The organism is Billgrantia ethanolica (genome assembly GCF_021404305.1).
In the GTDB taxonomy this organism is placed as follows: Bacteria; Pseudomonadota; Gammaproteobacteria; order Pseudomonadales; family Halomonadaceae; genus Halomonas; species Halomonas ethanolica.
In genome coordinates, this window is record NZ_JABFTX010000004.1 from 1 (window position 1) to 57,671 (window position 57,671).

Annotated in this window: 46 protein-coding genes and 1 pseudogene (1 of these 47 running past the window's edge); 22 read left to right on the forward strand and 25 right to left on the reverse strand. The window is 65.3% G+C overall.

The features are described from left to right. Window positions 1-211: 211 nt before the first annotated feature. Genes HOP53_RS16605 through HOP53_RS16620 form a run of 4 tightly spaced genes read right to left on the reverse strand, consistent with a single transcriptional unit; the run spans window position 212 to window position 5,971 of the window. Complete coding sequence (locus tag HOP53_RS16605; RefSeq protein WP_234271065.1) at window positions 212-3,094, reverse strand: FAD-binding and (Fe-S)-binding domain-containing protein; 2,883 nt, start codon at window positions 3,092-3,094, stop codon at window positions 212-214. Further along, window positions 3,091-3,759 (reverse strand): LutC/YkgG family protein, encoded by a 669-nt coding sequence (locus HOP53_RS16610; RefSeq protein ID WP_234271066.1) that lies wholly within the window; start codon window positions 3,757-3,759, stop codon window positions 3,091-3,093. The genes HOP53_RS16605 and HOP53_RS16610 overlap by 4 nt, the downstream gene beginning before the upstream one ends. Further along, on the reverse strand, window positions 3,756-5,219 hold the full coding sequence (locus HOP53_RS16615) for a LutB/LldF family L-lactate oxidation iron-sulfur protein (protein WP_234271067.1): 1,464 nt from the start codon (window positions 5,217-5,219) through the stop codon (window positions 3,756-3,758). Before HOP53_RS16615 ends, HOP53_RS16610 begins: the two co-directional genes overlap by 4 nt. Next, window positions 5,216-5,971, reverse strand: a complete 756-nt coding sequence (locus tag HOP53_RS16620; RefSeq protein ID WP_234271068.1) for a (Fe-S)-binding protein — start codon at window positions 5,969-5,971, stop codon at window positions 5,216-5,218. Before HOP53_RS16620 ends, HOP53_RS16615 begins: the two co-directional genes overlap by 4 nt. A 312-nt stretch (window positions 5,972-6,283) precedes the next feature. Between HOP53_RS16620 and HOP53_RS16625 the strand changes: the two genes are divergently transcribed. Genes HOP53_RS16625 through HOP53_RS16635 form a run of 3 tightly spaced genes read left to right on the forward strand, consistent with a single transcriptional unit; the run spans window position 6,284 to window position 10,360 of the window. Further along, complete coding sequence (locus HOP53_RS16625) at window positions 6,284-7,051, forward strand: GntR family transcriptional regulator (RefSeq protein ID WP_086511827.1); 768 nt, start codon at window positions 6,284-6,286, stop codon at window positions 7,049-7,051. Window positions 7,052-7,068: 17 nt separating this feature from the next. Next, window positions 7,069-8,985 (forward strand): sensor histidine kinase, encoded by a 1,917-nt coding sequence (locus tag HOP53_RS16630; RefSeq protein ID WP_234271069.1) that lies wholly within the window; start codon window positions 7,069-7,071, stop codon window positions 8,983-8,985. Then, entirely contained in the window at window positions 8,978-10,360 is a 1,383-nt protein-coding gene (locus HOP53_RS16635) for a sigma-54-dependent transcriptional regulator (protein WP_234271070.1), read from the forward strand. The genes HOP53_RS16630 and HOP53_RS16635 overlap by 8 nt, the downstream gene beginning before the upstream one ends. Here the strand turns inward: HOP53_RS16635 and HOP53_RS16640 are convergent. From HOP53_RS16640 to HOP53_RS16650, 3 genes are all read right to left on the reverse strand, one after another. After that, on the reverse strand, window positions 10,336-11,007 hold the full coding sequence (locus tag HOP53_RS16640; RefSeq protein WP_234271071.1) for a metal-dependent hydrolase: 672 nt from the start codon (window positions 11,005-11,007) through the stop codon (window positions 10,336-10,338). The genes HOP53_RS16635 and HOP53_RS16640 overlap by 25 nt on opposite strands. 104 nt (window positions 11,008-11,111) lie before the next feature. Further along, window positions 11,112-11,663: a gamma carbonic anhydrase family protein gene (locus HOP53_RS16645; protein WP_234271072.1), complete on the reverse strand. Its 552-nt coding sequence runs from the start codon at window positions 11,661-11,663 to the stop codon at window positions 11,112-11,114. Window positions 11,664-11,705: 42 nt separating this feature from the next. Beyond that, window positions 11,706-13,046: a sodium-dependent transporter gene (locus tag HOP53_RS16650; RefSeq protein WP_234271073.1), complete on the reverse strand. Its 1,341-nt coding sequence runs from the start codon at window positions 13,044-13,046 to the stop codon at window positions 11,706-11,708. A 158-nt stretch (window positions 13,047-13,204) separates the two neighbouring features. Here HOP53_RS16650 and prlC point away from each other — a divergent pair, with 158 nt between their 5' ends. From prlC to HOP53_RS16680, 6 genes are all read left to right on the forward strand, one after another. After that, window positions 13,205-15,256 carry an oligopeptidase A gene (prlC, locus tag HOP53_RS16655; protein ID WP_234271074.1) on the forward strand — a complete coding sequence of 684 codons (2,052 nt, stop codon included), beginning with the start codon at window positions 13,205-13,207 and terminating at the stop codon, window positions 15,254-15,256. A gap of 75 nt (window positions 15,257-15,331) precedes the next feature. Then, the gene (locus HOP53_RS16660; RefSeq protein WP_234271075.1) at window positions 15,332-15,577 is read left to right on the forward strand and encodes a YheV family putative zinc ribbon protein; all 246 of its coding nucleotides are present in this window, start codon (window positions 15,332-15,334) and stop codon (window positions 15,575-15,577) included. Window positions 15,578-15,579: 2 nt separating this feature from the next. Beyond that, entirely contained in the window at window positions 15,580-17,334 is a 1,755-nt protein-coding gene (locus HOP53_RS16665; RefSeq protein ID WP_234271076.1) for a Na/Pi cotransporter family protein, read from the forward strand. Window positions 17,335-17,528: 194 nt separating this feature from the next. Beyond that, window positions 17,529-18,512, forward strand: coding sequence for a TAXI family TRAP transporter solute-binding subunit (locus HOP53_RS16670; RefSeq protein WP_234271077.1), 984 nt, complete (start codon window positions 17,529-17,531; stop codon window positions 18,510-18,512). 86 nt (window positions 18,513-18,598) lie between these two features. Next, entirely contained in the window at window positions 18,599-20,761 is a 2,163-nt protein-coding gene (locus HOP53_RS16675; RefSeq protein WP_234271078.1) for a TRAP transporter permease, read from the forward strand. A gap of 75 nt (window positions 20,762-20,836) precedes the next feature. Beyond that, window positions 20,837-21,883 carry a TAXI family TRAP transporter solute-binding subunit gene (locus HOP53_RS16680; RefSeq protein WP_234271079.1) on the forward strand — a complete coding sequence of 349 codons (1,047 nt, stop codon included), beginning with the start codon at window positions 20,837-20,839 and terminating at the stop codon, window positions 21,881-21,883. Window positions 21,884-21,984: 101 nt separating this feature from the next. On the opposite strand, the gene sodC is transcribed toward HOP53_RS16680, so the two are convergent. Then, window positions 21,985-22,527 carry a superoxide dismutase [Cu-Zn] SodC gene (gene sodC / locus HOP53_RS16685; protein ID WP_234271080.1) on the reverse strand — a complete coding sequence of 181 codons (543 nt, stop codon included), beginning with the start codon at window positions 22,525-22,527 and terminating at the stop codon, window positions 21,985-21,987. Window positions 22,528-22,609: 82 nt separating this feature from the next. Further along, window positions 22,610-23,446, reverse strand: coding sequence for a methylenetetrahydrofolate reductase [NAD(P)H] (metF, locus tag HOP53_RS16690; protein WP_234271081.1), 837 nt, complete (start codon window positions 23,444-23,446; stop codon window positions 22,610-22,612). 320 nt (window positions 23,447-23,766) lie between these two features. On the opposite strand from metF, the gene HOP53_RS16695 reads away from it, so the two are divergent. The 3 genes from HOP53_RS16695 (at window position 23,767) to HOP53_RS16705 (ending at window position 25,590) form a co-directional block, all read left to right on the forward strand. Further along, window positions 23,767-24,696: an AEC family transporter gene (locus tag HOP53_RS16695; RefSeq protein WP_234271082.1), complete on the forward strand. Its 930-nt coding sequence runs from the start codon at window positions 23,767-23,769 to the stop codon at window positions 24,694-24,696. 69 nt (window positions 24,697-24,765) lie between these two features. After that, a complete protein-coding gene (locus HOP53_RS16700) occupies window positions 24,766-25,116 on the forward strand; it encodes a DUF6152 family protein (RefSeq protein WP_086511844.1) in 351 nt (116 codons plus the stop codon). Between the two features lie 9 nt (window positions 25,117-25,125). Beyond that, on the forward strand, window positions 25,126-25,590 hold the full coding sequence (locus tag HOP53_RS16705) for a hypothetical protein (protein ID WP_234271083.1): 465 nt from the start codon (window positions 25,126-25,128) through the stop codon (window positions 25,588-25,590). 72 nt (window positions 25,591-25,662) lie between these two features. On the opposite strand, the gene ahcY is transcribed toward HOP53_RS16705, so the two are convergent. The 7 genes and pseudogenes from ahcY to metK form a co-directional block, all read right to left on the reverse strand. Beyond that, the gene (ahcY, locus tag HOP53_RS16710) at window positions 25,663-27,072 is read right to left on the reverse strand and encodes an adenosylhomocysteinase (protein ID WP_234271084.1); all 1,410 of its coding nucleotides are present in this window, start codon (window positions 27,070-27,072) and stop codon (window positions 25,663-25,665) included. A gap of 191 nt (window positions 27,073-27,263) precedes the next feature. Continuing rightward, a complete protein-coding gene (locus HOP53_RS16715) occupies window positions 27,264-28,862 on the reverse strand; it encodes an SLC13 family permease (protein ID WP_234271085.1) in 1,599 nt (532 codons plus the stop codon). Between the two features lie 99 nt (window positions 28,863-28,961). Continuing rightward, the gene (gene lpdA / locus HOP53_RS16720) at window positions 28,962-31,070 is read right to left on the reverse strand and encodes a dihydrolipoyl dehydrogenase (protein ID WP_422677623.1); all 2,109 of its coding nucleotides are present in this window, start codon (window positions 31,068-31,070) and stop codon (window positions 28,962-28,964) included. 12 nt (window positions 31,071-31,082) lie between these two features. Further along, window positions 31,083-32,399: pseudogene (aceF, locus tag HOP53_RS16730) on the reverse strand (dihydrolipoyllysine-residue acetyltransferase); the annotation flags it as partial. A 75-nt stretch (window positions 32,400-32,474) separates the two neighbouring features. Further along, window positions 32,475-35,144 carry a pyruvate dehydrogenase (acetyl-transferring), homodimeric type gene (gene aceE / locus HOP53_RS16735; RefSeq protein WP_234271087.1) on the reverse strand — a complete coding sequence of 890 codons (2,670 nt, stop codon included), beginning with the start codon at window positions 35,142-35,144 and terminating at the stop codon, window positions 32,475-32,477. 49 nt (window positions 35,145-35,193) lie between these two features. Next, window positions 35,194-37,464, reverse strand: a complete 2,271-nt coding sequence (locus HOP53_RS21685) for an NADP-dependent malic enzyme (protein WP_234271088.1) — start codon at window positions 37,462-37,464, stop codon at window positions 35,194-35,196. Window positions 37,465-38,008: 544 nt separating this feature from the next. Next, window positions 38,009-39,229, reverse strand: a complete 1,221-nt coding sequence (gene metK, locus HOP53_RS16745; protein WP_234271089.1) for a methionine adenosyltransferase — start codon at window positions 39,227-39,229, stop codon at window positions 38,009-38,011. A gap of 352 nt (window positions 39,230-39,581) precedes the next feature. Here metK and tkt point away from each other — a divergent pair, with 352 nt between their 5' ends. Beyond that, on the forward strand, window positions 39,582-41,573 hold the full coding sequence (tkt, locus tag HOP53_RS16750) for a transketolase (RefSeq protein WP_234271090.1): 1,992 nt from the start codon (window positions 39,582-39,584) through the stop codon (window positions 41,571-41,573). Window positions 41,574-41,692: 119 nt separating this feature from the next. Here tkt and HOP53_RS16755 read toward each other — a convergent pair whose 3' ends face one another. The 3 genes from HOP53_RS16755 to HOP53_RS16765 form a co-directional block, all read right to left on the reverse strand. After that, complete coding sequence (locus HOP53_RS16755) at window positions 41,693-42,745, reverse strand: class I fructose-bisphosphate aldolase (RefSeq protein ID WP_234271091.1); 1,053 nt, start codon at window positions 42,743-42,745, stop codon at window positions 41,693-41,695. Between the two features lie 114 nt (window positions 42,746-42,859). Next, window positions 42,860-43,249 (reverse strand): Hsp20/alpha crystallin family protein, encoded by a 390-nt coding sequence (locus HOP53_RS16760; RefSeq protein ID WP_234271092.1) that lies wholly within the window; start codon window positions 43,247-43,249, stop codon window positions 42,860-42,862. A gap of 51 nt (window positions 43,250-43,300) precedes the next feature. Continuing rightward, window positions 43,301-43,759 carry an Hsp20/alpha crystallin family protein gene (locus HOP53_RS16765; protein WP_234271093.1) on the reverse strand — a complete coding sequence of 153 codons (459 nt, stop codon included), beginning with the start codon at window positions 43,757-43,759 and terminating at the stop codon, window positions 43,301-43,303. A gap of 242 nt (window positions 43,760-44,001) precedes the next feature. Between HOP53_RS16765 and HOP53_RS16770 the strand changes: the two genes are divergently transcribed. The 5 genes from HOP53_RS16770 (at window position 44,002) to HOP53_RS16790 (ending at window position 49,366) form a co-directional block, all read left to right on the forward strand. Next, on the forward strand, window positions 44,002-45,042 hold the full coding sequence (locus HOP53_RS16770) for a type I glyceraldehyde-3-phosphate dehydrogenase (RefSeq protein WP_234271094.1): 1,041 nt from the start codon (window positions 44,002-44,004) through the stop codon (window positions 45,040-45,042). 42 nt (window positions 45,043-45,084) lie between these two features. Beyond that, window positions 45,085-46,248: a phosphoglycerate kinase gene (locus HOP53_RS16775; RefSeq protein WP_234271095.1), complete on the forward strand. Its 1,164-nt coding sequence runs from the start codon at window positions 45,085-45,087 to the stop codon at window positions 46,246-46,248. A gap of 76 nt (window positions 46,249-46,324) precedes the next feature. Then, window positions 46,325-47,389, forward strand: a complete 1,065-nt coding sequence (fba, locus tag HOP53_RS16780) for a class II fructose-bisphosphate aldolase (protein ID WP_234271096.1) — start codon at window positions 46,325-46,327, stop codon at window positions 47,387-47,389. A 166-nt stretch (window positions 47,390-47,555) separates the two neighbouring features. Continuing rightward, complete coding sequence (locus HOP53_RS16785) at window positions 47,556-47,912, forward strand: hypothetical protein (RefSeq protein ID WP_234271097.1); 357 nt, start codon at window positions 47,556-47,558, stop codon at window positions 47,910-47,912. Window positions 47,913-47,980: 68 nt separating this feature from the next. Further along, window positions 47,981-49,366, forward strand: coding sequence for an SLC13 family permease (locus HOP53_RS16790; RefSeq protein ID WP_234271098.1), 1,386 nt, complete (start codon window positions 47,981-47,983; stop codon window positions 49,364-49,366). A 76-nt stretch (window positions 49,367-49,442) separates the two neighbouring features. Here the strand turns inward: HOP53_RS16790 and HOP53_RS16795 are convergent, their stop codons facing one another. Next, complete coding sequence (locus HOP53_RS16795) at window positions 49,443-49,766, reverse strand: hypothetical protein (RefSeq protein WP_234271099.1); 324 nt, start codon at window positions 49,764-49,766, stop codon at window positions 49,443-49,445. 447 nt (window positions 49,767-50,213) lie between these two features. Continuing rightward, entirely contained in the window at window positions 50,214-50,624 is a 411-nt protein-coding gene (locus tag HOP53_RS16800; RefSeq protein ID WP_234271100.1) for a hypothetical protein, read from the reverse strand. Between the two features lie 473 nt (window positions 50,625-51,097). Here HOP53_RS16800 and HOP53_RS16805 point away from each other — a divergent pair, with 473 nt between their 5' ends. The 3 genes from HOP53_RS16805 (at window position 51,098) to HOP53_RS16815 (ending at window position 52,719) form a co-directional block, all read left to right on the forward strand. After that, window positions 51,098-51,796: an HAD family hydrolase gene (locus HOP53_RS16805; RefSeq protein WP_234271101.1), complete on the forward strand. Its 699-nt coding sequence runs from the start codon at window positions 51,098-51,100 to the stop codon at window positions 51,794-51,796. Window positions 51,797-51,920: 124 nt separating this feature from the next. Continuing rightward, entirely contained in the window at window positions 51,921-52,295 is a 375-nt protein-coding gene (locus HOP53_RS16810) for a translation initiation factor Sui1 (protein ID WP_234271102.1), read from the forward strand. A gap of 13 nt (window positions 52,296-52,308) precedes the next feature. Further along, on the forward strand, window positions 52,309-52,719 hold the full coding sequence (locus tag HOP53_RS16815; protein ID WP_234271103.1) for a YbaY family lipoprotein: 411 nt from the start codon (window positions 52,309-52,311) through the stop codon (window positions 52,717-52,719). On the opposite strand, the gene HOP53_RS16820 is transcribed toward HOP53_RS16815, so the two are convergent. Next, window positions 52,691-53,560 (reverse strand): NAD-dependent protein deacetylase, encoded by an 870-nt coding sequence (locus tag HOP53_RS16820; RefSeq protein WP_234271104.1) that lies wholly within the window; start codon window positions 53,558-53,560, stop codon window positions 52,691-52,693. The two genes, HOP53_RS16815 and HOP53_RS16820, sit on opposite strands and share 29 nt — an antisense overlap. A gap of 181 nt (window positions 53,561-53,741) precedes the next feature. Between HOP53_RS16820 and HOP53_RS16825 the strand changes: the two genes are divergently transcribed. After that, a complete protein-coding gene (locus HOP53_RS16825; RefSeq protein ID WP_234271577.1) occupies window positions 53,742-54,656 on the forward strand; it encodes a nuclease-related domain-containing protein in 915 nt (304 codons plus the stop codon). Window positions 54,657-54,699: 43 nt separating this feature from the next. Here the strand turns inward: HOP53_RS16825 and HOP53_RS16830 are convergent, their stop codons facing one another. From HOP53_RS16830 to HOP53_RS16840, 3 genes are all read right to left on the reverse strand, one after another. Further along, window positions 54,700-56,037, reverse strand: coding sequence for a deoxyguanosinetriphosphate triphosphohydrolase (locus HOP53_RS16830; RefSeq protein WP_234271105.1), 1,338 nt, complete (start codon window positions 56,035-56,037; stop codon window positions 54,700-54,702). 129 nt (window positions 56,038-56,166) lie between these two features. Then, window positions 56,167-56,766, reverse strand: coding sequence for a hypothetical protein (locus tag HOP53_RS16835; RefSeq protein ID WP_234271106.1), 600 nt, complete (start codon window positions 56,764-56,766; stop codon window positions 56,167-56,169). A gap of 45 nt (window positions 56,767-56,811) precedes the next feature. Next, a protein-coding gene (locus HOP53_RS16840; protein ID WP_234271107.1) for a zinc-dependent alcohol dehydrogenase crosses the window boundary here: on the reverse strand, window positions 56,812-57,671 show its 3' portion. The gene runs 310 nt beyond the window's last position; the window shows 860 of its 1,170 coding nt (coding positions 311-1,170); its start codon lies beyond the right edge, outside the window; it ends in the stop codon at window positions 56,812-56,814.

A 57,671-nucleotide genomic window follows, 5' to 3' on the forward strand; every position in this document is an offset into this window, starting at 1 on the left:
CGAAGCGAATCGAAAAATCCAAACAGCGACAACCACTTACCACTCTTCCCACCGCCTGCAACGTTGCCCGTCACCGGCAGCGGATGCGTACTTTACGGCTTTCCCCCGAGCCCCGCAAGGGGCGGCTGTAAAAAAATTTCAGGGGCGCAACACAGCGGCTTATCCACAGCCGCTCGCAGGCGAGCGGCTGTGGATGACTCGTGTGAAGGGTTCAGGCTGTCTCGCCCGCTTCCTTGCGCTTGCGGCTGGCACGGTCGAGCAGCGACAGGATCGAACGATACGGGATGCCGCCATGCAGTGACAGGCCGATCTCGCAGGTGCGCGAGTTGGAGTACCCCGCGTCGCACTCCCCGACCTGCTCGGCGAGGCCCTTCAAGGCCGAGGCGTTGAGCTCCGGTGTCACCAGCCCCTTGTCGCCGGCAAAGCCGCAGCAGGTGATCTCTGCCGGCACCACCACCTCACGGGCACAGGCCCGCGCCAGGGCCACCATGCGCTCACCCAGACCCATGTGGGTGCTAGAGCAGGTCACGTGCACGGCCACCCGCTCGTCGAGCGGCATGACGTCTAGGCGCGGAAGCAGATGCTCGTGGGCGAAGGCCACCGGCTCCTGCACCGTCAAGCGCTCGTCCAGCCGCCCCTGCATGTGCAGCACGCAGGGGCTGGTATCGCTCAGGATCGGGTAGCGGCCGTTCTGGCTGGCTACCAGCAGCTCGCGATTGAGTTCACGCGCCTTGTGCGTGGCTTCGTCGAATTGACCCTTGGACTGGAACGCCATGCCGCAGCAGAGATGTCCTGGCATCTCCGGCACGATCACCTCGAAGCCGGCCTTCTCCAGCAGTGAGAGGGTGATCTCCATGATCGAGCGACGCTCGCCGTCGCCATGGCCGGCACCGAAGACACGGGTGGCGCAGGAAGGGAAGTAGACCACCTTGTCCCGCACGCCATCGGTCGCGGGTTTGCGCTTGAGCACGCGCACCGGGGCCGCCTTGGGCAGGGTGGGTACCCACTGGGGCACCTTGCCGCCGCTAACCCGGGTGATGCTGCCACTCACCTTGGAGAGGCCCTTTTCGCCCAATACGGCACGTCCGACGCCGGCCAGGTTGAGCATGCCCCGTGCCAGCCGCGTAGTACCGGAAAAGTGGCGCCCCACCCGGCGCGCCATATCGGCATGTGGCGCTAGCCGCTCGCGGCGCATCTCGCGGATCAGCTCACCGGTATTGATCCCCACCGGGCACTGGGTGGCGCACAGGCCGTCGACGGCACAGGTCTCGTCGCCGGCATAGCGGTAGTCCTGACGCAGCCGATCGAGACGCGCGAGCTCGTCGCGGTCGAGGCTATCCCCCAGCGCCTCGAGCCTGGCCATCTCGCGAGCGGCGACGATGCGCTGCCGCGGCGTGAGGGTGAGGTCCCGCGAGGGGCAGACATGCTCACAGAAACCGCATTCGATGCACTTATCGACGATGGGATCGGCCGCCGGCAGCGGCTTGAGGTTCTCCAGGTGCAGGGTCGGGTTGCGGCTGAGGATGACGTCGGGGTTGAGCAGATTCTCGGGATCGAACAGCGCCTTGATCTGCCACATCAGCGCATAGGCCTCGGGGCCCCACTCCAGCTCGACGTAGGGCGCCATGTTGCGCCCGGTACCATGCTCGGCCTTGAGCGAACCGCCATATTCGACGCCGACCAGTTGCGCCACCTCGTCCATCAGCGCCTGGTAACGCTCCACCTCGCCAGGTTTCTCGAAACCCTGGGGGAAGACGAAGTGCAGGTTACCCTCCAGGGCGTGGCCGAACAGGATCGCCTCGGGGTAGCCGTGGCGATGAAAGGCGTCGGTCAGCGCCAGCACGCCCTCGTCGAGACGCTCGATGGGAAAGGCGACGTCCTCGATGATCACCGTGGTGCCGGTGTCGCGCACTGCCCCCACAGCGGGAAAGAGCCCCTTGCGGATCTTCCAGTAGAGTTCGTAGAGGCCTTTTTCACGGGTGAAGGTGACCGGCTCCAGGGTATGAATGCCCTCGAAGATCGCCTGCACCGCCTCGAGCCGCGCCTGAAGCTCCGCCTCGTCGTTGCCGCGCACGTCGATCAGCAGCGCCGCCGCCCCTTCGGGCAGGCGCTTGAGCCCCTCGGGCATGCCCGGCTTGTTCTCCACCGAGCGCAGCGCGGCGCGATCCATCAGCTCCACCGCCGAGACCGGCGCCGGCTTGAGCGCGATGGTGGCGCGGCAGGTGGTGGCCATGTCGGGCAGGAAGACCAGCGCCGCGGCCTTGTGCGGCTCGTCGATGACGGTGTCGTAGGTAATCGTGCTGATGAAGCCGAGCGTGCCCTCGGAGCCAATCATCAGGTGCTTGAGGATTTCGATGCCGTCGTCGAAGTCGACCAGGCTGTTGAGCGCGTAGCCGGTGGTGTTCTTGAGCCGGTACTTGTGTCGGATCTTCTCGGCCAGCGCCGCGTTGGCCCGGGTCTCGGCGGAGAGCCGCTCGAGCCCCTCGACGAGTTCGGCATGACTGCGCCGGAACGCCTCGCGGCTGGCCGGATCGGCGGTGTCCAGGCGCGTGCCGTCGGCCAGGATCACGCGCATGTCGCGCACCGTGCGGTAGCTGTTCTGTGCCGTGCCGCAGCACATGCCAGAAGCGTTGTTGGCGGCGATCCCGCCCACCATGCAGCTGTTGATGGAGGCCGGGTCGGGTCCGATCTTGCGTCCGAAGGGAGTCAGCAGCTGATTGGCCCGGGCGCCGATGACGCCGGGCTGCAGGCGGATGGCCCGGCCATTGTCGAGGATCTCGTGGTCGCGCCAGCCCTCGCGCAGTTGGATCAGCACCGAGTCGGTTACCGCCTGGCCCGAGAGCGAGGTGCCGGCGGCACGGAAGGTGACCGGAAGGCCGCGCTGGCGACAGCCGGCCAGCACCGCCATCAGCTCGTCTTCATCGGCGGGACGCACCACCAGCTTGGGAATGAGACGGTAGAAGCTCGCGTCGGTGCCGTAGGCCAGGGTGCGCAGCGGATCGTCGATCAACCGCTCGGCGGGCATGATCGCGAGCAGCTCCTGCTTGAGCGCCTGCCAGGCATCGGCGGCAGGTGCCATCGTCGCAGCGCTCATGGGCGATCCTCGGCATGGCGCAGCAACACCACCAGCTCGCGCGGCCCGTGCACGCCATAGGCCAGGGTCTGCTCGATGTCGGCGGTCTTGCTCGGCCCCGAGATCAGCAGCGCGTTGGTGGGCATGCCGCCAGCCCAGCCGTGGGCCTCGACCACGTCGAAGAAGGTGTCTTCGATGGTATCGGCATCGAGCACGGCGATGTGGATAGGCGGCACCAGGCTCAGCAGGCGCGGCTCGTCGGGGGTCGGCCACAGCCACAGGCTGCCGGTCTCGGCGATGGCGCCGTGGGTGGAGGTCAGGCCAGCATCGGTGTCATGGAACTGCTCATGTCGCCAGGTCTCGATGTTGCGGTCGGCGTCGATCAGAACGACCTCACCTTCGGCCAGGGCAGCGCGCGCCTCCACGGCCACGGGGTGCTCCCGCCCCAGGGCCAGGCGGCGAATGCCCTTGGCCTCGAGCAGTTTGGCCAGGGTAGCGGTCCAGTCATCGCGTGACGTGTGGATCACCTCGCCATGGACCGAGGTGATCCAGCGCTCGAAGCGCGCCACCCGCTCCTGCTGGCTCCAGCCGCGCCCGGTGACCACGGCGAAGTCGCTCTGCGGCGCCGTCAGCGGGCCGTCGGTGCGTTCGCGCAAGCGCTTGAGGATATTGTCGCGGGCGCTCATGAGCGTTCCTCCCCGTCGGCCTTTTCTACCTGATGGCGCTTGGCCTTGTGCTGTTTAACCAAGGCATGCAGTGAAACCTTGGCCGGCTTGGGCGCGGTACGGTATTCGGTCCACGGCCCCAGCTTCGACGGCATCAGCGCCTGCAGCTTGCCGACGATGGCCGTGCTGCTGCGCCAGGCACCGGGGTGCGTGGCCAGCCACTGAAACCCTTTCCACGCCGCCACTTCCTTCTTGGTCCGCTTGACGCCGGCCCCGGGCACGTTGCCGCGCCCTTCGCCCACCGCCTCGCGGCGCAGGCGCACCAGCAGGTCGGGAATCGGAATCTTGACCGGGCACACCTCGCCACAGGCACCGCACAGGCTCGAGGCGGTGGGCAGATCCTTGGTCGCCTCCAGGCCCATCATGTGAGGCATCAGGATGCTGCCGATGGGGCCGGGATAGGTGGTGCCGTAGGTATGCCCGCCAACCCGGGTATAGACCGGGCAGTGGTTCATGCAGGCGCCGCAGCGGATACAGCGCAGAGTGTCGAGCAGCTCGTCGTCCTGATAGATGTTGGAGCGACCACTGTCGACCAGCACCAGATGGACCTCATTCGGCCCGTCGTGCTCGCCGAGCTTGCGCGGTGAGCTGATCATGTTGAAGTAGGTAGTGACGTGCTGACCGGTGGCCGAACGGGTCAACAGCGCATAGAGCGGCGGCACGTCGCGCAGGTGCTCGACCACCTTTTCGATGCCGGTCACGGCGATGTGCACCGGCGGTACCGCGGTGGTCATGCGACCGTTGCCCTCGTTCTCCACCAGGCACAGAGTGCCGGTCTCGGCCACGGCGAAGTTGACCCCAGAGATACCCACGTCGGCGGCCATGAAGCGCTCGCGCAGTTGGGCCCGCGCGGCGGCGGTCATGTAGTCCACGTCGCGGGTGCGCTCGGTGCCGGTCTTGGCATGCATGATGTCGGAGATTTCATCGGTATTGAGATGGATCGCCGGCATGATGATGTGCGAAGGCGTCTGCTCGTTGAGCTGCACCAGGTATTCGCCGAGATCGGACTCCAGCGCCTCGATGCCCGCCTCTTCCAGGTGGGCATTGAGGTGCATCTCCTCGGAGACCATCGACTTGCCCTTGATCACCGCCTTGGCCCCATGGCGCTGGCAGATCTCGCGGATAATGCGGCACGCCTCGTCGCCGTTCTCGGCCCAGTGCACCTGAATACCGTTGGCCTGACAGTTGGTCTCTAAGCGTTCGAGCAGATCGGGCAGCTTGGCCAGGGCCCGCAGGCGGATGTTGGCGCCGAGTTCGCGCAGGGTCTCGAGATCCCAGTCGCTGAAGACGTCGCGGCGCTTGGCCATCAGGCCGTCCATCGCCTTGCGAAAGTTGGCGCGTATCTGAGGATTGCCCAGGGCATCGTGGGCCTGGCGATGGAACTCGCGAGGAGTGAACGTCTGTACTTCGGAAGCGCTCATGAGGTCCTCCGCCACAGGTAGCTGGCGATGTGTTCACCGGAAACCGCCTTGCCCTGATGCTCGAAGCGACCGGCAATGTTCATCAGGCAGCCGCAGTCAGAGGTGACGAAGCGCCTCACCCCGGTAGCCTCGATGGCCTGGGTCTTGTCTTCCACCATGGCGGCAGAGACCTCCGGGTGGCGCACGGCGAAGGTGCCGCCGAAACCGCAGCATTCCGCGGCACGGGCCTGCTCCACCAGCTCGACCTGGCCCATGCGGGCGAGCAACGCGGGCCCGGTTTCCCCCAATCCCATTTCGCGCCGGGCGCTGCACGAGGTATGCATGGCCACCTTTTCCGGCTGCCCGCGATCCTCGAGCCTGAGCTGACAGACATGCAACAGGAACTCGGTGAGCTCATAGATGCGTCCGGCCACCTCATTGGCCCGGGCCTCATGCTCGGTGCCGGCAAAGAGCTGAGGGTAATGGGTACGCATCATGCCGCCACAGGAGCCTGAAGGCACGACGATCGGCCAGGGGTCGGGAAAGAGATCGAGCTGCGCTGCCGCCACTGCCCGCGCCTCGTCGTGATAGCCGGAGGTGTAGGCCGGCTGGCCGCAGCAGGTCTGCGCCTGAGGATAGACCACCTCGATTCCCTCGCGCTCCAACAGGCGGATACCATCCATTCCCGCTTCAGGATAAAAGAGGTCGATCAGGCAGGTGCCGAAGAAGTAGACCTTCTCCGGCTTGGGTGGGTACAGCTTGACTGGCGTCATGAGGCTCCCTCACTGTCGGCCTGTGGGCAGTGGCGGTCTTGCGAATTGTTGGAATCAGGCCAAGAAAAAATTGGTAAAACCAATTTACCTGACTGAAGTCGTTGAACCTTAGGGGGCACTGCTGACAGTGTCAACGGCAAGACCTTCCTTAACCGCCTCACCGGCTTAGACTTTGGTCTACAGCACCACTAAAGAACTGATCGAACCCATCCATCCTGTCTAGAAAGAGCGAAAGGCAGATTGCAAGCAAGCGCGATACGCGCCAATATTGGTAAGACCAATTAATGTCGATAGGCTCCAGGATAGCTTCGCATGACCTACCACAACGTACGCCAGCCACGACTGGCCGATGTCATCACCGAGCGGCTCGAAGCGATGATCCTCGAAGGCAGCCTCAAGCCCGGCCAGCGTCTGCCGCCCGAGCGCGAGCTGGCCGAGCGTTTTGGCGTCTCGCGCCCCTCGCTGCGCGAGGCGATTCAGAAGCTGGCCACCCGAGGATTGCTGACCAGCCGTCAGGGCGGCGGTACCTTCGTGACACGTGAGCTCAACAGCGGTTACAGCGACCCACTGCTGGACATGCTGGCCAGGCATCAGGAGTTTCATCTCGACCTGCTCGAATTCCGCGACGCCATGGAAGGCATTTCGGCTTACTATGCGGCACTGCGCTCCACCCCGGCTGACCGCGCCATGCTGATCAAGCGCTTCGAGGAGCTGGAGGCATGCTTTGCCGGCCGCGACCCCGAACTCGAGGCCAAGGCGGATGCCGCCTTCCACCTGGCCATTGCCGAGGCGGCGCATAACGTACTGCTGCTGCATACCATTCGTGGCATCTTCCACCTGCTGGAAAAGAGCATCGTAGACAACCTGGCCCACCTGTTCGAGAAGCCCCAGTCGCGCCCCATGCTGATGAAGCAGCACCGCGCCCTGCTCGATGCCATCCTCGAAGGTCGTGCCGAGGACGCCCGCGCGCGCTCCCACGAACACCTCGTCTTCGTCGAGGAGGAGCTGCTGGAAATGGAGCGTGCCGAAACTCGCGCCCAGCGAGCCCTGCGACGCGCCCAGGCACTACCGGAAATCTAGCTGCAGGTAATGATCGAGTGAAAGGCCCCCATCGACCACCCCGCCTGTCGGTGCCACTACGCCGGCTGCTGTTGCTGCTGCTGCCGCTCGGACTCGTGCTGGTCACCTGGCAGGCCTCCCAGGTGGCGCGCGAACAGGCCCTGCAGACCCTGGTACGGGAAGCCGAGAACGAACTGCGCCTCTCGGCCGCCGGACTGGAGGGGCATCTGACCCGCCATGACTACCTTCCGCAGCTGCTCGCCTCGCGCGAGATGATCAAGCGCTTTCTCAGCGGACACGGCGAGCAGAACCCGATGCCGCTCAACCGGCTGCTCGATCAGTTCCGCGCCATTGCCAACGTCTCCGACGTCTACCTGCTCGATCGTCATGGCACGACGCTGGCCGCCAGCAATTGGCACATGGAAAACACCTTCATCGGCCATAACTACTCCTTTCGCAGCTACTACACCGACGCGATAGAAGGCGGTCGCGGCCGCTTCTTCGGTCTGGGCACCCAGTCACTCGAGCGTGGCTACTACTTCTCCGCCCCCGTCTGGCTGGATGAAACCACCCCGGATGCCCGCCCGGATGGCGTCATGGTCATCAAGATCCTGCTCGATGAAGTCGAGGAGAGCTGGGCTGAGCAGGATGCCGAACTGCTGGTCACCGATCAGGACAACATCGTCTTCATGGCCAGCCGTTCCGAGCTACGCATGACGGCGCTGTTTCCTCTCTCGGAAACCGAGCGTCAGGACTTGCTGGCTGCCCGACGCTACGCCGACGAGCCCCTGTCGCCCTCGGGCATCGATGTCTATGAGCAGCGTCCCGATGGCAGCCGTCTGGTGAGATTCGAGACCGGTCCGCTGGCGGAAGAGAGCTATCTGGGCCTGTCCCGCCACTTGGACGCCTATGACTGGGACATGCATATCCTCAAGCCCCTGGGCAGCGTCTATCAGGCGCAGTGGCTTGCCGCCGCACTGGCTGGCGGCCTGTATGGCGTCGTCGTGCTGGCAGGCGGCATCGGCTGGCAGCGCTGGCGCTTGCGCCGCGAGCGCGAGCTGTTTGCCGAGCGCGAGCGTCGCACCCTGGCCCAGGCGCGCGACGAACTGGAGCGCAACGTCGAGCTGCGCACCCACGATCTGATGGAAACCAACCGCCTGCTTTCCGACGAGATCGAGGAGCGGCGGCGGGCCGAGGAGAATCTGCGCCAGACCCGCGACGAGCTGATCCAGGCCGCCAAGCTCGCCGTGCTGGGCCAGCTGGCGGCCGGTATCAATCACGAGCTCAACCAGCCGCTGGCCGCCATTCGCGCCTATGCCGAGAATGCCCGTACGTTTCTCGAACGCCAGCGGCTGGAGGCTGCCGACGCCAATCTGGCCCAGGTCGTCGAGCTGACCGAGCGCATGGCCGAAATCAGCGCCCAACTGCGACAGTTCTCACGCAAGAGCGGCAGCTCGCTGACAGCGGTATCGGTGCAGGCCTGCTTCCGGTATGCCCTGCGGCTCTATCAGAATCGGCTGCACGATGTCGAGGTCGTGCGGGACTGGGGCGATGAGGTCTGGGTCCATGCCGACCTGGTGCGTCTCGAACAGGTGCTGGTCAACCTGATCGGCAATGCGCTCCAGGCGATGGCGGAAACGCCCGAGCCCACTCTCATTCTCAGCGTCGAGGTCGAGGCAGAGCGGGTATCCATTGGCGTCAGCGATTCGGGCCCCGGAATTCCCGAAGCGCACCTGGCGCGGATATTCGAGCCGTTTTTCACCACCAAGTCGCCGGGCAGCGGGCTGGGGCTGGGACTTTCCATATCGGCGCGTATCATCAGGGACCTGGGCGGCAACATCGATGCCGGCAACGTACCTGGCGCCGGGGCACGCTTCACCATTACGCTGCCCCGCATGGAGAAACCCGACGACGCTCAGCCATCGCCATTCCAGGAGCAGCAATCACATGCATGACCCGGCGCCCATCCCGGTATTGATCATCGATGACGAACCGCACCTCCGCATCACCGCTGGCCAGACCTTGGAACTGGCCGGCTACCAGCCACAGCCCTATGCCAGCGCCGAGAGCGCCTTGAAGACGCTCACCCCTGACTTTCCCGGTGTGATCGTCAGCGACATCCGCATGCCGGGCATGGATGGCATGGCACTGCTGCGCGAGGTACGGCTACGCGACCCGGACCTGCCGGTCATCCTGATCACCGGCCATGGCGACATCTCCACCGCCGTGGAGGCCATGCGCGAAGGCGCCTGGGACTTTCTCGAGAAACCGTTTGCCGGCGAACGCCTGGTCGAGATGGTACGCCGCGGCATCGACAAGCGCCGCCTGAGCCTGGAAAACCGCCAGCTCAAGGCCGAACTGGAAGCCCAACAGGCCGCCCCTGGGCCGCGCCTGGTGGGGAGAACGCCGGCGATTCAGCGACTCGCCTCCATGGTACAGCGCATTGCTCAGGTGGAGACCGACGTCCTGCTGTTCGGCGAAACGGGTACCGGCAAGGACCTGGTGGCCCGTGCCATCCACGAACGCAGTCCCCGCGGCGGGCACCCCTTCGTGGCCATCAACTGCGGCGCCGTGCCCGAAAGCATCATCGAATCGGAGCTGTTCGGTCATGAGAAGGGCGCTTTCACCGGCGCCGTGGAGAGGCGCATCGGCAAGTTCGAACATGCCAACGGCGGCACGGTGTTTCTCGACGAGATCGAGTCCATGCCGCTGGCGCTGCAGGTCAAGCTGCTGCGCGTGCTGCAGGAGCGCTGCATCGAACGCCTCGGCGCCAACGAACACATCCCCCTCGACATTCGCGTCATCGCCGCCACCAAGGTCGACCTGAAGCTCGCCGCCGAGGCCGGCGAGTTCCGCGAGGACCTCTACTACCGCCTCAACGTTGTCACCCTGCCGCTCCCGCCTCTGCGCGAACGGCGCGAAGACATCCCCCTGCTGTTCCAGCACTTCGCCGTAGTCGCCTCCAACCGCAGCGGCCTGGAGGCACCACCGCTGGGCACCAGCGGCGTGTCGACGCTGATGGCCCACGACTGGCCGGGCAACGTACGCGAACTGCGCAACCTGGCCGAACGCTATGTGCTGCTCGGCTCGGCCTTCGACTATCGGCTCGACATGCTGCTGGAGGGCGTCGAATCGGACGTCGCCGAGCTGGCCCTGCCGCAGCAGGTGGAGCTGTTCGAGAAGAGCCTGATCAGCCAGTCGCTGGTCAGCCATCGCGGCAGGATCACCGAGGTCTGCGAACATCTCGGGCTGCCGCGCAAGACCCTCTACGACAAGCTGCGCAAGTATGGCCTCAGGGCCGAGGACTACCGCCACAAGGCCACTCCCTGAGTCACCAGTGCCAGCAGCGCTGACCAGGCCGGCAGCCATGGCAGCAGCGCCATGCCGGCCATCAGCATGGCCAACGAGTTGCCCGGAGACTTGATGTCGAGTGGCTTGAGCGCCGTGCCGAAGGAGCGCTTGATGCGCGCCCCGGTGAGATCGACGCTGTAGATTTCATCCAGCGCCAGATGGATGACGAAGCCGAGGCAGACGGCAACGCCGTGCACCCATGCCAGCCGGGCCGGCTGGACGAACAGCTGGTAGCTCACCGCTGCCGCCGCCAGCCCGCACAGCACTGCCGCCAGCAGCGAATGCCAGATGCCCCGATGCACGGTGAAGCGGCTGAATACGCCACCGGCAACGTAGCGCACCGTGAGATAGAGCAGACCGCACACCACCAGCAAGTAGCCCGGGGCCAGATGCGCCTGCAACAGCAGCGCTCCCAGCACCACGCTGGGCACCGCCAGCAGATTGAAGATCAGGCGAATCGCCTTGGAACTGTCGGCATCGATGTCGGGCAGGATGCCCCCGAAGGTCACCAGCCCGAACACGACCCCGCCCTGCCACAGCTCCCACAGCCCTACCTGCCAACCGCCATGGGCCAGTACGGCGCCGCCGGCGGCGGCCACGCCAAGATGGGTGCGGAAATCGGCCATGCCAGGGCAAGCCCTCTACTGGATAAAAATCCAGATTATCGCTTTTGCCCGCATGAGAAACAATGCCTTATAGGCTCAATGCTCAAAGGAGTTGCAACCGCGTGTTACGCGCCACGCTCCGCCAGGTACAGATCCTTGAGCTTGACGTAGTTGCCGGCGGTATAGGGGAAGAACTGGCGCTCGCTCTCCTTCAGTGGACGCAGCGCCTTGGCCGGGTTGCCGGCGTAGACATGGCCGCTCTCGAGACGCTTGCCCGGGGTCACCACGGCACCGGCGGCGATGATCACTTCGTCTTCGACCACGGCGCCGTCCATGACGATGGCACCCATGCCCACCAGGATGCGATTGCCCAGCGTGCAGCCGTGCAGGATCGCCTTGTGCCCGATAGTGACGTCGTCGCCGATGGTGAGAGGGAATCCGCCCGGGTTGAAATCGCTGGCGTGGGTGATGTGCAGCACGCTGCCGTCCTGCACGCTGGTACGCGCGCCGATACGGATACGGTGCATGTCGCCACGAATCACCGCCATGGGCCACACCGAGCAGTCGTCGCCCAGCACCACGTCGCCCAGCACCACGCAGGCCGGATCGACGTAGACCCGCGCGCCCAGAGAGGGGCGCTTACCCTGCCAGCTGCGCAGGGGATCGTTGACGCTCATGCAAACCTCCAGCCCGGCTTATGCGCCGGTCACATCGAATGGTTACAGCAGCCCTGCCGCCAGTACCACGACTGTCAGGGGAATCGAGATCCAGCGTAACACCGTTAGCCACAATACAAAGCTGGGCGCAGTCACGCCAAGCGCCGCCTGTGCATCGCCTCGCGGCATCACCCAGGCGGCAAAGATGGCGATCAGCAGCCCACCCACCGGCAGGAAGATCTCGGTGGGTATGGTAGTTACCAGGTCGAAGGCGTTCATGCCGAACAGCGGCCGCCATTCGGACAGGGCGGAGAACGACAGCACCGACAACAGGCCGACCAGCCACACGGCGATGCCGACCACCGCAGTGGCCTTGCCACGACCGAACCCCAACCCCTGCAGCGTGGCCACCATCGGCTCGGCCAGGTTGATCGACGAGGTCCAGGTCGCCAGCAGCAGCAGCAGGAAGAACACGCTGAGCCACAGCGCCCCCCAGGGCAGCTCGGCAAAGGCGATGGGCAGGGTGACGAACATCAGCCCGGGCCCCTCGCCGGGGTCCAGCCCCTGGGAAAACACCACCGAGAAGATGGCGATGCCGGCCAGCAGTGCCACGCTCACGTCCAGCACCGCCACGGCAGCGGCGGCGCGCGGCAGGCTCTGTCGCTCCGGCATGTAGGCGCCATACGCCATCAGCGCACAGGCCCCCACCGCCAGGGTGAAGAAGGCATGGCCCATGGCATGCAGCACCACCAGCGGCGTGAGGGCCGAGAAGTCCGGCATGAACAGCCACGCCAGCGCCGGGCCAAAGCCGTCGGTGGTGGCGGCATAGAGCGCCAATAGCACCAGCAGCAGATACAGCAGCGGCATCAGCAGATTGTTGAGTCGCTCCAACCCCTTGGCCACGCCGGCCGCGACTACGGTCATGGTCATGAATAGGAACAGCGTGTGATTGAAGGTCATACGCCGAGGGTCGGCGAGGAAGGCCTCGAAGCCGGCTCCGACCTCGGCCGCACTCAGCCCCACAAAACCGCCGTTCACCGCGGTGACGAAGAACTCGATGGACCAGCCCGACACCACCGAGTAGAACGACAGGATGCAGAAGACGGTAAAGGCACCAAACAACCCCAGCAGCCGCCAGTGACGGCTGGCTCCGGCCTGCCCGGCCAGATAGCCCAGCGACTGCATCGGCGCGCGCCGACCGGCCCGGCCGATCATGATCTCGGCCATCATCACGGGCAACCCCAGCAGCAGCACGAAGGCGATGTAGAGTACCAGGAAGGCAGCCCCACCGTTTTCGCCGGTGATGTAGGGAAAGCGCCAGATGTTACCTAGGCCCACGGCTGCGCCGGTCACCGCCAGGATGAAGGCGCGCCGCGTGCTCCAGCGTTCCAGGGTTGCGTTCATGCCGTTGCCTCGACTTTCGTGGAGGCGCAAGCCTATCAGGCCGACACTCCGCGACCAATCCCCGACAGGATTGAAACCCGTGACACCTGGCCGCATCTAATCGCTATTCTGCTTTCATATCCACTACGCTCTCATATCCACTAGGCCCCGAGGTGCGCATGTCCCACAATCCCCTGCTTGAATCCCACGAGCTGCCCCCCTTCGCCGAGATCAAGCCGGAGCACGTGGTACCGGCCATCGACAAGCTGCTGGCCGACAATCGCGCCGGCATCGAGGCGCTGGTCGAACGCGCCGAGCAGGAGCCCCCCAGTTGGGACAGCCTGGCCGCACCGCTCGAGGCACTCAACGACCGGCTGTCGCGGGCCTGGTCGCCGGTGTCGCACCTCAACGGCACCATGAACTCACCGGCCCTGCGCGAGGCCTATCAGGCTTGTCTGGGCAAGCTTTCGGATTACAGCACCTGGCTGGGCCAGCACGAGGGGCTGTTCCATGCCTGGCAGGCCCTCAAGGAAGGGCCTGCCTGGGCCGGGCTGGACGAGGCGCAGCGCCGCAGCGTCGACAACACCCTGCGCGACTTCCGCCTTGCCGGTGTCGACCTGCCGCCGGCCCAGCAGCAGCGCTACGGCGAGATCAAGTCACGCCTGTCGGAGCTTTCCAACACCTTCTCCAACCAGTTGCTCGATGCCACCCAGGCCTGGTACAAGGATATCGACGACGCGGCCAGGCTGGCCGGCTTGCCCGAGAGCGGCATGGCGACGCTTGCCGCCAACGCCGAGGCCAAGGGCGTGAAGGGCTATCGCATCACCCTCGACTTCCCCAGCTTCTATCCGGTGCTGACCTTCGCCGACGACCGAGAGCTGCGCCGTGAGGTGTACACGGCCTTCGTTACCCGCGCCTCGGATCAAGGCCCCAACGCCGGCGAGTACGACAACGCCCCGATCATCGAGGAGACGCTGCGCCTGCGCCGCGAGCTGGCCGAGCTGCTGGGTTTCGCCAGCTACGCCGACTATTCGCTGGCCACCAAGATGGCCGAGTCGCCGCGCCAGGTGCTCGACTTCCTGGAGGATCTGGCCCGCCGTGCGGTGCCCCAGGCACGGGAAGAGTTCGCCGAGCTCGAAGCCTACGCCCGCGATACCCTGGGCCTGACCGAGCTCGCTCCCTGGGACATCGGCTACGTCAGTGAGAAGCTGCGCGAAGCGCGCCATGCCATCTCCCAGGAGCAGCTGCGCCCCTACTTCCCCGCCCCCCGGGTCGTGGATGGGCTGTTCCAGGTGGTCGAGCGGCTCTACGGCGTCACCGTCGAGGAAGACCTGCAAGCCCCCCGCTACCACCCCGAGGTGCGCTATTTCCGCATTCTCGAGCAGGGCGAGCCTATTGCCGGCTTCTATCTCGACCTCTACGCCCGCGAGGGCAAGCGCGGCGGTGCCTGGATGGACGAGTGCCGGGTACGCCGCTGCCGGGAAGATGGCGGCCTGCAACTGCCCGTCGCCTACCTGACCTGTAACTTCACCCGCCCGGTGGGCGAGCGGCCGGCCCTGCTCACCCATGACGAGGTCACCACCCTGTTCCATGAATTCGGCCATGGCCTGCACCACATGCTGACCCGGCAGACGGTGGCCGACGTCTCCGGCATCAACGGTGTGGCGTGGGACGCGGTGGAGCTGCCCAGCCAGTTCATGGAGAACTACTGCTGGGAGCGTGAAGGGCTCGACCTGATCGCCGGCCATGTCGACAGCGGCGAGTCACTGCCCGCCGAGCTACTGGAGCGCCTGCAGGCGGCCAAGAACTTCCAGTCGGCCATGGGCCTGGTGCGTCAGCTCGAATTTTCGCTGTTTGATCTGCGCCTGCATCATGAGCTGGCCGCCCCCACGGCAGGCGAGGTGCAGGCGCTGCTCGACGAAGTGCGCAGCGCCGTGTCGGTAGTGCCCAAGGCCGACTTCAACCGCTTCCAGAACGGCTTCAGCCATATCTTCGCCGGCGGCTATGCGGCGGGCTACTACAGCTACAAGTGGGCCGAGGTGCTCTCCGCCGACGCCTGGAGCGCCTTCGAGGAAGCCGGCATCTTCGATGCCGAAACCGGCCAGCGCTTCCGCAGCGAAATTCTCGAACAGGGTGGCGCCCGCGACGCAGCAGAGCTGTTCCGCGCCTTCCGCGGCCGCGAGCCCAGCGTCGAGCCGCTGCTGCGTCACAGCGGCATTCGCGCCGCCTGACAGCGCAGGCACGGCACGCTATCGTAGCCACACCGCCGCCGGCGCTGCCGGCGGCCCTTTGCTCATGGAGGCAACATGGCCGTTCAGAAACGCTTCATCGCCGGCGCCGTCTGCCCCCGCTGTGCCGAGATGGACAAGATCCGTACCTGGGAGCAGAGCGGCGTGCGCTATCGCGACTGCGTCAACTGCGATTTCTTCGAACAGGCGCCCATCGAGGAAGAGACGGCGGCCGAACTCGAGACCCGCGTCAATCGCGAGCGTGAGGAACAGCGCCGCAACACCATCCAGACGGTGAAAATTCTCGACCCCGGGAGCCGTTGAGCGTGGCGGAGGCGACCGACGTCGCCACCAGGTCGCGGTCGAGCAATCGGCGACGCCTGGAGCTGCTCGGACTGGCAGCTGCCGGCGCGCTGCTGCTGTCGCGCCCCGACCTGGCTACGCTGGCCGCCGGCCTGGGGCTGTTCCTGTGGGGCATGAGCCTCCTGGAAGAGGCCATCAAACGGCTCTCCGGCGGCACGCTCGACCGCTGGCTGTACGCCGCCACGCGTCACCCCGGGCGTGCCATTGGCGTCGGCGCACTGGCCACCGCCCTGGTCCAGTCCAGTTCGCTCATCACCCTGCTGGCGATGTCCTTCGTCAGCGCCGGCCTGGTCGCCCTGCCCGGCGCCATCGCCCTGCTGTTCGGTGCCAACCTGGGAACGACCACCGGGGCCTGGCTGATCGCCACGTTCGGGCTGCGCTTCGACCTGGCCCACTATGCCATGCCGCTGCTCGCCCTCGGCCTGCTCGGCCGTTACCGCCTCAGCGGCCCGCTGGCCGGTATCGCCGGGCTGCTGCTGGGCATAGGCCTGCTGTTCCTCGGCATCGACTTCATGAAGCTCGGCTTCGAGGCCTGGCAGGATGGCCTGCGGCTGGACGGCCTGGCCGGCGACCGGCTGTGGCACTGGCCGCTGTTCGTGGCGATCGGCATCGTCGCCACCGTGGTCATGCAGTCCAGCCATGCCACGCTGCTGCTCACCCTGACGGCCCTGGCCTCGGGGCAACTTCCCTACCTGCCGGCGCTGGCCATCGCCATCGGCGCCAACATCGGCACCACGGTCACCGCCGTGCTGGGCGCGCTTTCCGCCGGCGTCGCGGCACGCCGCCTGGCGGGTGCACATGTGATCTTCAACCTGGTCACCGCCGCAGTTGCCCTGGCGCTGCTGGTACCGCTGGCCTGGATGGTGGATGCCCTTGGCGAAGTAGTGGGGCTGGCGGAAACGGCATGGCCGCTCAAGCTGGCCCTGTTCCACACCCTGTTCAACCTGCTCGGCATCGGGCTGATGCTACCCTGGATCCCGCAGCTGGCCGGCCTGCTCGAGCGCCATTTTCCCGAACCCGCACGGCTGCCGCCGTCGCTGGCACGCTACCTCGACACTTCCGCCCTCAATCATGCGGATACCGCCGTTGCCGCCATGGAGCAGGAGTGTCGGCGCCTCGACCGGCGCGCCTATCACCTGCTGTGCAGCGCCATCCTGCTTCCCAGCGCCGAGGTGATCGGTCACCCGCCGGAGCGGCAAGCGGTGGCGGCCCGCATCGATCCCGACGCCTGGCCAGGCATTGATGCACGCTACCAGGAGCGCATCAAGCCGCTGCTCACCGAGATTCTGGAATTCCAGGCACGCCTCGACGTACCGCTGACAGACGCTCAGCAGGCAAGGCTGGACGAGCTGCAGGAACGCTCGCTGCGCATGGTGGAAGCGGTACGCCTGGGCGAGGTGCTGCAGCGTAGCCTGCTGCGCCATGCCGCACCGGCCAGTCCGCTGCGCGAAGCCCACGACGATCTGCGCCTGGCCATTGCCACCGGCCTCAATCGGCTCGCCGAAGAGAAAGAAGCCACCTCCATTGCTACCCCCGTCGAAGAAGTGCGCCGCCATTGGCAGCACGAACTGGCCAAGCGGCTGCGGGAGCATCGTCTCGATCCTTGGCTCGCCTCATCGTTGATGAACGACCTGCATCAGGCCAGCCGTCTGATCGCAACGCTCACCGAAACGTCCTGCGCCACTCTGTGTGCGGATAACCGCACACACATTACGTAACCAGTGCGAAATCCCAGCCAAACCTGATTTTTTTCACCTCGACTTTCGTCGAATGAGACAAAAGTAATGTCTTGTTTTTACGAGCACTCCCCCTGCATGGCGCAGCAATTGCCTATACTCATGTGCGTTACAACGTATTTCATAAGAGCCCCCTGCGGGCTCCCATAACGACAAAGGCAAATCGGAGTACTCCCATGCGCTATACCGCCTCCAAACTGATCGCCACCTCCGTGCTCGGTGCGGCCCTGGTCGCCGCCGGCGCCCAGGCCCAAGATCGCAGCGACTGGCCCCGCAGCCTGACCGTAGGTACCGCCAGCCAGGGTGGCACCTACTACATCTACGGTTCCGGCTGGGCCAACATGGTCGGCGACGCCCTCGGCGTTTCCTTCGGCGCCGAAGTGACTGGCGGCCCCGTTCAGAACGCCACCCTGGTGCAGATGGGTGAGCACGACTTCGGCATGGTGACCATGGGTCCGGCCTACGAGGCGTGGACCGGCAACAGCGAGCTTGCCCCGGGCGTCGAGCATACCGACATTCGCGCCGTATTCCCGATGTACCAGACCACCCTGCAGATCGTTGCCCTGGCCGGCTCGGGCATCAGTTCCGTTGCCGACCTGGACGGCAAGACCGTGGGCGTCGGCCCGGCGGGCGGTACTTCGGACATGTACTATCCGCAGCTGTTCGAGAAGCTCGGCCTGAACGTCAGCACCCGCAACGGCGGTGCCGCCGACCAGGCAGGCCAGCTACAGGACGGCTTGATCGATGCCTTCGCCTTCGCCGCGGGCGTGCCGATCTCTGCCTTCAACCAGCTCGAAGCCCAAGCCAACGTCAATATCTTCTCCTTCTCCGAGGAAGAGATGGAGCAGTTCCTGGGTGACTTCCCCGAGCTGAGCCCGGCCAGCATCCCGGCCTCCGTCTACAACAGCCTGGACGAAGACCTGCCGGCCGTTTCGATCTGGAACTTCGCCATCACCCATAAGGACATGCCGGAGTCACTGGTCTACGAAGTGACCAAGACCGTGATGGAAAACAACGACCGCATGGTCCAGATCCATGGTGCCGCCAGCGAGACGGTGGCCGAGAACTTCGAGTTCAATACCTTCCTGCCCTGGCATCCGGGTGCCGTACGCTGGTTCGAAGAGAACGGCTACGAGATCCCGGAGGATCTGCGCGGCTGATCGATACGCGCATCGACGCCGGCCTTCGGGCCGGCGTCAACGCCTTAACCCCCTAAGGCAACTGTAACCCCTCAAGGCATCCCGGCATGACCCACGAAACCCAACCCGAACAAGCCGCCTCGAAGATCGGCACCGAAGGTGTCTCCGACATCCCGATCGCTCACAACGAGCGCGTGCTTTCCGGCCTGCTCGGCCAGACGGTATTTGCCGCCTGTGTCCTCTTTACGGCCATGCATCTCTATGCACTCAACGTCTCGCCGATCGAGACCTGGGCGTTTCGCATCATTCACGTGGCCGGTGGCCTGGCCGTAGGCTTCGCCATCACCGCCGCCTATACCCTGGACCGCAGCCCGGGCGAAAGGCACATAGGCCGGGTCGAATGGTTGGCCATGATTCCGGCCGTAGCCGCCATCGTCTACGCCGCCTTCGCCATCGGTTATGCCTGGTTCATCCGGGAAACCCAGGGCACGCCCCCTGCCGGCTGGGTGCTGGTGCACTTGAGCTGGGCACTGACGATTGCCACCGCTATCGCCATGATCAGCAGTTGGATCTGGCGCGGCTCGAGCCGCTCCGTCCACTGGGCCGACGCCGTCCTGATCGTCGCTTCGATCATCGTCGCCGCCTACCTGCTGTTCGTGCTGCAGCGCTGGCGCATGGCCGCCGGCACACCGTTTGCCGGACAGACCGAGTTCCTCGTCTCGGCCGTCGGGGTGGCGCTGATCATGGAGCTCACCCGCCGCGTAGCGGGACTGGCTCTGATCGCCATCACCGCCGTGTTCCTGGTCTACGCCTTTGCCGGCCCGTATCTGCCCGGCCTGCTGGAGCATCGCGGCTACTCGCCGCAGCGCTTCTTCACCTATCTGTATACCGACAACGGTATCCTTGGCGCGACCACCGCGGTCTCGTCCACCTACATCATTCTGTTCATCACCTTCGCGGCCTTCCTGCAAGCCTCCCGCGTGGGTGACTATTTCGTCAACTTCGCCTTCGCCGCCGCCGGTCGCGCGCGTGGCGGCCCGGCCAAGGTGGCGGTATTCGCTTCCGGCCTGATGGGCATGATCAACGGCACCTCTGCCGGCAACGTGGTGGCGACCGGCTCGCTGACCATTCCGCTGATGAAGAAGGTTGGCTACCACCCGCGTAGCGCCGGCGGCATCGAGGCCGCAGCATCCACCGGTGGCCAGATCGTACCGCCGATCATGGGCGCTGGCGCCTTCATCATGGCCGAGATCACCGGCATCCCCTATACCGAAATCGCCATTGCCGCACTGATTCCGGCCGCCCTGTACTTCCTCTCCATCTACCTGATGGTGGACCTGGAAGCCCGCCGCGGCGGCATGCAGGGTCTGCCCAAGGATCAACTGCCGGTATTCCGCAAGATGGTCAAGCAGGTCTATCTGTTCCTGCCCATCATCATCCTGATCGGCACGCTGTTCATGGGCTACTCGGTGATTCGTGCCGGTACCCTGGCAATGGTCAGCGCCGCCGTGGTGTCCTGGTTCACGCCTCACTGGATGGGCCCCAAGGCGCTGCTCAATGCCCTCTCGCTGGGCGCACGCATGGCCATTCCGCTGATCGCGGTGTGTGCCTGTGCCGGTATCATCGTCGGCGTCATCGCCCTGACCGGCGTCGGTGCCCGCTTCGCCTCCATGCTGCTGGGCATCGCCGATGCCAGCCATCTGCTGGCGCTGTTCTTCGCCATGTGTATCTCGATCCTGCTCGGCATGGGCATGCCCACCACGGCGGCCTACGCGGTAGCCGCCTCGGTGGTGGCGCCGGGCCTGCAGCAGATCGGCATTCCGCCGCTGGTGGCGCACTTCTTCGTGTTCTACTACGCGGTACTCTCGGCTATCACCCCGCCGGTGGCACTGGCCGGCTATGCCGCCGCCGCCATCTCGGGAACCGATCCGCTGAAGACGGCCGTGACCTCCTTCAAGTTCGGCCTGGCCGCATTCATCGTGCCCTTCATGTTCTTCTACAGCCCGGCGCTGCTGATGGACGGCACCTGGATGCAGATCCTGCGCGTGGCCCTCACCGCGGGTGTCGGGATCTACCTGCTGGCTGCCTCGGTGCAGGGCTGGTTCCTCAATGGCGGCGTCAACCTCGTGCAGCGCGTGATGCTGCTGGCCGCCGCACTGTCAATGATCGCGGGCGGCTGGATGACCGACCTGCTCGGCGTCGGCATCGGCGGGCTGGTATTCGTGTGGCAGGCTGCCGCGCTGAAGGCCAAGCCCAAGGCCCTGACCTGATCCGGGATCGGGCGTAAACCAGGGTGGCCTCGGCCACCTTGGCTTCACCGCCCCCTCACCGCCAGGAGACACACCATGAGCACTGGACGGTTTCCAACGCTGTATCCGCTAGTCGCTTCCTGCGTCCTGTTCTTCGGGAGCGCCACCACCCTGGCCGACGAGCGGGCCGATTGGCCGGAGGAAGTCCTGTTGGGTACCGCCTCCCTCGGCGGCACCTATCAGGTCTATGGCGACGGTCTGGTGACCCGCCTCATCGACGAACTCGGCGTTGATGCCGTTTCCCAGGCGACCGGCGGGCCTTATCACAACATGACGCTGGTCCATACCGGCGAGGCGGAGCTGGGCCTGGTCACCTTGGGTCCGGCCCGCGAACTCTGGGACGGCGAGGCCGAATTCGCCCCCGGCGAGGAGATGCGCGACGTGCGCGCGCTCTTCCCCATGTACCAGACCCCCTTCCACGTGGTGACGCTGGCCGGTTCGGGCATCGAGAGCATCGCCGACCTACGCGGCAAGCGAGTCGGGGTCGGCCCCATGGGCGGCACCTGCGCCGCCTATTGGCCGCAGTTTCTGGAAGCGCTGGGCGTCGAGGACGTGCATCTGCAGTACGCCGACGCCAACCATCTGGCCGACTATCTGACCTCTCGGCTGAGTGACGCCTTCGCCTTCTGCGCCGGCCTGCCGATCAGAGCCTTCGAGCGTCTTGAGCGGCGTCGCGATGTGCACATGTTCGGCCTGACGGAGCAAGAGCAGAGCACTCTGCTGGACACCTTCCCGGTGTCGGCCTTCGAGATTCCGGCCGATACCTATGCCTCGATGGACGCTCCCCACGCTTCGGTGTCGTTCTGGAATTTCGCCATTGGCCACAAGGACCTGCCGGAGAGCTTCGTCTATGAGCTGATGAAGCTGGTGCTGGACCACCCCGACGCCATGACGGAGATCCACCCCGCCGCCATCGAAACCCGGGCGGAGCACCTCGACAAGAATGGCGTGATCTGGTTCCACCCCGGGGCGGTGCGCTACTACGAGGAGCAAGGCCTCGAAGTGCCGGCCGAAATGCTGCCACCCGAAATGCGCCCGGCAGAGGATGCAGACGACGAAGACGCCAGCGACACGGACGACTGACGTCATCCTCACTGACACCTAATCTCACTGACACCCAATGACTCGGCCCCGCCAGATGGCGGGGCCGAGTCGTCCAAGCTAGGAAGCGCAAGCGATACCGTTCAGGACGCGACCACGCCGCAGGCCATACGCCCGCCGCCGCCACCGAGTTCCGGCTCGTCGGAGTAGGTGTCGCCGCCTTCGTGGATCATCAGGCTGCGGCCCTGAACGTCGTCGACGGTGAGCCGCGGTGCCAGCACCGGCAGGTTCGCCTCGCCATCCTCGTTGACGATCAGCACCGGCAGGTCGCCCAGGTGACCGTCGCCATAGGGGCCCTGGTGGCTATCGGTCTCCTCGGGATCGTAGTGACCGCCCGCCTCGCCGGCAGCTTGCATGTTGCCGTCCTCGTCTTCCCCCGGCTCGCAGCTGGGGTTCTCGTGTACGTGGAAACCGTACACGCCGGGCGGCATCTCGCGCAGATCGGGGGTCAACAGCAGGCCGTGGTCGGTATCTTCGAGCGTGATGGTGCCGATGGAATCCTCGATGCCATCGGCACTCACCCAGTTGATCTCGACTTCGTGGCCTTCCTGGGCCTGGGCTTGTCCCATTCCAGCGGCTAGCAGCAGGGAGGCGAAAGCGACTCCCGAAAGGTTGGCATGGCGCATCTAGCGACCTCCTGTTCCTGATTCCATGGACATGCAGGAAACAGGCTAGTCGCAGATGCGCCCCAGCGCCAAAGCGTTGGGCTCAAGCCAGGTTGTCGAGGATGCGCAGGCAGGGCTCCGCCTGGTTGAGGGTATAGAAGTGCAGGCCGGGTGCACCGCCGTCGAGCAGGCGCTGACAAAGCCGCGACACCACCTCGGTGCCGAAGGCCGCGATGGCCTCGCTGTCGTCACCGTAGGCCTCGAGCTGCTTGCGGATCCAGCGTGGAATCTCGGCACCGCAGGCATCGGAGAAACGGGCCAGCTTGGTGTAATTGGTGATCGGCATGATGCCGGGTACGATCGGCGCCTCGACGCCGAGCGCCTGGGCGCGCTCGACGAAGTGGAAGTAAGCCTCGGCGGTGAAGAAGTATTGGGTGATGGCCAGATCGGCCCCGGCCTTAACCTTGCGCGCGAAGTTTTCCAGGTCGCGCTCGAAGCTCGGCGCCTGCGGGTGGGACTCCGGGTAGGCCGCCACGGCGATCTCGAAGTGATCGCCGGTCTCCTCGCGGATGAACGCCACCAGCTCGTTGGCGTAGCGCAGCTCGCCGATGCCGCCCATGCCCGAGGGCAGATCGCCACGCAGCGCCACCAGGCTGTCGATGCCCTCTTCGCGGTACTGCGCGAGCAGGTCGCGCAGTTGAGCCTTCTCGCTGCCGATGCAGGAGAGGTGCGGCGCGGTGGTGATGCCGGACTCACGCACGCTTCTCACGGTACTCAGCGTGCGCCCCTGGGTCGAACCGCCGGCGCCATAGGTGACCGAGAAGAAACGCGGGTCCCGCTCGGCCAGGGCGTCACGCACCCCTGTCAGCTTCTCGCGTCCCGCCTCGGTGTTGGGGGGAAAGAACTCGAAACTGATGCCTAGCGGATATGAGCTGCTCATGAAAATCTCTCTGGTTGGCCGGGAGCGATGCGAATTCCTGCATTCTGCCGTCCGGCCGGACGCCTGACCAATGAAAAGTTCCACGCTGCTACATGAGCTTTCGTCATATAGAGCCGGACGATTAGAACCGTTCGGTCTGATTGACGCACGTGGCAGGCGGGCCTCGGCTGCAAAGGCTCAAGCTTCGCTAACAAATCTTCGCCCATGTCACGTTGACCCTCGCTCACGCGACAACGACGCTGAACGGGTCGATCATGCATGGCTGACAGCCGTCCCGCCGCCAGGCATCATATCGCCTTTCGGCGATGGAATGGCGCGCGATGATCGATCCCGGTGCCCTGCTCGGCCCCCTCTGGACCCTTCTGGCCTTCGTCGGCCTCGGCTGGCTGGCGGCACGGCGGCTGGCCATCGATCCACGCCCCATCGCCACCCTGCTGATCTACCTGATCGCACCGGTCACCTTCTTTCGCGGCCTGCTGCTGGGCGGCCCCACGCCCCACTATCTGCTGCTGACCCTGGCGCTGTTCCTGCTGGCAAGCCTGGTCGCCGCCGCCATCAATCCGCTGGCCAGGCGTTTCCTCTCGCCGCAGGAGGGCGCGGTGCTCGCCTTCTCCTCCGGCACCGGCAACACCGGCTATTTCGGCCTGCCCATCGCCATGATCCTGCTGCCGCCCGAAGGGGTGACGCTGTACCTGTTCTGCCTGCTCGGCGTGACGCTCTACGAGTTCACGGTGGGCTTCTACCTCAGCGCCCGCGGCCAGTTCTCGGTGCGCCAGAGCCTGATCAAGATCGTACGCCTGCCCCTGATCTACGCCTTTCTTGCCGCACTCTTGGTCAGCGGGCTCGGCCTGACGCTGCCGGCCACGCTGATGGACAGCCTGGCGGTGTTTCCCTCCACCTACACCCTGCTTGGCATGATGATCATCGGCATGACCTTGGGGCGGGTCACGATTCGCGAGATCGACCTGCGTTTCATGGCCGGCTGCGTGGCCATCCGCTACCTGCTGTGGCCCTGGCTGATGCTAGCCGTCGTGCTGCTGCTGCAGATGCTGATGACGCTGCCCCACGAGCTGGCCCTGGCGCTATTGCTGCTCGGCGTGGTGCCGATGGCGGCCAACGTGGTGGTGGTCGCCATGGAGCTCGGCATCAAGCCGGAGAAGGGCGCCCTGGCGGTGCTGACCACCACGCTGGCCGCCCCGCTGCTGATTCCGCTCTATCTACCGCTGCTGATGCGCCTGGCCGGCCTGTGAAACGATTGGCCTTGAAGCCCGGCCCGGTAGAGCTAGCCTGAAGCAAGACACCTGCGGAAGGAGGCCATCATGCATCGCCATGCATATTGGGCGCTCGCCATCGTCATGCTGCTGTTCCTCGCCCCCGCCCAGGCTCACCACGGCTGGGTCGGCGGCGAGACCATCGAGATCGAAGGCACCATCACCCAGGTGCGGCTGGGCAACCCCCACGGCGAAGTGCAGCTCGACGTGGACGGTGAAACCTGGACGGTCGAGGTCGGCCAGCCCTGGCGCAACGAACGCGCCGGGTTGGAAGAGGGCGACCTCGCCGAAGGCGTGGAGCTGCGCGTCTCGGGCGAACATGCCCGTGAACGAGTACTCAAGGCCGAGCAGCTGTGGATCGGCGACGAGCACTACGTGCTCTATCCCGGACGAATCTGACTCGGCGACGTGGAAGCCCTGCTGACATCGCTCGCCGATACCGCCCTGGCCGAATGGGTACGACTCTCACGCTGGGGCTATGCGGCGATCAACGCCCTGCACGTGCTGGGCATCGCCCTGCTGATCGGCGCCATCGTCGCCCTCGACCTGCGTCTGCTGGGTTGGCGCAAGCGCTTGCCGCTGCATGAGCTGGGCCGGCTGCTGCAGCCGGTGGCGATCGCGGGGCTGCTGCTGGCAATGGTCACCGGGGCGCTGCTGTTTCTCGCCGACCCCAGCGGCTATGCCGCCATGCCGCTGTTCGTGCTCAAGCTGGCGCTGATCGCCCTGGCCATCGCCAATGCCCTGCTGCTCAACCTGGGGCCGGGGCTGGCAAATGCCACGCCCCGGCGGCTGCGCGTGGCCGGCCTTCTGTCGCTGCTGCTATGGCCGACCGTGCTGCTGGCGGGCCGCATGCTTGCCTTCGTCGATGGCTGACAAAGGGAAGCGCCGCCCGCAGGCGGCGCTTCGTTCTCCGTTACTTCGCTTTCCATTGCCTCGCGATACGCCTCAATAGCGATAGGCGTCCGGCTTGTACGGCCCCGCCACCGGCACGCCGGTGTACTCGGCTTGCTGTTCGGTCATCTGCGTGAGCACGCCGCCGAAGCCCTCGACCATGTAGCGGGCCACCTCCTCGTCGAGATGGCGCGGCAGCACGGTGACGGCCAGACCGCCCTCCTTCTCGGCCGGCGGCAGGTCGGCGAAGCGCTGCTGATAGAGGTGGATCTGCGCCAGCACCTGGTTGGCGAAGGAGCCGTCCATCACCCGCGAGGGGTGCCCGGTAGCGTTGCCCAGGTTGACCAGGCGCCCCTCGGAGAGCAGCAGCAGGTAGTCGCTGCTGGCGGGGTCGAAATGGCCCGGCGTGCTGTCGCGATAGACCTTGTGCACCTGCGGCTTGACCTCCTCCCAGTGCCAGTGGCGGCGCATGTAGGCGGTGTCGATCTCGTTGTCGAAGTGGCCGATGTTGCACACCACCGCGCCGGGCTTGAGTGCCTCGAGCATGGCGGCGTCGCAGGCCTCGATGTTCCCGGTGGCGGTGACCACCAGATCGATGCGCGAGAGCAGCGCCCGATCCACGCTCTGCTTGCCGCGATTGATGCCGTCGAGGTAGGGCGAAACCACTTCATAGCCGTCCATGCACGCCTGCATGGCGCAGATCGGATCGATCTCGGCAACCTTGACGATCATGCCCTCCTGGCGCAGCGAAGCCGCCGAGCCCTTGCCCACGTCGCCGTAGCCCACCACCAGCGCCTGCTTGCCCGCCAGCAGGTGGTCGAGGCCGCGCTTGATGGCGTCGTTGAGCGAGTGGCGACAGCCGTACTTGTTGTCGTTCTTCGACTTGGTCACGGCGTCGTTGACGTTGATCGCCGGCACCTTGAGCGTACGGTCGCGCAGCATCTCCTGCAGGCGATGCACGCCGGTGGTGGTCTCCTCGGAGATGCCGTGGATGGCGTCGAGCAGCTCGGGGCGTTTGTCGTGCAGCAGCGCAGTGAGGTCGCCGCCATCGTCGAGCACCATGCTGGGGGTCCAGCCCTCGGGCCCCTCCACGGTCTGCTCGATGCACCACCAGAACTCCTCTTCCGTCTCGCCCTTCCAGGCGAACACCGGGATGCCGGCGGCGGCGATGGCGGCGGCGGCGTGATCCTGAGTCGAGAAGATGTTGCACGACGACCAGCGCACCGACGCCCCCAGGTCGATCAGGGTCTCGATCAGCACCGCGGTCTGGATGGTCATGTGGATGCAGCCGGCGATGCGCGCCCCGGCCAGTGGCTGTTCGTCGCGATACTTGGCGCGGATCTTCATCAGCGCCGGCATTTCGGTCTCGGCGATGCGGATCTCGCGCCGTCCCCAGTCGGCCAGGCTGATATCGGCGACCTTGTAGTCCTGTGCGGTCGCGGCGGAAACGGCGGGCTGGTTCATGCGTCACCTCTCTCGAGCGGAAAACGGTGCCCCTCACTATAGGCAGGGAACGCAGGCAGCGACAATCAACGCTCGCTTTCCCTCGCTCATCGACACCCTCGAACGGCACCGGAGGCGCCGCACGGAGCGGGGTGGCGATCCGCTGGAGCCCAGGCCTGCAAGAGCCCGTCACGGCGCCACCCCGGCAAGGATTAGAACTGCAGCCCCAGCGCAAAGCCGCCGAGCAGATAGCAGAACAGCGTGATCAACACGATACCGATGACGTTGAGCACGACCCCGCCGCGTGCCATCTGGCCAATAGTGACCGCGCCGGTGCCGAACACGATGGCATTGGGCGGCGTGCCGACCGGCAGCATGAAGGCACAGGTCGCGGCGAAGGCCGCCGGGATCAGCAGGGTCATCGAGTCGGCGCCGATGCCTACCGCCACACCCCCGAGCACCGGGATGAAGGTCGCGGCCGTGGCCGTGTTGCTGGTCACTTCAGTGAGGAACAGCACGATGGTGGCCACGGCAGCCACCAGCAGCACGATCGGCAGCACCCCGAGCCCGGTGATCTGCTGACCGAACCAGCTGTCCAGGCCGGTACCTGCCACGGCGCCGGCAAGGCTCAGGCCACCGCCGAACAGCAGCAGCACCCCCCAGGGCAGCCCCTCCTCGGCGTCCTTCCAGTTCAGCACCATCTCGTTACGGCCTCGCGCCGGCAGGATAAACAGCGCGATGCCGGCGGCAACGGCGATGGCGGTATCGTCGAGATTGCCCAGCGGCCCCAGCCACTGGCCCACCCCCGGGATGTTGCCGAGCACGCCGGGCACCACCCACAGGAACGCGGCCGAGCCGAACACCAGCAGTACCATCTTCTCGCCCTGGCTGAGCGAGCCGAGCTTGCGGACCTCCCCTTCGATCATCTCCTGGCCGCCGGGAATCTCATCGACCTTGAACGGGTAGAGCACCCGGGTCATCAGTACCCAGCCGATCAGGATGAAGGTAAAGGCGAGCGGCACGCCGAGCATCATCCAGTCGAGAAAGCCGATATTACGGCCCAGCTCGTCGGCGGCATAGCCGGCAACGATGGCGTTGGGCGGGCTACCGAGCAGGGTACCGAGGCCGCCCATGCTGGCCGACCAGGCGATGGCCAGCAGCAGGCAGAGGCCGAAGCGCTTGATGTTCTCGTCGACGATGAAATCGACGTGACCGGCCCGGTGATGGTCGTGGCCGGCGGTGACCGTCTCGGTGGATTCACCGCTGCGTTCCGCCACCAGGGCCAGCACGGAGAGCCCGATCGGCAGCATCATCAGGGTCGTCGCGGTGTTGGAGACCCACATCGACAGGAACCCCGTGGCCAGCATCATGCCGAGCACGATTCGGTGCGGCGAGACCCCGACCCGGGCCAGGGTCAAGAGCGCAATGCGCCGGTGCAGGTTCCACTTCTCCATGGCGATGGCGATCAGGAAGCCACCGAGGAACAGAAACACGATGGAGCTGGCATAGGGCGCCGTGGCCTGGGCCACGGTACGCTCCGTCAGCATCGGAATCAGCACGATCGGCAGCAGCGCCGTGGCCGAGAGCGGAATCGCCTCGGTCATCCACCACACCGCCATCAGGGCGCCGATCGTCGCCACCCAGCGCGCATCCGGCGACAGCCCTTCGGCCTGTCCCATGGCGAGCCAGACGATCAGTGCCACCAGCAACCCGAAGGCACGTAGCCCCCAGATCAATCTGGCGGAGCGCCCGCCGGCCTCTTCGCCTCCCGGCGCCTCGCCCTGTGTCTGCTCGTGGGGTTGCTTGTCCATTTGTCGATCTCTCCATTACTTGCTTTTACAGTCCTGTTCCAGCGAGCGGCCGCTGCCGGGCCTGGTAGGCTCCGACAGCAGCCGCCCGCTGGCGTTCGCCTATCGCTTCTTCTGCGGCGGCAGATCGGTACACACCCCCTCGAACAGCTCGGCAGCCATGCCGACCGATTCACCCAGGGTCGGGTGAGGATGGATGGTCTTGCCGATGTCGACCGGGTCACAGCCCATCTCGATGGCCAGGCACAGTTCGCTGATCAGATCCCCCGCCTGGGTGCCGACGATGGCGCCACCGATGATGCGATGGGTCTCCTCGTCGAAGATCAGCTTGGTGAAGCCTTCGTCACGACCGTTGGCAATGGCTCGACCGGAGGCTGCCCAGGGGAAGACCGCCTTGCCGTACTTGATGCCTTCGGCCTTGCACTCGGCCTCGGTCTTGCCCGCCCAGGCGACCTCCGGATCGGTGTAGGCCACCGAGGGGATCTGCCGGGCATCGAAGAAGCTGTTGTGGCCGGCAGCGGCTTCCGCCGCGACATGCGCTTCGTGCACCGCCTTGTGGGCCAGCATCGGCTGACCGGCGATGTCGCCGATGGCGAAGATGTGCCCGACGTTGGTGCGCATCTGTTTGTCGGTGGCGATGAAACCACGTTCGTCGACCGCCACGCCAGCGTTCTCGGCGCCGATCTTGTGGCCGTTGGGGCTACGACCGACTGCCTGCAGGATCATGTCGTAGAGCTGCGGCTCGGCGGGGGCGCCCTCGCCCTCGAAGCTGACCTTGAGGCCGTTCTTCTGCACCTTCACGGCGGTGGTTCGGGTGTTGAGCATCACCTTGCCGAAGCGCGGCTGATTGACCTTCTCCCACACCTTGACCAGGTCGCGGTCGGCGCCGGCCATCAGTCCGTCGAGCATCTCGACCACGTCGATGCGCGTGCCCAGGGTGGAGTAGACCGTGGCCATCTCCAGGCCGATGATGCCGCCGCCGATGACCAGCATGCGCTTGGGAATGGTGGCCAGCTTCAGCGCCCCGGTGGAATCGACCACCCGGGGGTCGTCGGGAATGAAAGGCAGCTTCACCGACTGCGAACCGGCGGCGATGATGCACTTGCCGAACTTGAGCACCTGCTTGGCGCCGGTCGGCTCCTGGCCGTCGCCGCCGGTGAGGGCGACTTCCAGGTGATGCGGGTCGAGGAAAGTGCCGACCCCGCGCACGACCTCGACCTTGCGCGCCTTGGCCATGCCGGCCAGGCCCCCGGTGAGCTTGCCGACCACCTTCTCCTTCCAGCCGCGCAGCTTGTCGAGATCGATCTTCGGCTTGCCGAAGGCGATGCCGTGCTCGGCCATGGCATTGGCCGCATCGGTGACCGCCGCCACATGCAGCAGCGCCTTGGAGGGGATGCAGCCGACGTTCAGACACACCCCGCCGAGGGTGGCATAGCGCTCCACCAGCACGGTCTTCATCCCCAGATCGGCGGCCCGGAAGGCGGCCGAATAGCCGCCCGGCCCGGCGCCGAGCACCAGCATCTCGCACTCGAGGTCGGCGCCGCCGGCATAGCTGGGCGCCGTGGGGGCGGGCGCCGCCGGCGGCGGCTCCACTGCCTGCGCGGGCGCGGATGGGGCGGCGGGGGCTGCCCCTTCCGCCTCGAGCATCAGAATCGGCGTACCTCGCGAGACCCGGTCGCCCACCGCCACCAGCACCTCGGCGACCCTGCCCGCCTTGGGCGCGGGCACGTCCATGGAGGCCTTGTCGGACTCCAGGGTGATCAGCGAATCCTCGGCGCGAATCGTATCGCCGGGCCGCACCAGCACTTCGATCACCGGGACGTCACCGAAATCGCCGATGTCCGGCACCCGCACCTCTTCCAGCGCACCGCCGCCATAACCACCGCCAGCATCGCCGGGTGCCGGTGAACCGACGCCCCTCTCGTGGACCACCGGCTGCGGTTCGTGGTCCATCACCCGGGAGCCCGCCTCGGCCGGCTCCAGCATCAGGATGAGCGAACCCTCGGAGACCCTGTCGCCCTCCTTGACCCTGAGCGCTGCGACCGTACCCGACACCGGGGACGGCACGTCCATGGAGGCCTTGTCGGTCTCCAGGGTGATCAGCGGGGTGTCGATGTCGATGGCATCGCCCGGCTTGACCAGCACCTCGATGATCTCGACGTCCTTGAAATCGCCGATATCGGGCACCTTGACTTCGATTGCATTGGCCATGTCGTCGACTCCTCACATGATGATGCGCCGCATGTCGGCGAGCAGGTTGGCGAAATGGACGTTGAAGCGGGCGGCGGCGGCGCCGTCGATCACCCGGTGATCCCAGGAGAGCGACAGCGGCAGCATGTAGCGCCACTCCGAGTGCTTGCCGTCCGGCGAGACCTGCTTCCAGAAGGAGCGACACACGCCCATGATGGCCACCTCGGGGGCATTGATGATGGGCGTGAAATAGAGCCCACCGATGCCGCCGAGGGAGGAGATGGTGAAACAGCCGCCCTGCATCTGATCGGGCTTGAGCTTGCCGTCGCGGGCCAGCTTGGCCAGCGTCCCCATTTCCTGGGCGATCTCGACCACGCCCTTCTGGTCCGCGTCGCGGATCACCGGCACCACCAGGCCGTTAGGCGTGTCGGCGGCGAAGCCGATATGGTAGTAGCGCTTGAGGATCAGTTGGTCGCCGTCGAGCGAGGCATTGAACTCGGGGAACTGCTTCAAGGTCGCGACCGCGGCCTTGATCATGAACGCCAGCATGCTGACCCGTACGCCCGACTTCTCGTTGTCCTTGTTGAACTGCACCCGGAAGGCTTCCAGCTCGGTGATGTCGGCCTCGTCGTGGTTGGTGACGTGGGGAATCTGCACCCAGTTGCGATGCAGGTTGGCGCCGGAGATCTTCTTGATGCGCGACAGCGGCTGGGTCTCCACCGGGCCGAACTTGCTGAAGTCCACCTGGGGCCAGGGCAGCAGATCCAGCCCCCCGCCGGCGGCTGGAGCGCCGCTTGAAGTGCTAGCCGCCGCCGAGGCACCGCCCCCAGTGAAGTTGTGGACAGCGAAGTTGCGGATGTCCTCCTGAGTGACCCGCCCCTTGAGTCCGGTCGCCGGCACGCGGGTCAGGTCCACCTCCAGCTCGCGTGCCAGGCGGCGCGCAGAGGGGCTGGCGTGAACCCGGCTGAAATCCGCTATCGGCCCGCTCGGCGCTGCGACAGCGGAAGCCGTCGGAGCCGCAGCCGGAGCAGCGGCCGCCGTCGGCGCCTGCTGCCCTTCGCTGCCGCCGGGCGCCGCGGGCTTTTCCTTCGCCCCGCCTGCGACAGCCGCTTCGCTCTCCAGCAACAGCACCAGGCTGCCCTCGGAGACCGTGTCGCCGAGCTTGACCTTGAGCTCCTTGACCGTGCCCGCCGCTGGCGCCGGCACGTCCATCGAAGCCTTGTCCGATTCCACGGTGATCAGCGGGTCCTCGACCTGGATCCGGTCGCCGGCCTGGACGTGGATTTCGATGATCGGGACATCGGTGTAATCGCCGATGTCCGGTACCTTGATCTCTTGAATGGCCACTTTTTGTTCTCCTTCAGCACAGAGGGCGTCTACAAAAGGACTGCACTCGCCTTCGTTCGTCTGTCTTGAAAACGCCCTCTAGGCGTACAGGGGGTTGGGCTTTTCAGGGTCGATGCCGTACTTGGCGATGGCATCGCGCACCTTACCGCTCTTGAGCTTGCCCTCGTCGACCAGCGCCTGTAGCGCGGCCAGCACGACGTAGTGCCGATCCACCTCGAAATGGCGGCGCAGGGCCTCGCGGCTGTCGGAACGACCGAAGCCGTCGGTACCCAGCACCTCGTAGCGCCGCGGCACGAAGGGCCGGATCTGTTCGGCGAACATGCGGATGTAGTCGGTCGAGGCGATCACCGGCCCTTCGGTGCCTTCCAGGCACTGCTCGACATAGCTCTTGCGCGGTGTCTCGCCGGGGTGCAGCCGGTTCCAGCGCTTGACCGCATGGCCGTCGCGGGCCAGCTCGTTGAAGCTCGGGCAGCTCCAGACGTCGGCCGCCACGCCCCAGTCGTCGCGCAGCAGCTCCACTGCGGCAATCACCTCGTTGAGGATGCTGCCGCAGCCCAGCAGCTGCACTCGCGGCGCCTTGGCCTTGCCCTTGGCCTGGCTGAACCGGTACATGCCCTTGATGATGCCCTCTTCGGCACCTTCGGGCAGCGCCGGATGGCGGTAGTTCTCGTTCATGGTGGTGATGTAGTAGAAGACGTCCTGCTGTTCTTCGTACATGCGCTTGAGGCCGTCGCGCACGATCACCGCCACCTCGTAGTGGAAGGTCGGGTCATAGGCCATGCAGTTGGGGATGAACTGGGCGAACAGCTGACTGTGGCCGTCCTGGTGCTGCAGCCCTTCGCCGTTCAGGGTGGTGCGCCCCGAGGTCCCGCCGATCAGGAACCCTCGCGCCAGCATGTCGCCGGCCGCCCAGGCCAGGTCGCCAACGCGCTGGAAGCCGAACATGGAGTAGTAGATGTAGAACGGGATCATGGTGACCCCATGATTGCTGTACGAGGTGGCGGCGGCGATCCACGACGACATGGCCCCGTCCTCATTGATGCCCTCCTGCAGGATCTGTCCCTTCTGGTCCTCGCGGTAGGGCATGATCTCCTCGGCGTCCATGGGCACGTACTTCTGCCCTTCCGGCGCGTAGATGCCGATCTGCCGGAACATGCCCTCCATGCCGAAGGTACGCGATTCGTCGGCGACGATCGGGGTCAGCCGCGGCCCCAGGGTCTTGTCCCGGGCCAGGGAGACCATGATGCGCACCATGGCCATGGTGGTGGACATGGTACGCTCGCTGGTGTCCGCCAGCACCTGCTTGAACATCTCCAAGGGCGGCGCTTCGAGTCGGTCGCCGTTGCGCTGACGCTGAGGCAGATAGCCCCCTAGCGCCTGACGCTGGGCGTGCAGGAACTGCATTTCGGCGCTCTCCGCCGGCGGCTTGATGAAGGCCGCCGCAGTGACCTGCTCGTCGCTGAAGGGCAGGTCGAAGCGTTTCTGGAAGTAGCGCAGGTTGTCCTCACCCAGCTTCTTCTTCTGGTGGGTGATGTTCTGCCCCTCACCGCCCTCGCCCATGCCGTAGCCCTTGACGGTCTTCATCAGCAGCACCGAGGGCTTGTCCTTGGTGTTGACCGCGGCGTGATAGGCGGCGTAGACCTTCTGCGGATCGTGGCCGCCGCGGATCAGCTTGTAGTAGATGTCGTCGTCCGACATGTGGGCGACCATCTCCTTGAGCTCCGGGTACTTGCCGAAGAAGTGCTCGCGGATGTAGCCGCCGCCCTTGACCTTGAAGTTCTGGTATTCGCCGTCGACGCACTCCTCCATGCGCTGGCGCAGCAGCCCCTTGGTGTCCTTGGCCAGCAGCTCGTCCCAGCCCGAGCCCCACAGGCACTTGATGACGTTCCAGCCCGCGCCGCGGAAGTTGCCCTCCAGCTCCTGGACGATCTTGCCGTTGCCCCGCACCGGACCGTCCAGGCGCTGCAGGTTGCAGTTGATCACGAAGATCAGGTTGTCCAGCTTCTCGCGGCTGGCCAGGGCGATGGCCCCCTGGGACTGGGGCTCGTCCATCTCGCCGTCGCCGAGGAAGGCCCACACCTTGCGCCCCTCGGTATCGGCCAGCCCGCGGTTCTGGAGGTACTTCATGAAGCGGGCCTGATAGATGGCCATGATCGGCCCCAGCCCCATGGAGACGGTGGAGACCTGCCAGAAGTCCGGCATCAGATAGGGATGGGGATAGGAGGAGATTCCCTTGCCGTCCACCTCAAGGCGGAAGTTCTCCAGTTGCTCCTCGGAGAGCCGCCCCTCGAGGAACGCCCGCGCGTAGATGCCCGGAGCGCAGTGCCCCTGGACGTAGATGATGTCGCCGCCGTGGCCGTCACTGGGGGCCTGCCAGAAATGGTTGAAACCCACCTCATACATCACCGCCGAGGACTGGTAGCTGGCGATATGCCCGCCGGGTTCGGCGGGTTTCTTGTTGGCGCGCACCACCATGGCCATGGCGTTCCAGCGCAGATAGGCGATCAGCCGCTGCAGCAGCGCCGCGTCGCCGGGCAGCTTGGCCTCCTTGTGGGGTGGGATGGTGTTCACATAGGGCGTGCGGGTGGTGTCCGGCGCCTCGGCGCCGGTGCGGTAGGCGGCTTCCACCGCCTTGTGCAGCAGGTAGGTGGCACGCTCGGGGCCCACCCGTTCCACCACCACGTCGACGGCTTCCTGCCACTCCCGGGTTTCCTGGGGATCGAAGTCGTTGTAGTCATCGAAGGCCATGGGTCGTCTCCCTTGATCGTTGGCTCGGACTTGTTGTTGGCAATCGCTGTCAGCGATGGGTCTGTGCCTCGACCACGGCGAAAGCGCTCATGTTGGCGATGCCCCTCGCGGTCACCGTGCGGTTGAGCACATGCACCGGCTTGGCGGCCCCCAGCAGGATGGGCCCCACCGACACGCCGTTGCCCAGTACCTTCAGCGCGGTGAAGGCGATGTTCGCCGCGTCCAGGTTGGGCATGATCAGCAGGTTGGCCTCACCCTCGAGCAGCGAACCGGGCAGGATACGTCCGCGTACGCCCGTGGAGAGCGCCGAGTCGGCCTGCATCTCGCCATCCACCACCAGATCCGGGTCGCGTTCGCGGATCAGCGCCAGCGCCTCACGCATCTTCACGGCGCTGGCGAAGTCGGAGCTGCCGAAGTTGGAGTGGGAGACCAGGGCGGCCCGGGGGGTGATGCCGAAGCGGCGAACCTGCTCCGCGGCCAGCAGGGTGATCTCGGCGATCTGGCTGGCGTCGGGGTCGTAGTTGACGAAGGGGTCGGCAATGAACAGCGTGGCCCGCTCCAGAATCAGCAGCTGCAGGGCGGCAGGCGTGCTGACGCCTTCGCGCAGGCCGATGACGTCCAGCACCACGTCAAGGTGTTCGTGGTAGGTGCCGCCGGGGCCGGCGATCATGGCATCCACCTCGCCCCGGCGCAGCAGCAGCGAGGCCAGGATGGTGGAGCGGCTGCGCACGCGCTTCTCGGCGGCCTCGGGATGCACGCCACGCCGCCCCATCAGCTGGTGGTACTCGCTGGCCAGGGTGGCGCTATCGGGATAGTCCCGCGCATCGATCAGCTCGAAATCGACGCCGGCCCTCACCGGCAGGCCCAGCTCCTCGATGCGCGCCTCGATGACCTTACGGCGACCGATCAGCACAGGCTTGGCATAGTGCTGGCTGACGCAGACCTCCATGGCACGCAGCACGCGCTCGTCCTCGCCTTCGGCGTAGAGCAGGCGCAGCGGATTCTGTCGGGCCCGCTCGAACACCGGCTCCATCACGTTGCCGGAGCGATATACCAGGCGCGACAGCGAGCGGGCATAGGCCTCAAGGTCGGCGATGGGCCGGGTGGCCACCCCGCTGTCCATGGCGGCCTTGGCCACCGCCGGCGGGATGGTGTCGATCAGACGCGGGTCGAAGGGTTTGGGCAGGATGTAGTCCGGGCCGAAGGTCAGCGCCTGGCCGCCATAGGCCACCGCCACCGTTTCCGGCACCGTGGTGGTCGCCATGTCGGCAATGGCCTTGACGGTGGCCAGCTTCATCTCCTCGTTGATGGTGGTGGCGCCGCAGTCCAGCGCGCCGCGGAAGATGAACGGGAAGCACAGCACGTTGTTGACCTGGTTGGGGTAGTCCGAGCGTCCGGTCGCGATCACCGCATCCGGGCGTATCGCCTTGGCCTCCTCCGGCATGATCTCCGGGATGGGGTTGGCCATGGCCAGGATCAGCGGACGGTCGGCCATGGTGGCCACCATCTCCGGCTTGAGCGCCCCCCCGGCCGAGAGACCGAAGAACACGTCGGCCCCCTCGATGGCATCGGCCAGGGTACGGGCCTCGGTGGCCACCGCGTAACGCGCCTTGTAGGGATCCATGTCGTCGGTGCGCTCGGTGTGGACCACGCCGCTGCGGTCGCAGACCAGGATGTTCTCCCGACGCACCCCCAGGGAGACCGCCAGATCCAGGCAGGCCAGGGCCGCAGAGCCCGCGCCGTTGCACACCAGGCGGATGTCGCCGAGTTCCTTGCCCACCACCCGCAGGCCGTTGAGCAGAGCGGCCCCCGCCACGATGGCGGTACCGTGTTGATCGTCGTGAAAGACCGGAATCTTCATCCGCTCGCGCAGACGACGCTCGATCTCGAAGCACTCCGGCGCCTTGATGTCTTCCAGGTTGATGCCGCCGAAGGTCGCCTCCAGACCGGCAACGATCTCGATCAGCTTGTCCGGGTCGCGCTCCTCGATCTCGATGTCGAACACGTCCACGTCGGCGAACTTCTTGAACAGTACGGCCTTGCCTTCCATCACCGGCTTGGAGGCCAGGGCGCCGATGGCACCCAGCCCCAATACCGCCGTACCGTTGCTGACCACGGCTACCAGGTTGCTACGGGCGGTGTACTCGGCTGCCTGCAGAGGGTCGCGCTCTATCTCCTCGCAGGCCGCGGCCACACCGGGAGAATAGGCCAAAGACAGATCCCGCTGGCTGGCCATGGGCTTGGTTGCCTGGATCGCCAGCTTGCCGGGGCGGGGAAACCGATGGTATTGCAAGGCGCTGTCGCGCAAATCGTCTGCCATGTGCTTCGCCTCTTCTCGCTTTCACTCTTCGCGGCGATAGAGGTGTCGATGATCGCGTTGCCGACCGCCTTCCCGAACTGTTGCCAGGCCGGTTCCGCTGGCCACACCACAATTTCCTCTACGCCGCACTCAGCTCGTCATGCCATGCTCATTGTCATTCTAGGAGCGCGCGTCTCATGGGGCGCAGTCTGCGTTCAGCAACCAATGCGCCTAAATGAGTGAAAGAAAAGGCATTCAAGTGCTTAGCGAATCGACATGCGACTTTGGTCGCAATAGCAACAGCCCGGACTTGACTGGAAATGTGCACAATCGGCGAATTCGGCATACGAATTTCCGCACAGTAACGGAAGCGACTGCCTTGCCTATGAATTATCCTCGCGGAAGGGACCGGCAGCGGTAGCAGGCGCCCCATGCGTCGTGCGCATTTCCGCACAGACAGCATGCGTCTGACCCTTGTGCCCTCGGCCCTTGTGTTCCCACCATAGCAACAGGCCCCGCACGGCGAAGCCGGCGGGGCCTGTCATTGCGTGCCCAGGGCGAGTGCTTACAAACCGGCGGCCTGACGCAGCGCCGCAGCGCGGTCAGTGCGCTCCCAGGGGAAGGCGGTGAAGGTCTCGGTGTGCTCCTGGCCGTTGGTATCGGTCCAGTGGTAGCTGGTCTCGATGGGATCACGACCGAAGTGGCCATAGGCCGCGGTGAGCTGGTACATCGGGTGCAGCAGGTCGAGCATGCGGGTAATGGCGAAGGGGCGCAGGTCGAAGTGCTCACGCACCAGCTCGATGACGCGCGCCTCGTCCACCTTGCCGGTGCCGAAGGTGTTGATCGACACCGAGGTGGGCTCGGCCACGCCGATGGCGTAGGAGACCTGGATCTCGCAGCGGTCGGCGAGCCCGGCGGCGACGATGTTCTTGGCCACGTAGCGTCCGGCGTAGGCGGCGCTGCGGTCGACCTTGGAGGGGTCCTTGCCGGAGAAGGCACCGCCGCCGTGGCGCGCCATCCCGCCGTAGGTGTCGACGATGATCTTGCGTCCGGTGAGGCCGCAGTCGCCCACCGGGCCGCCGATGACGAACTTGCCGGTGGGGTTGATGTGGTACTTGGTCGACTCGGTCAGCCATTCCGCCGGGATCACCTCCTCGATGATCTCGCGCTTGACCATGCGCCGCAGCTCCTCCTGATCGATCTCCGGCGCGTGCTGGGTCGAGAGCACCACCGCCTCGACGCCGCAGGGCATGCCCGTGGCGTCGTAGCGGAAGGTGACCTGACTCTTGGCGTCCGGGCGCAGCCACGGCAGCAGACCGTGCTTGCGCAGCTCGGCCTGACGCTCCACCAGGCGGTGGGCGTAGTGGATCGGCGCCGGCATGAAGGTGTCGGTCTCGTTGGTGGCGTAGCCGAACATCAGGCCCTGATCGCCCGCTCCTTGGTCTTCTGGCTTGCTGCGATCCACACCCTGGGCGATGTCCACGCTCTGCTTGCCGATCAGGTTGAGCACGCCGCAGGTCTCGCCATCGAAACCGACCTCCGAGGAGGTGTAACCGATCTCGATGATCACCTTGCGCACCAGCTCTTCCAGGTCGACCCAGGCCGAGGTGGTGATCTCGCCGGCGACGATGGCAACGCCGGTCTTGACCAGCGTTTCACAAGCCACTCGGGCATGTTTGTCGCGGGCGATGATGGCATCCAGCACCGCATCGGAGATCTGATCGGCGATCTTGTCCGGATGCCCCTCAGAGACGGATTCGGAGGTGAACAGGGAGTATTCGCTCATGCGTGTCGAACCTTCTATGTATCGGCAAGCTTTTGTATGGCAAGCGCCAGCATCGGTAAGCGCTAGTATCGGCAAGGCGCGGTGATGCGTCGAAGCGGGGTGACGGCACCTCGTGCTGCATGATGCTTGGCTTCCTGCCCGGCGAGCATGCAGCGCTGTGAGCACCCGAGTTTACATGCTGCCACCCGGGCTGGCACCCGTCATTTGATGACCGGCGGCAAGTCGGCGACAATAGGCGGCCGAATTCGACCGCGCCGTGCCTTCCTGCGGCGCCCAGCCAGAACGCTATCGGCAGGCCCGGCAGGCCGCCGTTGACTTGCCCCATTCTGCCGCAGGCGAGGAGCTTACCCAAATGCCATCCCGTTTCGAACTGGCCAACGCCATTCGCGCCCTGTCCATGGATGCCGTCCAGAAGGCGAAATCCGGTCACCCCGGCGCCCCCATGGGCATGGCCGACATCGCTGAAGTGCTGTGGAACGACTACCTCAAGCACAACCCCGACGACCCGAAATGGCCCGACCGCGACCGCTTCGTGCTCTCCAACGGTCACGGCTCGATGCTGCTCTACTCGCTGCTGCACCTGACCGGCTACGATCTGGAGCTCGAGCAGTTGCGCAACTTCCGCCAGCTGCACTCCAAGACCGCAGGCCACCCCGAGTTCGGCTACGCCCCGGGCGTGGAGACCACCACCGGCCCACTGGGGCAAGGCCTGGCCAATGCCGTGGGTATGGCCATCGCCGAGAAGACCCTGGCGGCACAGTTCAACCGCCCCGGCCACACCATCGTCGACCACCAGACCTACTGCTTTGCCGGTGACGGCTGCATGATGGAAGGTATCTCCCACGAGGTGTGCTCGCTGGCCGGCACCCTGGGCCTGGGCAAGCTCACGGTGTTCTACGACGACAACGGCATTTCCATCGACGGCGAAGTCGAGGGCTGGTTCACCGACGACACCGCCAAGCGCTTCGAAGCCTACGGCTGGCACGTGGTGCCCAACGTCGACGGTCACAATCCCGAAGAGATCAAGGCCGCCATCGAGCTGGCGCGCAGCCATGAGGAGAAGCCGAGCCTGATCATCTGCAAGACGGTAATCGGCTTCGGCGCGCCCAACAAGCAGGGCAAGGAGGAGTGCCATGGCGCACCGCTAGGCGACGAGGAAGTGGCCGCCGCGCGCAAGCAGCTCGACTGGCCCCACGCGCCGTTCCACATTCCCGAGCCCGTCTATCAAGGCTGGGACGCCCGCGAGCGTGGCAAGTCTCAGCAGGACGATTGGCAGGCCCGCTTTGCCCGCTACCGTGACGAGCACCCCGAACTGGCCAAGGAGTTCAGCCGCCGCAACCAGTGCAAGCTGCCGGCGGAGATCACCAGCGAAGCCTTCATCGAGAAGATGCAGCAGAAGGGCGAGACCATCGCCACGCGCAAGGCCTCGCTGCTGTGCCTCAACGAGCTTGGGCCGCAGCTGCCCGAGCTGCTCGGCGGCAGCGCCGACCTGGCGCCCTCCAACCTGACCTTCTGGAGCGGCGCCAAGCCGATCTCCCGCGAGAACCCGGGCGGCAACTACCTGCATTACGGTGTGCGCGAGTTCGGCATGGGCGCGATCATGAACGGTATCGTGCTGCACGGCGGCTTCATCCCCTACGGCGCTACCTTCCTGATCTTCATGGAGTACATGCGCAACTCGGTGCGTATGGCGGCACTGATGGGCAAGCGCGCCATCTACGTGTTCACTCACGACTCCATCGGCCTGGGCGAGGATGGCCCCACCCACCAGCCGATCGAGCAGCTGACCAGCCTGCGCAGCACCCCGAACCTGTGCACCTGGCGCCCCTGCGACGCGGTGGAGACCGCTGCCGCCTGGGACGCCGCGATCAAGCGCAACTCCGGCCCCACCGCGCTGGTGCTGTCGCGCCAGAACCTGCCCCACCAGGAGCGCAGCAAGCAACAGCTGGCCGAGATCCAGCGCGGCGCTTACGTGCTGAAAGAGTGCCAGGGAACTCCCGAGCTGATCCTGATCGCCACAGGCTCCGAAGTGGCGCTGGCCATGGCGGCGGCCGCCGAGCTGGAGGGCCAGGGCCGCGCGGTGCGTGTGGTCTCCATGCCCTCGGCCTACCGCTTTGACGGCCAGGACGCCGAGTACCGCGAGAAGGTGCTGCCGCGTGCGGTGACCAAGCGCATCGCCATCGAGGCCGGCCACGCCGACTACTGGTACAAGTACGTGGGCCTCGACGGCCGCGTGATCGGCATGACCACCTACGGCGAGTCCGCCCCGGCGGATGATCTGTTCAAGCACTTCGGCTTCACCAAGGAGAACGTGGTGAAGCAGGCCAAGGAGCTGCTGGGCTGAGGGACTTGCCCTAGCGGTAGGCCAGCAGCATGAAGAAAGGGCACGACCTGGCGGTCGTGCCCTTTTACGTTGCCCGTTTGCCTGAGAGTGCTTGTCTGAGGGTGCTTGTCAGAAAGTACTCAGGCCACCGTCACGCTCTGGTCGAGATAGACGTCCTGAATGGCGTGCAGCAGCTCGACCCCCTCGCTCATGGGTTTCTGGAACGCCTTGCGTCCGGAGATCAGCCCCATGCCGCCAGCGCGCTTGTTGATTACCGCGGTGCGCACCGCCTCGCCCAGATCGGAGTGGCCCTTGGAGCCACCGCCGGAGTTGATCAGCCCGGCGCGGCCCATGTAACAGCAGGCCACCTGGTAGCGGGCCAGATCGATGGGGTGCTCCGAAGTCAGCTCGCTGTAGACCTTGGCGTGAGTGTGGCCAAAGCCGATGTCCTGATAGCCGCCGTTGGTCTCGGGCAGCTTCTGCTTGACGATGTCGGCCTTGAGGGTCGCCGCCAGGTGATTGGCCTGACCAGTGAGGTCGGCCGCCACGTGGTAGTCCTTACCCTCATGCTTGAAGCCCGGGTTGCGCAGGTAGGCCCAAAGCACCGTGGCCATGCCCAGTTGGTGAGCACGCTCGAAGGCCTCACTGATTTCCATGATCTGGCGACGGCTCTCGGGGGAGCCGAAATAGATGGTCGCCCCTACCGCCACGCAGCCCATGTCGTGGGCCTGCTCCACCTCGGCGAACAGGGTCTGGTCGTACATCGCCGGATAGCTCAGCGTCTCGTTGTGGTTGAGCTTGAGCATCATCGGAATACGATGAGCGTAGCGCCGTGCCACTGACGAGAGCACGCCCAGGGTCGAGGCTACGCCGTTGCAGCCGCCTTCGATGGCCAGCTCGACGATGTTTGCCGGGTCGAAGTAGCGCGGATTGGGGGCGAACGAAGCGCCGGCGGAGTGTTCGATGCCCTGATCCACCGGCAGCAGGCTGAGGTAGCCGGTGCCGGCCAGGCGCCCATGGTCGAACATCGCTTGCAGGCTGCGCATCACCGCCGGGCTGCGGTCGCTGTCGGCGACTACGCGGCTGACGAAATCCGGCCCCGGCAAGTGCAGCTGTTCGCGGGGAAAGCCACGGCAACGGTGATCCAGCAGGAATTCGGCATCGTCACCCAGCAGTTGGGGTATATCGGTCATGTCTTCCTCTCCATGGTGTCGTGAATCGCTATTCCCAGCGTAGTGAAAACCGTACCGAGCGTTGCCTCTGCTTGCAAACCGAAGCGCCCTTTCACAAGGAAAGGGCGCTTCGCATCAGGCGGCCTTTATCTCTATGCGCCGACTCCTGTGCCTCTCCTTCCTCGGCAGCCGCAGATGGAGCACGCCGTTTTCCAGGCGCGCCTCGATGGCGGCGGTATCGATCTCGTGGCTGAGGGTGAAGCGCCGCTCATAGCGCTGCGCCTGGGCTTCGGCATATGTGGCCGACAGGCCCTCTGGCATGTCGATGCGAATCTCGCCTTCGATGCTGAGCAGATTGCCATCGACCTCCACGTTCAGACCCTCGCGAGTGACCCCGGGCATGTCAGCAACCACGAACAGCGCATTGTTCTCCTCATAGATATCCACGGGTGGCCGCATCATCCGGCTGCGCCGCTCGCGTGCCGGTACATTGGCCTGCGCCTCATGACGAGTGACTTCGTTCATGTTCATCACCTCCAACGCACTGACTTGACTCAATCGTGACACCGAAGCAACTCATACCGCCTGGACATCGATGCGACGCGGTTTGAGTTCCTCACGCTTGGGCAGATGGATCTCGAACACGCCGTCGTGGCAGCGCGCCTCGGCACGTTCCACGTCGATGCCGTCGGGCAGACTGATGGAGCGCACGAACTCGCCATCGAAGCGCTCACGACGGAAGCACGGGCGCTTGCGATCGCCCTCTTTCTCCCCCGGCAGGGCATCGCGCCGCCCGCGCAAGGTCAGCACGTTGTCTTGCACGCTGATGTCGAGGTCGTCCCGGGCCAGGCCGGCGGCGAGCACGTACACGCGAACGGCATCGTCGGTACGTCCGACGTTGATCATTGGGAAGCTGCCGCGGGGCACCGAGCGGATGTCCGCGGCGCCTTCCTGGAAGATCTCGTCGAGCCACGGCCGAAACCAGTCGAGGCCCGAACCGGTGCCGTTATCGAAACGCTTGAGATCTCCGAACATATCGAACACCTCCTACGCTTGGCAGATCGTTGACAGGCAAGGTCATCTGAGTACGGCAATGAGGCCGAAACCTGCTGTGCCGTATCGTTTCAATAGGGTCTCAGCGTCCTTTTTCAAGAGCTGCGACAGGCCTGCTTTGGTCAAGCGGAGCCAGTGACAGGAGAGCGGATCACAAGGGGAAAAAAATGCCCAGATGCGCTAGAATCGCCGCTTTCCGTCGGCAAGAGCGAGTCTCCCGCCCCATGGCCCAGCGTATCGCCATCAATGGTTACGGTCGTATCGGCCAGTGCGTGCTGCGCGCGCTGCTGGAACGGCAGTTGAGCCGCGCCGGTGCCCAGGCGCTGGAGGTGGTGGCAATCAACGAGCTCTCCGACCTGGACACCATCGCCTACCTGACCCGCTACGACACCACCCACGGTCGCTTCCCGGGGCAGGTGACGACAGACGGGGATCGCATGATCGTCGACGGCTCGCCAATCGCGATTCTCACCGAGCCGGAGCCTCAGCGTATGCCTTGGGCAGAGCTCGGTATCGATCTGGTGCTGGAGTGCTCCGGCAGCTTCAAGGATCGCGCCACCGCCGAGGCGCATCTTGCCGCCGGGGCCGGGCGGCTGCTATTCTCCCAGCCCGCCGAGAGCGACGTCGACGCCACCATCGTCTGCGGCATCAATGACGATGAGCTTACCGCCGAGCACCGCATCGTCTCGGCCGCCTCGTGCACCACCAACTGCCTGGTGCCGGTACTCACGGTGCTCGACCGGGCGCTGGGCATCGAGCACGGCGTGACCACCACCGTGCACTCGGCGATGAACGACCAGCCGGTGATCGACGCCTACCACCAGACCGACCTGCGCCTGACGCGCTCGGCGATGCACTCCATCGTGCCCGTCGACACCAGTCTGGCCCGCGGCATCAACCGCCTGATGCCGCACCTGGCCGGGCGTTTCGAATGCCTGCACATGCGCGTACCGACGATCAACGTCTCGGCCATGGACCTATCGCTCTGCGTACGCCGCGACACCACTGCCGCCGAGGTCAACGCCCTGCTGCGCGAGGCCAGCGACGGCCCCCTGGCCGGCCTGCTCGGCTACACCGAGGAGCCCATGGCCTCGATCGACTTCAACCACGACCCCCGCTCGGGTATCGTTGACGCCACTCAAACCCGGGTGGCGGGCAAACGCCTGATCAAGCTGCTGTGCTGGTTCGACAACGAGTGGGGCTTCGCCAACCGCATGCTCGACGTCGCCCAGCGCCTGGCGGCGCTACCTGCGGCGAGCCGCTGACCCGGCTTCGGTTTCCCTCAATCAAGGAAAGGAAGACGCCCGATGAACGTGCTCAAGATGACCGACCTGGCACTGCAAGGTAAGCGAGTACTGATCCGCGAGGACCTGAACGTACCCGTCAAGCACGGCAAGGTCACCAGCGACGCCCGCCTGCGGGCCAGCCTGCCGACCATTCAGGCAGCTGCGGAAGCCGGTGCCAAGGTCATGCTGATGAGTCACCTGGGGCGCCCCACCGAAGGCGAGCCGGCCGAGGAATTCTCGCTGGCGCCGGTGGCCGCGCGCCTCGGCGAACTGCTCGGTCGCCCGGTGCGGCTGGTCAAGGACTACCTCGACACCGCCCAGGATCTGGCCGAAGGCGAAGTGGTGCTGCTCGAGAACGTGCGCTTCAACGTCGGCGAGAAGAAGGATGACGAAACCCTCGCCCAGCAGTATGCCGACCTGTGCGACATCTACGTAATGGACGCCTTCGGCACCGCCCACCGCGCCCAGGCCTCCACTCATGGCGTGGCGCGCTTCGCCGCGCAGGCCTGCGCCGGCCCGCTGCTGGCCGCCGAGCTCGACGCCCTGGAGAAAGCGCTGGCCATGCCCAAGCGTCCCATGGTCGCCATCGTCGGCGGTTCCAAGGTCTCGACCAAGCTCGAAGTGCTCAACGCCCTTTCCGACAAGTGCGATCAGCTCATCGTCGGCGGCGGCATCGCCAATACCTTCATCGCCGCGGCCGGCCACAACGTCGGCAAGTCGCTGTATGAAGCCGACCTGGTCGAACAGGCCAAGGCACTGATGGCCAAGGTCGAGATCCCGCTGCCCACCGACGTGGTGGTGGCCACCGAGTTCTCCGAATCGGCCGAAGCCGTGGTCAAGCCCGTCGACCAGGTAAATGATAACGAGATGATCCTCGACATCGGCCCCGACACCGCGGGCCGACTGGCCGGTCTGCTCAAGGACGCCGGCACCATCCTGTGGAACGGCCCGGTGGGGGTGTTCGAGATCGACCAGTTCGGCCACGGCACCGAGGCACTGTCGCGCGCCATCGCCGAGAGCAACGGCTTCTCCATCGCCGGCGGCGGCGACACCCTGGCCGCCATCGACAAGTACGACATCGCGCAGCAGGTCTCCTACATCTCCACCGGCGGCGGCGCCTTCCTCGAGTACGTCGAGGGTAAGGTGCTACCGGCGGTGAAGGCGCTGGAAGACGCTGCACACTGACCCGTCCCGCCGCCGCTCGGCCATGCCGGGCGGCAGCCCTAGTCCCCAGACAGATCGAAACAGAACAGGTGAGATCATGGCACTGATCAGCATGCGCCAGATGCTGGACCACGCCGCCGAGCGCGGCTACGGCATTCCGGCATTCAACGTCAACAACCTCGAGCAGATGCGCGCCATCATGGAAGCGGCCGACGCTACCGACTCCCCGGTAATCGTCCAGGCCTCCGCCGGTGCGCGCAAGTACGCTGGCGCGCCCTTCCTTCGCCATCTCATCCTGGCCGCGGTGGAAGAGTTCCCGCACATCCCGGTGGTGATGCACCAGGACCACGGCACCTCGCCTGCAGTGTGTCAGCGCTCGATCCAGCTCGGCTTCTCCTCGGTAATGATGGACGGCTCGCTGGGCGAAGACGGCAAGACCCCGATGGACTACGACTACAACGTCGACGTCACCCGTCGCACCGTCGAGATGGCCCACGCCTGCGGCGTTTCGGTGGAGGGCGAGCTGGGCTGTCTGGGCAGCCTGGAGACCGGTATGGCCGGTGAAGAGGACGGCATCGGCGCCGAGGGCGTGCTCTCCCACGACCAGCTGCTGACCGACCCGGAAGAAGCCGCCGCGTTCGTCAAGGCGACCCAGGTCGACGCCCTGGCCATCGCCATCGGCACCAGCCACGGCGCCTACAAGTTCACCAAGCCGCCTACCGGCGACACGCTGTCGATCCAGCGCATCAAGGAGATCCATGCTCGCATCCCCGACACCCATCTGGTGATGCACGGCTCCTCCTCGGTGCCCCAGGAGTGGCTCGCCGTGATCAACGAGTTCGGCGGCGAGATCCCCGAAACCTACGGCGTGCCCGTCGAGGAGATCGTCGAGGGCATCAAGTACGGCGTGCGCAAGGTCAACATCGACACCGACCTGCGACTGGCCTCCACCGGCGCGGTGCGTCGCTTTCTGGCCAAGCACCCGGGCGAGTTCGACCCGCGCAAGTATCTGAAGGAAACCGTCACGGCCATGCGCGACATCTGCATCGCCCGCTACGAAGCCTTCGGCACCGCCGGCAATGCTAGCCGCATCAAGCCGATCAGCCTCGAAGCGATGTACGGGCGCTACGCCCGAGGCGAGCTGGATCCGAAGGTGAAGTGATCCGAATCGCTCGGCAATGACAGGCGGCCCCCGACGGGCCGCCTTTTCGCTTGCTTGTCCCCCAGGACCCGGTGCAGATCCCGAAGCCCCGCGCAACCCAGGTTATTGCAGCGCAGCAATGGCCCGGTACATAGTCGTGAGAGTAACCCGCACAAGGATGCCTGGCATGAAGACAATGACCCCCTATTCCCTGATTCCGCTCAATCCCGTGGCCATGATGGACGTATGGAAGCTCGGCATCATGACGCTGGAACTCTGGTCGACGTCACTCTCCACCATCACCATGCGGCATGGACTGTGGCAGACCCAGTCTCCCACCAGCGCCCGCATGCTCAAAGAGAATCAGCGCATGGTGACCGAAAAGCTCGAAGCCGGCCTGGAGACAGGCTTCGAGCTACAGAAAGCCATGCTGCAGCTGGCCTTTGGCCAGGGCAGTCCCTGGTGGCACACCGGCCGACGCGCCATGGCGCCTTACCACCGCCGCAGCAGCGCCAATTCGCGGCGCCTCTCGCGCCGCCGCTGACCGGCGAGCATGACCGCCCATTACTTCGCCTGCTAAACTCTCCGGTCTTGTCCGAGACCGGAGCCCGCATGCCTGCCGCCGCCAAGTCCTTGCCTACCCCGCGCCAGTGGATATCACTCGTCGCCACGGTCGCGGTGACCCTGTTTCTGCTGTTGAGCCCCGAGCAGCCGTTGCTGGTGAGAGCCGGGGCGGTGATTGGGCTGTGCATCGGGCTGTGGGCGACGGGCTGGCTACCGCAGTGGCTGACGGCGCTGGTGTTCTTCACACTCTGTACCGTGGCCGGGGTGGCCTCGGCGGACATCGTCTTCGCCGGCTTCGGCTCGGCGGCGACCTGGCTGGTGTTTTCGGGACTGATCATCGGGGCGGCGATTCAGTACACGGGGCTCGGCAATACGCTGGCCCGGGGCGTTGGCCCCTGGTTGGAGGGTTCCTATCGGCGCGCACTGATCGGCGTGATTCTGCTGGGTCTGGCGATGGCCTTCTTCATGCCATCTGGCATGGGGCGCATCCTGCTGATGGTGCCGATACTTACCACCCTGGCCGACCATCTGGGCTACGAACCCGGTGACAGGGGCCGCACCGGGCTGATTCTCGGCGGCATGATGGGCACCTTCCTGCCCACCTACGCCATCCTGCCCGCGAACGTGCCCAACAATGTGTTGATGGGGGCCGCCGAGGCGGTATTGGGCACACCGCCCAATTACAGCGAGTACCTGCTGCTGCACTTCCCGGTGCTGGGGCTGCTCAAGACGCTGCTGCTGATTGCGGTGATGCTGTGGCTCTACCCGGCACACGCGCCCAGGCACAGCGACTCGGTTGCCGAAAGACCTCGCCTCTCACGCCCTGAGTTCGGCCTGGCGGCGCTGCTCTCGGTAGCGGTACTGCTGTGGATGAGCGATGCCTGGCACGGCATCTCCCCGGCCTGGATCGGCATGCTGGTGGCGCTGGTCTGCCTGTATCCCGGTAGCCGCTTGATGGGCCCCAATCCCCTGCAGTCGATCAGCTTCGATTCGTTTCTCTACGTCGCCGGCATCGTCAGCCTCGGTGCGCTGGCCTTCCACAGCGGCCTGGGAGAACGAGTGGCTGGCAGCCTGCTCTCGGTGCTGCCGCTGCGCGAAGCCACCGATGCCGCCGCCTTCGGCATGCTCTCGGGGCTCGCCATGGTACTTGGCACGCTGGTCACGCTACCGGGCATCCCCGCCATCCTGACCCCCATGGCGCCGGGGCTCGCCAACATCACCGGCTGGACACCGGAGGCCGTTTACATGACCCAGGTGGTGGGGTTCTCCACGGTGCTGCTGCCCTATCAGGCACCGCCCTTGATCGTCGGCATCCTGGCGGCACGCATCTCGCTGCGCGAGACCGCGAGGCTGTGCCTGATCACCGCCCTGCTCAGTGTGCTGTTGCTGTGGCCGCTGAACTATCTGTGGTGGGAGTGGCTCGGCTGGATTTGAGCGTTTGGTACCGCAGAAACGAGTCGCCCCCGGCCAAGGCCAGGGGCGACAAGAGGGGAACTACCCGTTCAGGCGATTACCAATCCTGGTCGTCGTCCTCATCGGTTTCCCACTCTTCTTCTTCATCTTCGGTTTCCCACTCGTCATCAGCGGTTTCCCACTCTTCCTCTTCGTTCTCCTCTTCCCACTCATCAGCGTCCCACTCTTCCTCCTCGTTCTCGTACTCAATGCCTTCGATCACGGGAGCCTGGCCGCTGGTTTCCGGAGCGGTCTCTTCAGGGAAGGTATCCTGGCCCTCTTGCTCTTCTTCATCAAAACCGGCCATGGCCAGCGGGCTGGCGCTCAGGCCAAAAGTGATACCGACGATACCGAGCTTCTTGAGGAATTCCTTGGACATCATGTTCGTACCTCCAGCGAAGTTTGAACTGCTTTCCTGAATGATTCGAAACCCTGTGACAGTGATTCCGATCGCCCTTTGGATAAAGCGAGATGCAGGCCAACTTGGCATGCATAAGCATAAGTGCAATTAAAACAATAACTTATAGACAATTCGAAGGCTTCATAATAAACATGGCAAATCAGACAAAGTGGAGAAATATGTCACATGGGCACATATTGACCATGTCAGAACTGCTTAGGCATTTCTCGCGAGAAATTGAACAATAACACTTTATTAACACTAGGCCAATAATATATAACCAATATACAAATGAATATATAAAAAACAAGATAAACAAAACCGCCCCCGGCAATGCCGGGGGCGGTTCCGAGGAGGTTGAATGCTTCAACCTTCAGATGACGTCGCCATCCTCCTTGACAGCGACTGCCCATCCCTGGGCGTCAGGCTTTACCAATCCTGGTCGTCATCCTCATCCTCTTCCCATTCTTCCTCTTCGTTCTCTTCTTCCCACTCATCGTCGGCGTCGAAGCCGTCGTCACCATTGAAGCCGGTGTCGCCTTCGGCGTCAGCACCTGCACCAACGCCCACATCGGCATCAGCGCCAGCACCGGTACCCATATCAGTCTCAGCATCGGTGCCCAGTCCACCATCGGCTTCCGCACCAGCACCGGTACCCATGTCAGTCTCGGCATCAGTACCCATGCCTGCACCAGCATCTTCACCCGGCACGGTCTCCTGCGGTACTGCGCCTTGCTCGTCCTCTTCGTCATGGAAATCGGCAAAGGCCAACGGGCTGGCGCTCAGGCCAACAGTGATACCGAAAATGCCGAGTTTCTTGAGAAATTCCTTGGACATCATGTTCGCACCTCCAAAGGAGTTGAACGTGAATTTTCCTATCGAAGCCGAGGCTTCACGTCATACCGGAGAGCTAGCGTTGCTCGTTTAGCTGTGTCCTACCGGCATGTCCTGCTCGACCTGAACGCTGCACGTCTTGGGCCAAACCAACCAGAGTTCAATAAAAAATATTTTAAAAACAACAAGATAACATCACCACAGAATTGCCAACAGCGGCTGTATAAGCGTCCCGAAGGTGGTGCGTTATGACACATGGGTCTGTTCTAGGCAGGCACACTCCCAGCAGGCGAAGTCCTCGCTAACTGCCCATTGCAGGCTGCGACGCGATGTTACTCAGGGACTTGAATATGGCGCGCTTACGCGCAATACTTAGGAAACAGCGTTCGCAAACATGCAGCGGCCTAAACTTCAAGCCCTGCATGCCGATACAAGAGGTATCAAGCTCGACAGTCACGAGACTGCGAAGGAAGTTCGGTATGATTCGCCACTTTTGCTTGCTCTTCGATTGTGATGGCACGCTGGTCGACAGCGAACCCCTGCTGGCCGCCGAGATGGCGACCAGCCTGACTCGGCTGGGGCTGCCCTTCCAGGCCAGCGACTACATCGGTGAATTTCGTGGCAGCCGCTTCCGCAACATCGTGGCAGCGCTCGAGGAGCGCTACGGCAGCGTCGATCCCCTCCATCTGGCCGAGACCGAAACCGAGATGCGCAGCAATCTCAATCGACGCCTCGAAACCGAACTCACCGCCATCACCGGGGCTCGCGAAGCTCTCATGGCCTTGATCGACTATCCCTGCGGCGTGGTCTCCAACGGGCCCGAAAACAAGATCCGTACCTCCTTGCAAGCCATCGGCTTCGGCGACTTCTTCGGCACGCACCTCTACAGCGCCTATAGCGCCAACTGCTGGAAACCCGATCCCCGCCTCTATCTGCATGCCGCCACGGCGATGGGCTTCGATGCCGAAGATTGCATCGCCATCGACGATGCCCTGGTCGGCGTCAAGGCCGCGCTCGATGCCGGCATGACAGTGATTCACCTGAATCGCTTCCCCGACGCCGAGGAAACCCCGGAAGGCGCCATCATGATCAGCAGCATGTATCAGCTGCCCACCGTGATCGAGAACCTGGCCCACACACGGGCACAGGAGAGCCGGCAGTTCGCTTACGCCCGCTGATCGGCCATGTACTTGCGTGACATGATCGCATCAGGGCGTAACCGGCCCCCCAGGCCATAGGCAGACCCTTCCCCAGGGCGTTATCATCGCCTCACACTCATGCTGCCCGATGCCAGGAGCTCTCATGGCCTCACTGCAGGACCAGCTGCGCGGCCTGGTCTACTCCACCGAACACGGTGACATGTGCCCCGGCTGCCGCCAGCCCCAGGCCGACTGCCGCTGCAGCGAACTCGCCGAGCAGGAGCGCCTCGCAGCGCTGGACGGCGTCGTGCGCATTCGCCGCGAAACCAGCGGTCGCAAGGGCAAGGGAGTCACCACCATCAGTGGCATTCCGCTGCCCGTCGCCGAGCTCAAGGCGCTGGCCAAGACGCTCAAGAAACGCTGCGGAACCGGCGGCTCGCTGCAGGATGGCATCATCGAGATCCAGGGCGATCACCGCGAGCTGTTGAAGGCCGAGCTCGAGCGCCGGGGCTTTACCGTCAAGCTTGCCGGTGGCTGAACGAGGAGACGACATGGCTGTTGCACGAAATTCCCTGCTGAGCGCTATGCGCCGTCAGCGTATCGCCATTACTGCGCTGACGCTGCTGATACTGGCGGGCTGCGCCGGCACCCCCGAGTTCGCCGAACTGGACGTGCAGGTCGAACCACCGAGCGGCGTGGAGCTTGCCCAGGATGCCGAACTGCGCGTCTGGCTGAGCGATGCCGGGGGAACCCTGGCAGAAACGCGGGCGAAGCCAAGCGGGGCCGGCCCCTGGCCTGCGGCGCTGCGCTTCGACCGGCGCACTCTAGAGGCGGCCAGCGCGCCGCGACTGGCCGCCGAGCTGCGCCAGCAGGGTCGCATCACGCACATCACACCGGAGCCAGTGGAGATGCCGTCTGGCGGCCGAGGCCCGGTCAGCCTGCCGCTCGAGCCACGCCCGTAAACGCGAGCGCGGCGGCTTCGAGCACCTGCCCGATCGGCGCTTCGAGCTTGAGCGAATAAAGCGCATCGCCGCGGGTGCGCCCGCGGTTGAGACAAGCGATCGGCAGGCCGGCCTCGCTGGCCTGACGGGCGAAGCGGTAGCCGGAATAGACCATCAGCGACGAGCCCACCACCAGCAGGGCTTCGGCGCCTTCGACCAGTGCCCGAGCCCGCTCGACTCGCTCTCTGGGCACGCTGTCGCCAAAGAACACCACGTCGGGCTTCCAGATCCCTACCCCACAGCGTGAGCAGCCGGGCACCTCGAAGGTGGAGAAATCGGTTTCGAGGGCGGCATCGCCATCGGGGCGCACTTCGGCCTCGTGCTCGAGCCATTCGGGATTGCTCTCGGCGAGCTCGGCATGCAGGTCATGACGCATGCGCAGCGCCCCGCAGCCCATGCAGCGTACCTGTTCGGCACGTCCATGCAGGTCGATGACGTTGCACGAACCGGCCTTCTGATGCAGCCCATCGACGTTCTGAGTGATGACGCCAAGCACCACGCCGGCCTGCTCCAGCTGTGCCAGGGCCCGATGGGCAGCGCCGGGGCGGGCGCCGTGCAGGGTACGAAAGCCCACCAGCGCACGCGCCCAATAGCGCTGCCTGGCGGCCGCACTGCTCATGAACTGCTGATGCTGCATGGGCGGCGCGCACTTCCACGCACCCGCTTCGTCCCGGTATGCAGGAATGCCGCTGTCGGTGCTGACCCCGGCACCGGTGAGCACCGCCAGGCTGGAATGACGTGCCAGAAACTCGCGCAGGCGTTCGGCCGCTTCTGTCCCGGCTGGCTGTCGTGTATCGTTCATGATCTATCCGTCATGCTGCGGCGCATACGCCTCTGTACCGAAGACCTAGTACTTTAGACATGGTACTGAAGACACAGTACTGAAGACACAGTACTGAAGACACAGTACTGAAGATGGCTCCGGGCGCCTCAGGTTGTCTAGAATGTCACGCTCACGTGACTCCACCGGCAAGGACGAACCCATGGCCTGGCTGGAATACCTGCTGCCACTCATCTTCCTCTTTCCGCTCGGGGCCATGGCCGTCATCGTCATCGCCTTGCGCAACCTGCACGATGCCCGGGTTCGCTCGCCGTTCAACGCACGCCCCCTGAGAGAGCCCGGCCAGGCCCTGCGCAATCGGCTCGACCGTGCCTTCGCCACGCTGTTTCTCAACGGTGCCCTGGGCCCCATCCTGACCTTGGCGCCACTGGTCTATGGCATGGGCCGAATGCTCTTCGCCAGTCGCCAGAATTGGGTCGAATGGGCGCTGTACGGGGCGCTGAGCACGGCGCTGGTACTGGTCTACTGCTTCCTGCTGATTCGCGACTTCCAGCACATCCGGCGCATCAAGCTGGGGCTGGCCTGCGACCTGGCCGTGGGCCAGGAGCTGGAGCGCATGGTGAGCCCCGAGGCGCATCCCTACTTCGTCTTCCACGACGTGCCTACGGATAGCGACATCATCGACCACGTGGCCATCACCCCCCACGGCGTCTTCGTGGTCGAGACCCGCGCACGCACGCGGCCGTTCACTGCGGACGGGCGCGAGGTCAACGTCGTCACCGTCGAGCCAGAGCGGCTGCGCTTCCCGGGCTGGAGCGAGCATCGCCCGATTCTCAAGACACTGCGCGCCTCCCACTGGCTGGCCGGCTGGCTGGAGCAGCGCTGCGGCCAGCCGGTGCCGGTCATGGGCGTGCTCACCCTACCCGGTTGGGACATCACCTGCGCCGGCACCCCCGAAGGGCTAATGGTGGTCAGCGGTGAAGCGCTCTCCCAGCAGCTCAGCGAGCGGCGCCTCGGCGAGCTCGACGACGAACTGCACGACAGGGTGATCGAGGCGCTGATCGAACGTGCCGCCGAGCTGGATCGTAACCCGGCACTCTACGAACCCTCGATCTGAGCTTTTTTACCTTTCACCACCCTTCTCCCTTTCACCCCACGGCTCAGTCTCCCCTGAGCCGACCTCCCATCTCCTGGGCCAGGTCGACGGCGTAGTGGTCGGTCATACCGCCGATGAAGTCGAGCATGCGCCGGTAGCTGTCGTACAGCGGCCAGGAAGGGCGCGGGGTGTTCTCGCCGATCAGCGCCAGCACCCGCTGATGCTTGAAGCTCGATTGTCCGCTGAAGTGCAGCTCATGGGCGGCGCCGATGAAAGCCTCGAGCAGGATGCCCAGGGTGGTATAGGCGCCGATCTCCAGCTTGGCCTTGCGCTCGTTCTGGAAGATCCGTTCTCGGGCCAGTTGCTTGGCCGCCGCCACGCCCCAGCCCAGGTCGGGATGGCAGAGTTCGAGCAGGTCGCTTTCGAGCGTGCCGTTGAGCAGGGCGCTCTCGTGCTCGACGAACACGGCCCCCACATCGTTGACCGCCCGCTCCATGGCGGCACCGCGCAGTGCGGCGATGCGCCGCCGCTGGGAGACGCCGTCGCGGGCCATGCGCGCATAGTCCGAGGGCGCATCTCCGGCGATCTGCAACAGCACCTCGGCGACCTCCTCGAAGCGCAGGATGCCCATCTCCAGGCCGTCCTCTAGGTCGAGCAGGGCGTAACAGATGTCGTCGGCCGCCTCTACCAGCCAGGCCAGCGGGTGGCGACACCAGCGCCCTTCGCCGCGGGGCAGCAACCCCAGGCAGCGGGTCACGTCCTCCAGCAGCGGCCGCTCCGACTGGTAGCAGCCGAACTTGCCGGCGCTACCGCCGTGCTCCACGGTCCAGGGGTACTTGAGCAGGGTGCCCAGGGTTGCCGCGGTGAGACGCATACCGCCGCGAAACTGGTTGTATTCGATCTGCGTGACGATGCGGAAGCCCTGGGCATTGCCCTCGTAGGTCAGCAGATCGGCGCGCTCGCGCTCGGAAAGTCCTTCGAGCAACCCGCTGCCGTCTGCCTCGGCGCGCTTGAACCAGTCGCGGATGGCGTATTCGCCGGCATGCCCGAAGGGCGGGTTGCCGATGTCGTGTCCCAGGCAGGCGGCCTGCACGATCACGCCGAGATCGGCCGGTGTGATCCATTTCGGTAGCCGCTCGCGCAGCAGCTCGCCGACGATCATGCCCAGGCTGCGCCCCACGCAGCCCACCTCTAGCGAGTGAGTCAGGCGGGTGTGGATATGGTCGTTGTCGGTCAGCGGGTGGACCTGGGTCTTGCGTCCGAGCCGCCGGAACGAGCCGGAGAAGACGATGCGGTCATGGTCCTTGTGAAACGGGCTGCGCCCGATCTCGTCACGCCCGCTGGTGGGCTTGCCATGCAGCCGTGAGGGGTCGAGCAACTGCTGCCAATGCATCTGCGTCATGGGCTTCCTCCTGAAGCCCTCATTCTGGCACTGGCAGGGGCGACATGGCCATGGTCGTCACGCCTCGACAATGCAACAGGCCGAGCCTGATGAGGCTCGGCCTGAAGCTCTCGTCTGGCGAAAAGGAGCTCAGTAATCGTAGTCGCTGCCTTTGATGTAACCACTGGTATCGCGTTGGCGCACAGTGGTGGTCTGCAGACGAGGCCCCGGCGAACGTGCCGGCGAAGGCAGCGCCATGGGGCGAGCGGGCAGGCCGTCACCGCGCGCCGCCGCTCCCCGGGCGCGCTCCACCCCTTGCGGAAAGCCGCTGCGCCCACTGTAGTCGGGTGTGCGTCCAGCCTGGTAGGCGTGCCGCCGGGTCTGGTCCTGAGCGCAATACAGGCTTACCGCCGTGCTTGCCCCCACCGCCACCAGCGCCAGCTTGACGCTGCCGTGCTTGGGGTGGTCGCGGTCGGCCAGCAGCGCCAGCAGCGCCGCCACATCCAGCGCATCGCCGGCACTGCGCGCCCACAGCGCGGGCTTGGGATTGACGCTCAGCGCACCGATACCGGTGGCCACACCGCGTGCGCCGCAAAGGCGCACGATGGCTTCCGCCCCTTCCACGCCCAGCGCTCTTGTCACGCTGCGCGGCGCCAGCAGCTGGTAGAGACCCAGCCCGATGCCCAGCCAGCCGAGCCCACGTGCCAGCCTGTCGCTGGCCTGCAGCGAATGGCTCCGGTCGAGATTCATCTGTTCACCTCCATGTCGGTTTTCTGCACCCGGCGCACAAGCCGCTCAAGGCTTGAGTACCACCTTCACGCAGCCGTCCTGCTTGTCGCGAAAGGTGTTGTACATGTCGGGCCCTTGCTCCAGGCCGGCGCTGTGGGTGACCACGAAGGAAGGGTCGATCTGCCCCTCGTCGATCAGACCCAGCAGCTCGTCGGTCCAGCGCTTGACGTGGGTCTGACCGGTGCGCACGGTCAGGCCCTTGTTCATCAGCGGCCCCATGGGCACCTTGTCGATCAAGCCGCCGTAGACGCCGGGGATCGACAAGATACCGCCGGGACGGCAGACGTAGATCATCTCGCGCAGCACGTGGGCGCGGTCGTTCTCCAGCATCATCGCCTGCTTGAAGCGGTCGTAGACCGAATCGAGGGAGCGCGGCACGTGAGACTCCAGCCCCACCGCGTCGATGCACTTCTCCGGCCCCTTGCCCCGGGTCAGCTCCTGCAGGCGGGCGAGCACGCTCTCCTCGTCGAAGTCGATCGCGATCGCCCCGCCGGCCTCGGCCATGGCCAGGCGCTCGGGCACGTTGTCGATCACCACCACCTGCTCGGCACCCAGCAGCACGGCGCTACGCACGCAGAACTGGCCGACGGGCCCGGCACCCCAGATGGCCACGGTATCGGTGGGCTCGATGTCGCACTGCACCGCGGCCTGCCAGCCGGTGGGGAAGATATCGCCGAGGAACAGCACCTGCTCGTCGCTCAGGCTGTCGGGTACCTTGACGTGGGTGGTGTCGGCAAAGGGCACGCGCACGTATTCCGCCTGGCCGCCGGCATAGCCGCCGGTGAGATGCGAGTAGCCGAACAAGCCGGCCCCGGCATGGCCGAACACCTTGTCGGCCAGCGCCTTGTTGCGGTTGGAGCGCTCGC

Bases quoted from the DNA above. Each gene is read 5' to 3' on its own strand.
- HOP53_RS16660 (WP_234271075.1), top strand. From the start codon at position 15,332: ATGGCCGTTCAGAAACGCTTCATCGCCGGCGCCGTCTGCCCCCGCTGT.
- HOP53_RS16675 (WP_234271078.1), top strand. From the start codon at position 18,599: ATGACCCACGAAACCCAACCCGAACAAGCCGCCTCGAAGATCGGCACC.
- HOP53_RS16820 (WP_234271104.1), bottom strand. From the start codon at position 53,560: ATGAACGATACACGACAGCCAGCCGGGACAGAAGCGGCCGAACGCCTG.
- HOP53_RS16680 (WP_234271079.1), top strand. From the start codon at position 20,837: ATGAGCACTGGACGGTTTCCAACGCTGTATCCGCTAGTCGCTTCCTGC.
- HOP53_RS16615 (WP_234271067.1), bottom strand. From the start codon at position 5,219: ATGAGCGCTTCCGAAGTACAGACGTTCACTCCTCGCGAGTTCCATCGC.
- metK (WP_234271089.1), bottom strand. From the start codon at position 39,229: ATGAGCGAATACTCCCTGTTCACCTCCGAATCCGTCTCTGAGGGGCAT.
- sodC (WP_234271080.1), bottom strand. From the start codon at position 22,527: ATGCGCCATGCCAACCTTTCGGGAGTCGCTTTCGCCTCCCTGCTGCTA.
- HOP53_RS16790 (WP_234271098.1), top strand. From the start codon at position 47,981: ATGCCTGCCGCCGCCAAGTCCTTGCCTACCCCGCGCCAGTGGATATCA.
- aceE (WP_234271087.1), bottom strand. From the start codon at position 35,144: ATGGCCTTCGATGACTACAACGACTTCGATCCCCAGGAAACCCGGGAG.
- HOP53_RS16755 (WP_234271091.1), bottom strand. From the start codon at position 42,745: ATGACCGATATACCCCAACTGCTGGGTGACGATGCCGAATTCCTGCTG.
- HOP53_RS16645 (WP_234271072.1), bottom strand. From the start codon at position 11,663: ATGAGCGTCAACGATCCCCTGCGCAGCTGGCAGGGTAAGCGCCCCTCT.
- lpdA (WP_422677623.1), bottom strand. From the start codon at position 31,070: ATGGCCAATGCAATCGAAGTCAAGGTGCCCGATATCGGCGATTTCAAG.
- tkt (WP_234271090.1), top strand. From the start codon at position 39,582: ATGCCATCCCGTTTCGAACTGGCCAACGCCATTCGCGCCCTGTCCATG.
- HOP53_RS16765 (WP_234271093.1), bottom strand. From the start codon at position 43,759: ATGTTCGGAGATCTCAAGCGTTTCGATAACGGCACCGGTTCGGGCCTC.
- HOP53_RS16785 (WP_234271097.1), top strand. From the start codon at position 47,556: ATGAAGACAATGACCCCCTATTCCCTGATTCCGCTCAATCCCGTGGCC.
- HOP53_RS16830 (WP_234271105.1), bottom strand. From the start codon at position 56,037: ATGACGCAGATGCATTGGCAGCAGTTGCTCGACCCCTCACGGCTGCAT.
- HOP53_RS16795 (WP_234271099.1), bottom strand. From the start codon at position 49,766: ATGATGTCCAAGGAATTCCTCAAGAAGCTCGGTATCGTCGGTATCACT.
- HOP53_RS16640 (WP_234271071.1), bottom strand. From the start codon at position 11,007: ATGGCCGATTTCCGCACCCATCTTGGCGTGGCCGCCGCCGGCGGCGCC.
- HOP53_RS16805 (WP_234271101.1), top strand. From the start codon at position 51,098: ATGATTCGCCACTTTTGCTTGCTCTTCGATTGTGATGGCACGCTGGTC.
- HOP53_RS16670 (WP_234271077.1), top strand. From the start codon at position 17,529: ATGCGCTATACCGCCTCCAAACTGATCGCCACCTCCGTGCTCGGTGCG.
- HOP53_RS16775 (WP_234271095.1), top strand. From the start codon at position 45,085: ATGAACGTGCTCAAGATGACCGACCTGGCACTGCAAGGTAAGCGAGTA.
- HOP53_RS16620 (WP_234271068.1), bottom strand. From the start codon at position 5,971: ATGACGCCAGTCAAGCTGTACCCACCCAAGCCGGAGAAGGTCTACTTC.
- HOP53_RS16605 (WP_234271065.1), bottom strand. From the start codon at position 3,094: ATGAGCGCTGCGACGATGGCACCTGCCGCCGATGCCTGGCAGGCGCTC.
- HOP53_RS16715 (WP_234271085.1), bottom strand. From the start codon at position 28,862: ATGGACAAGCAACCCCACGAGCAGACACAGGGCGAGGCGCCGGGAGGC.
- HOP53_RS16770 (WP_234271094.1), top strand. From the start codon at position 44,002: ATGGCCCAGCGTATCGCCATCAATGGTTACGGTCGTATCGGCCAGTGC.
- HOP53_RS21685 (WP_234271088.1), bottom strand. From the start codon at position 37,464: ATGGCAGACGATTTGCGCGACAGCGCCTTGCAATACCATCGGTTTCCC.
- metF (WP_234271081.1), bottom strand. From the start codon at position 23,446: ATGAGCAGCTCATATCCGCTAGGCATCAGTTTCGAGTTCTTTCCCCCC.
- HOP53_RS16825 (WP_234271577.1), top strand. From the start codon at position 53,742: ATGGCCTGGCTGGAATACCTGCTGCCACTCATCTTCCTCTTTCCGCTC.
- HOP53_RS16815 (WP_234271103.1), top strand. From the start codon at position 52,309: ATGGCTGTTGCACGAAATTCCCTGCTGAGCGCTATGCGCCGTCAGCGT.
- HOP53_RS16760 (WP_234271092.1), bottom strand. From the start codon at position 43,249: ATGAACGAAGTCACTCGTCATGAGGCGCAGGCCAATGTACCGGCACGC.
- fba (WP_234271096.1), top strand. From the start codon at position 46,325: ATGGCACTGATCAGCATGCGCCAGATGCTGGACCACGCCGCCGAGCGC.
- HOP53_RS16625 (WP_086511827.1), top strand. From the start codon at position 6,284: ATGACCTACCACAACGTACGCCAGCCACGACTGGCCGATGTCATCACC.
- HOP53_RS16650 (WP_234271073.1), bottom strand. From the start codon at position 13,046: ATGAACGCAACCCTGGAACGCTGGAGCACGCGGCGCGCCTTCATCCTG.
- HOP53_RS16700 (WP_086511844.1), top strand. From the start codon at position 24,766: ATGCATCGCCATGCATATTGGGCGCTCGCCATCGTCATGCTGCTGTTC.
- HOP53_RS16800 (WP_234271100.1), bottom strand. From the start codon at position 50,624: ATGATGTCCAAGGAATTTCTCAAGAAACTCGGCATTTTCGGTATCACT.
- ahcY (WP_234271084.1), bottom strand. From the start codon at position 27,072: ATGAACCAGCCCGCCGTTTCCGCCGCGACCGCACAGGACTACAAGGTC.
- HOP53_RS16695 (WP_234271082.1), top strand. From the start codon at position 23,767: ATGATCGATCCCGGTGCCCTGCTCGGCCCCCTCTGGACCCTTCTGGCC.
- prlC (WP_234271074.1), top strand. From the start codon at position 13,205: ATGTCCCACAATCCCCTGCTTGAATCCCACGAGCTGCCCCCCTTCGCC.
- HOP53_RS16635 (WP_234271070.1), top strand. From the start codon at position 8,978: ATGCATGACCCGGCGCCCATCCCGGTATTGATCATCGATGACGAACCG.
- HOP53_RS16610 (WP_234271066.1), bottom strand. From the start codon at position 3,759: ATGAGCGCCCGCGACAATATCCTCAAGCGCTTGCGCGAACGCACCGAC.
- HOP53_RS16810 (WP_234271102.1), top strand. From the start codon at position 51,921: ATGGCCTCACTGCAGGACCAGCTGCGCGGCCTGGTCTACTCCACCGAA.
- HOP53_RS16835 (WP_234271106.1), bottom strand. From the start codon at position 56,766: ATGAATCTCGACCGGAGCCATTCGCTGCAGGCCAGCGACAGGCTGGCA.